Here is a 56,713-nt window from a genome sequence, read left to right as displayed (position 1 = left end):
CTGAGCCTGACCTAGATCGAACACTTCGCCAGCAGAGTCGCCGGATCGACTTCCTGCACGGGACCCGTCGATTCGTCGCGGCAGCGGGAGGCCGCACCGGTATGGAGAACGCCAGTGGGTGCGGGGTGCAGGAAGTCGGCCCGGTCGACTTCCTGCACACAACCGGGGTGAGGGGCTCGGGGCAGTCGCGCCGAGGCCGACGGATGGCACGGGAGCTGCCGGTTCGAGTGGTGGTGAAAGCCGCGCCGCCGTGGGCGGCGCCTGAGGGTAGGGACGCGAGAAGTCGACTGGGCCGACTTCTCGTGCGGGAGCTTCCGGTTCGAGAGGTGGTGGTGGAGGCCCTGCCGCCGTGGGCAGCGCTTGAGGGCGGGGTGTGGGGGCTGGGGCGGCTGCGGTGGGTGGGGGTGCGTGCGAAGATGGCAGGGCTGGTGGGAACGATCTCCGGACGGTTTCTGGGACGGTTCTCTGGCCATGGTGGACGAATACGCGCAGCGCGCGGGGCAGCCTCGGCAGGACGCCCTGCTGATGGTGCCGATCGCCACGGCGCTGATCGACGCCGACGGGCGGATCCTGCACTGGAGCGGTGACGCGGAGGCGTTGCTCGGGCACCCTGCGCAGGAGGCGGTGGGGGCGCGGGCGGCGACGCTGCTGACCTCCGAGGAGCACCGGCCGGAGGTGCTCCAGCTGTTCCGGCAGATCCTGGCGGGCCGGTCGTGGTCCGGGGTGTTCCCGGTGCGGCACCGGGACGGGCACCTGGTGAACCTGGAGTTCCGTACGTATCCGATCCGCGGCCCGGGCGGCGCCCCGATGGTGCTGGCGGTGGCCTCCGAGGTAACGACGCTGCGCCGGCTCCAGGCCGATCTGGCGCTCCTCGACGGGTTCTTCACGCAGTCCCCGGTCGGCATGGCGGTGTTCGACACCGGCCTGCGCTTCGTCCGGTTGAACGCGGCGCTGGCGGACGCGAACGGCCTGGGCGTCGAGGAGCCGCTGGGCCGTCGGCTCACCGAGGTGCTGCCGGGGATCAACGCCCCGGAGTCCGAGGCGGTGATGCGCCGGGTGCTGGAGAGCGGCGAGCCGGTGGTGGACGACCTGGCGCACGGCCGTACCCCGGGCGACCCGAGCCACGACCATGCCTGGTCGGCCTCGTACTTCCGGTTGAGGGACCGCGGTGGCCGGGTGCTCGGGGTGTGCGCCACGGTCATCGACATCACCGAGCGCTTCCATGCCGACGCCCGGGCGGCCCGCGCCCAGGAGCGGCTGTCCCTGCTGGTCGACGCGACCGCCTCGATCGGCACCACGCTGGACCTGCGGCAGACCGCCCGGGAGCTGGTCGACGCGATGGTGCCGAGGGTCGCCGACATCAGCGCGGTGTTCGGGCTGGAGGAGCTGGTGGCCGGCCGGAACGTGGAGCCGCCCGCGCCGGACGTCCCGCTGCTGGTGCGCCGCCTGGCGATCGCCTCCGCCGACGCCGTCTACCCGGCCGATTCGCTGCCGGTCGACGCGGTGTACGAGCTGCGGCCGGACTCCCCGTACGCCCGGGCGCTGGCCGGCGGGCGCACGGTGGTGGTGCCCTCCTGGGAGCTGCCGATGCTGAGCGAGCCCGTCCACGAGAGCCGCCGCCAGGCCTACCTGGGCGACCGCCCGCGCTCGGTGCGGATCACCCCGCTGGTGGCGCGCGGTACGACGCTCGGCATGGTGGTGTACTCGCGGCGCGGCGCGCGGGAGTCCTTCGCGGCGGCCGACATCACGCTCGGCGACGAGCTGTCCTCGCGCGCGGCCGTCGCGATCGACAACGCCCGGCTGTACCTGCGCCAGCACCAGACCGTGCTGGCCCGGCAGCAGGCGCTGCGCGAGGCGAGGGCCGCGCAGGAGCGTCTGGCGCTGGTCAACGTGGCCTCCGCCCGGATCGGCACCACGCTCGATCTCGCCCAGACCGCGCAGGAGTTGGCCGAGGTGGCGGCACCGAGGCTGGCCGACACGGTGGTGGTGGAGGTGCTGGAGGAGCTGGTCCGCGGCGAGCGCGAGGCGACCGCCCCGGTGGACGGTTCGGCGCTGCTGCGGCGGATGGCCTTCCACTCGGTGCCCGGCTCGACGCTGGCGCCGATCGCCCGCACCGGCAACCTGCACCGTTTCGTGCCCGGTTCGCCGTACGCCTGGTGCCTGGCGCACCGCAAGCCGGTGCTGGTGCCCAGGATGGACGAGGAGGGCATGGCCTGGTTCGCGGACGACCCGGTGCGGCGGGCCGCCGTACGGGAGCAGAACGTGCTGTCGTTCATGGTGGTCCCGCTGATCGCGCGCGGCACCCCGGTCGGCGTGGCGGGCTTCTACCGCACCCGGGTCGAGCGCCCGTACGATGACGACGACGTGGCGCTGGCCGGGGAGTTGGCGGTGCGGGCGGCCGTCTCGATCGACAACGCGCTGCTGTTCACCCGCGAGCGCGACGCGGCCGCCGCCCGGCAGCGGGCGCTGGACGAGGCGTGGGCCGCCCAGCAGCGGCTGTCGCTGCTGAACGAGGCCAGCAACCGGATCGGCACCACGCTCGATCTGCACCGCACCGCCCGGGAGTTGGTGGAGGTGGTGATCCCGCGCTTCGCCGACTTCGTGACCGTGGACCTGCGCGAGGCGGTGCTCAGCGGCGAGGAGCCCGGGGCGGTCCCGGCGGAGGGCCCGGTGCTGATGCGGGCGGTGGCGGTCGGCGACACCGGCCCGGACGGCGGCATGCTCGGGGCGGCCGACCAGGTGGGCGAGACCTCGCAGTCGGCCGGGCTGTACGCGCAGAGCCTGCGCACCCGGCGCTCGATCCTGGTCTCCGAGGTGACCGAGGAGGAGCTGAGCCGGATCGTCGCCTCGCCCGACCGGGTGCAGCCGAGCCTGGACGCCGGGGTGCACTCGTACCTGATGGTGCCGCTGGTGGCGCGCGGACAGGTGCTGGGCGGCGCGGAGTTCGTCCGCTCCCGCAACCCGGTGCCGTTCGGGTCGGCGGACCGTTCGCTGGCCGAGGAGCTGGCCGCCCGCACCGCGCTGGCGATCGACAACGGACGGCTCTACCGCCGCGAACGGGACACCGCGCTCACCCTCCAACGCAGCCTGCTGCCACAGGAGGTGCACCGCACGCTCGGGCTGGACCTCGCCTACCGCTACCTGCCGAGCAGCGTGGTCAGCGAGGTCGGCGGCGACTGGTTCGACGTGGTGCCGCTGTCCTCCGGGCGGGTCGCGCTGATCGTCGGCGACGTGATGGGCCACGGCATCCGGGCCGCCGCCACCATGGGCCAACTCCGCACGGCCGCGCGGACGTTGATCACGCTGGACCTGGATCCCGAGCGGGTGCTGTACCGGCTGGACGAGGCGACCGCGGGCATCGGCGAGGGCCAGTTCGCCACCTGCGTCTGCGTGGTCTACGACCCGGTGGACCGCCAGTGCACCGCGGCCAGCGCCGGGCACCTGCCGCCCGTGGTCGCCGACACCGAGGGGCGGGCGCACCTGGTCGAGCTGCCCACCGGCGCCCCACTGGGGGTGGGCGGAGTCGCCTTCGAGAGCGCCGAGTTCACCCTCCCCGAGGAGGGCATCCTGACCCTCTACACGGACGGGCTGGTCGAGCGCCGGGGCCAGGACCTCGACGAGGGACTGCAGTTGCTGTGCCGGACGGTCGCCGACCGGCGCGGCTCGCTGGAACAGACCTGCGACGCCGTCCTGAAGCGGCTCACCGAGACCACCGGCGAGGACGACATCGCCGTCATCATGGCGCAGGTCCGCCCGAAGGGCGCGGACCGGATCGCCACCCTGCGGCTCACCGGCGACCACGCCATGGTCGCCCACTCGCGCCGCTTCACCCGCGAGACACTGGCCTCCTGGGGGCTCGACGCGCTCATCGACTGGGCCGAGCTGCTCACCAGCGAGCTGATCACCAACGCGCTGGTGCACGCCGGATCGCCCACCCAACTGCGGCTGTACTGCAACCGGGTGCTCACCGTCGAGGTCGCCGACCAGGAGTCCGAGGTGCCGCGGATCCGCCGCGCCCGCAGCGAGGACGAGGGCGGCCGGGGCATCCACCTGGTCAACGAGCTCGCGCACCGCTGGGGCAGCCGCCGGACCAAGGACGGCAAGGTGGTCTGGTTCGAGCTGGAGCTGCCCCCGGGGGCAACACCGTCCGCCTGAACGACCGGCGGCTGTCGCACCGCGTCTCTCGGCCGGTGCGCGGGGGGAGAGTTGGGGCGGGACACCGAGGTCGGGGGGTGTCGTCAGCGGCCGGCCAGGTCCTCGGCGCGGTAGCGGCCGGAGGGCCTGCGGTCGCGGAGCAGGCCGAGCAGGGCCGGCGCCACCCGCTCGGGCAGCGGCGCGCCGGAGACGTCCTCGCCGGGGCCGGCCTCCTGGAGCATCCGGGTGCGCATGCTGCCCGGGTCCACCGACCAGACCCGCAACTCCGGCTCCTCCCGGGCGAGTACGTCGCCGGCGAGGTCCAACGCGGCCTTGCTGGCACCGTAACCGCCCCAGCCGCGGTAGGGCACCACGGCGGCCTCGGAACTGACGTTGAGGACGGCGCCGGCATGGGCGCGCAGCTGGGGCAGCACGAGCTGGGTGAGGGCGATCGGGGCGAACGTGTTGACCTCGAAGGTCTCCAGCAGGCCCGGCAGCGGGAAGTCGGCCAGCCGGGGCAGCGGTTGCCCGCCGGGGCCGGGGGCGCCGTTGAGCGTTCCCGCGTTGTTGACCAGCAGGCTCGCGCCGCCGAGCTCCTCCGCGGCTCCGGCCAGGTGGGCGCGGTGGTCGTCGTCGACGACGGAGCCGGGCAGGGCGACGACCCTGGTGACGGCGGCCAGATCGGCTGCGGCGGAGGCGAGTTCGGCCGCTCCCCGGGCGGTGATCACCAGCTGCCAGCCGTCGGCGGCGAGGGCGCGCGCGAGGGCCAGGCCGAGGCCGCGGGAGGCTCCGGTGACCAGGGCGACGGGAGCGCTCCGCGGTACGGCTGCGCGGCGCGCCCCGCCGGTGCCTGCGCTCGTCGTGCCCGCGCTCATGCCCGCGTTGTTGTCTGCGTTGGTGCCTGCGTTCATGCCGCACACCATCCCGCCGCCGGGCCGGTCGGCGGATCGGCCACCGGAACGGGAACCGGCTCGGACGTTGGCCCTAGCTAGATCGTTCGGAGGTCCTGGGGCCCGGGACCGGCGTCGTCGGCCCAGCCCTGCGGGTCGGTCCAGGCGGTCAGTGTGCGGCGGGTCTCGAAGCGGCGCTCCCGGCCGGTCAGCGGATCGGTGAACTCGATCGTCGAGGCGAGCAGTTGCAGCGGGCGGCGGAAGTCGTCGGGGGCGGGCTCGGGCAGCACGACCGGGTAGACCGGGTCGCCGAGGATCGGCAGCCCGAGGCCGCACATGTGCAGCCGCAGCTGGTGGGTGCGCCCGCTCAGCGGCCGCAGCCGGTAGCGGGCGAGTCCGTCGCGGCGCTCCAGCAGGTCGATCCGGCTCTCGCTGTTCGGCGGCGCGTCGATCTCCTGGGCGGCGATCACCCCGCGCTCCTTGACGATGTGGCTGCGTACGGTGCGCGGCAGGCTCAGCTCCGGGTCGTACCCGGCGACGGCCTGGTACTCCTTGCGCACCAGGCGGTCCCGGAACAGCGTCTGGTAGGCGCCGCGGTCCTCCGGGCGGACGACGAACATGGCCAGGCCTGCGGTGAGCCGGTCCAGGCGGTGCGCGGGGCTGAGCGCGGGCAGGTCGAGGGCGTGCCGCAGCCGGGACAGCGCCGTCTCGGTGACGTGCCGGCCGCGCGGGGTGGTGGCCAGGAAGTGCGGCTTGTCGACCACCACCAGGTGCTCGTCGCGGTGCACCACGACCAGCTCGAACGGGACGCGCACCTCCTCGGGGAGGTCCCGGTAGAACCACAGGTGGGCGCCGGGGCGAAACGGCTCCGCTGGGGCGATCGGGCCCTGCTCGCCGACGATCTCGCCGTCCCGCAGCGCGGCGTCGACCCGCTCGGCCGGGACGGCGGGCAGCCGGTCCACCAGGTGGTCCCGCACGGTCGGCCAGGGGCCTTCGAGCGGCAGCCGGAGGTGGACCGGGTCCACACCGTGGCGCTGCGGGAGGGGGGAGGCCGGGCGGCGGCTCTTGCGTCTCATCTCCCGCCCCAGCCTAGTGCGCGCCGGCGCGCGCCCCTCGGCCGAGGTGCTGACCCGGGGCCGGGCAGGGAAAGTGGACCGGAGGCCCTCGTGACGCCGGGGGCCTCCGACCGTCCGCCGGCCGGGCCGACCAGCCGCCCCACCGGCCGAACCGAGCAACCGACCGATCTGCCGGACCGACCGGCCGGCACCACTGGAGGACGCGTGACCGCCGACGGCCCGGACGGGGTGCCGCCGCTGCACCTGCCGAGGCGGACCCGGCTGCTGCTCTACGGCTCGCTCCTGCTGCTGGTCGCCGCCGTGGTGGCCGCGCTGGCCATCGGGCCCGGGACCACCCTGGCGCCGCTGCTCGCGGTGGCCCCGGTGCTGGCCGGTGCGACCACCCGGCGGGCCCGGGTGCCGCTGCTGGTCGGCGCGGCCGCGGTGGTCGCCGTCGGCCTGCTGGAGTCGGCCAACGCGCAGCTGCCGCTCTCGGTCCGGATCAGCGTTCCGGTCACCGTCCTGGCCTCGACCCTGGCCAGCGCGGCCAGCGTCGTCCTGGTGGCGGCCCGCGAGCGGGAGCTGTTCCAGGTCCGGACGGTGGCCGAGGCGGCCCAGCGGGCCCTGCTGCGCCCGCCGCCGGAGCGGATCGGGCCGCTGCGTCTGGCGGTGCGGTACGTGGCGGCGGCCGCCGAGGCCCGGATCGGCGGGGACCTGTACGCCGTGGTGGAGACCCGCTTCGGGCTGCGCATCCTGCTCGGGGACGTCCAAGGGCACGGCCTCCCGGCGGTGGAGACGGCGGCGGACGTCCTCGGGGTGTTCCGGGAGGCCGCGCGGACCGAGCCGGACCCCGGGCGGCTCGCCGAACGGCTGGACGCGGCGCTGGCCGCCCGGCCGTCGGAGGAGGGGCGGTTCGCCACCGCGCTGCTGCTCGACGTGGCGCCGGACCGGGGGCCGGTACGGCTGGTGAACTGCGGCCACCCGCCCCCGCTGCTGCGCCGGGCGGGCCGGGTGAGCGAGCTGGAGCCCCCGTTCCCGGCGCCGCCGCTGGGGCTGCTCGGGCTCACCGACGACAGCTACCCGGACCGGCGGTTCGACCCGGAGCCGGGCGACCTGCTGCTCCTGCACACCGACGGCGTGTCGGAGGCCCGGGACGCCGCGGGCCGGTTCTACCCGATCGCGGAGCGGCTGCCCGGACTGCACGGCGGCACCCCGGCGGACCTGCTGGACGCCGTGCTGACGGACGTCGGCGGCTGGGTCGGCGACGCCGGGCTGGCCGACGACGCGGCGGTGCTGGCGATCCGCTGGGAGCCGTGACCGGGCCGCGCCGATGGCTCGGGAGGGCGGTCCGGAAAGCGGTCCGGAGAACTGCCCGGAGAGCAGCTCCGGTGAGCTTCCCGGCCGCGATTGTCAGTGGTGTGTGCAAGGCTCGGTCCACGGTCGGCGGGGAGTCGGCCGCAGGGTGGTCGCGGATCGACGAGGGGACGGTGCCATGGGGAGCGGGCGCAGGGCGAGCGGGTCTTTCGAGGTCACGGCGTTCGAGCCGGTGGAGACGGAGGAGCGGGAGGGCGCGGCGTTCGGGCGGGTCCGGATCGCCAAGACCTTCACGGGCGGGCTGAGCGGGGCGGGCGAGGTGCGGATGCTCTCCGTCGCGGGCCCCTCCGGCAGCCCGGCCTCGTACGTCGCGGTGGAGCACGTGACGGGTGAACTGGACGGGCGCAAGGGCTCGTTCGTGCTGCAGCACGCGGCCTGGGACACCACCGGCACGACGATACGCGTGGTGCCGGGCACGGGCACGGGCGAGCTAGCCGGGATCACCGGCGAGTTCCACCTGACCGTCGACGGGTCCGGCACCCACACCTACGTCCTGGAGTACGGGCTGGGCTGACGCCGGCCGCGGCGCGCGCGGCCGGCGGCCCCGGTCCGTCAGAGGATGGGCTGGGTCGCCTCCAGCCGCTGGATCGCGGTCCGGACCGCGGTCGCGTAGGCCCAGAACAGCGGCAGGGTGTTGGCCGCCCGCTCGGTGCGGGTGTTCTTGCCCGGGGCGAACATCGCGGCCCGCTGCTCGGTGGTCATCTCCAGCTGGGCGCCCATGCCGAGCAGGCTGCGGTTGCAGATGTTCTCCGGGGAGATGCCCGCGATCTCCTCCTCGCCGGAGGCGGTCACGGCCCGGATGCCCGCGGCCGCGAACTCCTCCATCAGGTACTGGCGGAAGGTGGGGTTCAGGCCGCCGACCAGCACGGCCTGGGCACCGGCCTCCAGTCCGGCCTGGGCGGCGGTGCAGCCGTGCAGCGACAGCACGTTGCGGCTGCTGGCGCACATCGCGCGGGCCACTCCGTCGTCGCAGTGGGTCGAGGTGACGTGCAGCTCGCTGTTGTTGGAGGAGCGCAGGCCCTCGAACATCCAGAAGTCGTGCGTCGGCCCGGCGGCCGGGGCCGGGGCGAGGTCGGCCGGGTGGTAGCCGGCGATGGCCAGGCACAGTTCGGAGGTGCCGCCCTCGATGCCGCCGCCGTGCGGGGCGATGACGGTGGTCCGGACGAACGGCGTACGGCCCTGCGGGCTCTGGTCGTCGACCAGGTGCCGGCGGTAGCGGCGGCCGTAGTCCACGCCCTCGACCACGGTCGGGTTGGCGTAGAGGGCCGTGTTGGAGGGGTACAGGTCGGCGGCGGCGCTCGCGGGGGTGCTGCCCACGGCGGCGCCGAGGGTGCTGAGGGCCGGGGCCGCGGCGAACGCGGCGATCAGGGTACGACGGTTAATCACGGTCACGGATCATGACAGGAGGTGGGGGATCGGAAAAGTACCGGCAAGGCTTTGGCCAAGTCGACGCCATGTCACGACGGGATCGGCCCGGTCGTACGACAGCGACCTGGTCGTGCGACACCGGCCCGACGGAGGCGTGCCGCATCCGCCCGGGCACGGGCAGCGCTGTCACGATGATGCGATCAGTGCACGATCGACATCGGAGGGTGGCGCATGCCCGACACGGCGGTGGATCGTACGACGGCAGTGGTCGTGGAGGCGCGGACGGTCGAGCAGGTGGTCGGCCGGCTGCGGGAGATCGGGGCGGGGCTGCCCCCGGCCGACGGGGTGGGGGTGTTCAACCGGCTCTACCTCACCGTGACGGAGGCGGTCCGTGACCGGCTGGACGGCGGGCGCTTCGCCGACCCGTCGGCGGTGGCCGAGCTGGACGTGGTGTTCGCCGGGCGGTACCTGCGGGCCGTGGCCGCCGACGCGGCCGGGCAGGAGCCGCCCGCCTGCTGGCGGCCGCTGTTCGCGCTGCGCGCCCACCCGGGGGTGCACCCGCTGCAGTTCGCGCTGGCCGGGATGGCCGCCCACATCCAGCACGACCTGCCGCTGGCCGTTGTGGACACCTGCCGCCGCCGGGGCTGCGAGCCGTCCGACGTCGAGCCGGACTACCACCGGATCGACCGGGTGCTGGCCGAGGTGGAGACGACCGTCCGGGAGCAGCTGATGCCCGGACCCGACCTCCTGGAGCGCGCCGAGCCGCTCACCCACCTGCTCGGCGCCTGGTCGGTCGGGGCCGCCCGCGAGGGCGCCTGGGGCACCGTCGAGGCGCTCTGGGAGCTGCGGCACCTGCCGGGCGCCGCCCGGGCCCTCGCCACGGCGCTGGACGGTTCGGTCGGGCTGCTCGGCCGCGTCCTGCTGCTCCCGCTCGGGCCGGGCGGGAGGCAGGGCGGGAGGCAGGGCGGTGGACCGGAGGACGGGCGGAACACCGGAGAGGCCGGCGCCCCGAACCGCGGCCAGGCCCCCGGGCACCGCACCCCCGTAACGGCCCCCGCGGCGGCCCCCGGGCACCGCACCCCCGCAACGGCCGCGGCCGCCCGGCTCCCCGAGGCGAGGAACCGGACGGCCGACGGTGCGGGCCCCGACGCGGCGGGCCCGGCAGGCACAACAGGCGCAGCGGGCGCCGGAGCCGGTCAGGCCCAGCTGGAGTGCAGCGGCTTGCCCTCGGCGTAGCCGGCCGCGCTCTGGATGCCCACGATCGCCTTCTCCTGGAACTCCTCCAGGCTGCCGGCGCCCGCGTAGGTGCAGGAGCTGCGGACGCCCGCGATGATCGAGTCGATCAGGTCCTCGACGCCGGGGCGGGTCGGGTCGAGGAACATCCGGGAGTGCGAGATGCCCTCCTCGAACAGCGCCTTGCGGGCCCGGTCGTACGAGGAGTCCTGGGCGGTGCGGTTGCTGACGGCGCGGGCCGAGGCCATGCCGAAGCTCTCCTTGTACTGGCGCCCGTCGGCGGCGGTCTGGAGGTCGCCCGGGGACTCGTAGGTCCCGGCGAACCAGGAGCCGATCATCACGTTGGAGGCGCCGGCGGCCAGCGCCATCGCGACGTCGCGCGGGTGGCGCACGCCGCCGTCGGCCCAGACGTGCTTGCCGAGCCGGCGGGCCTCGGCGGCGCACTCCAGGACGGCGGAGAACTGCGGCCGGCCGACGCCGGTCATCATCCGGGTGGTGCACATGGCGCCGGGGCCGACGCCGACCTTGAGGATGTCGGCGCCCGCCTCGACGAGGTCGCGGACACCGGCGGCGGAGACCACGTTGCCGGCCACGATCGGGACCCGCGGGTCCAGGCCGCGCACCGCGCGCAGCGCGCTGATCATGGACTCCTGGTGGCCGTGCGCGGTGTCGACCACCAGCACGTCGGCACCGGCCTCGATCAGCGCCGCGGCCTTGCCCGCGACGTCGCCGTTGATGCCGACGGTGGCGGCGATCCGCAGCTTGCCGGCCTCGTCCACGGCCGGGGTGTACAGGGTGGCGCGCAGCGCGCCCTTGCGGGTGAGGATGCCGACCAGTCGGCCCTCGCCGTCCACGACGGGGGCGAGCTTGCGGTGCGCCTCGGTGAGCTTCTCGAAGGCGGTCCGCGGGTCGATGCCCTCGTCCAGCAGCAGCAGTTCGCGGGACATGATGTCGGCCAGGCTGGTGAAGCGGTCCACACCCTGGCAGTCGGACTCGGTGACCACGCCGACGGGCTTGCCGTCCTCGACCACCACGAGGGCGCCGTGCGCGCGCTTGGGCAGCAGCGAGAGCGCCTCGGCCACGGTGGCGCCGGGGGCGAGCGTGATCGGGGTGTCGAACACCAGGTGGCGCTGCTTGACCCAGGAGACGACCTCGGCGATGACCTCGGTGGGGATGTCCTGCGGGATGGCGACCAGGCCGCCGCGGCGGGCGACGGTCTCGGCCATCCGGCGGCCGGCGATGGCGGTCATGTTGGCCACGACCAGCGGGATGGTGGTGCCGGTGCCGTCGTTCGAGGAGAGGTCGACGCCCTGCCGGGAGCCCACGGCGGAACGGCTGGGGACCATGAAGACGTCGTCGTACGTCAGGTCGTACGAGGGCTTGAGGTCGTTCAGGAAGCGCATGAAGGAGGGCTCTCTGGCTGGGGGGATACACCTCGGGTGCGGTTGCGGCGATGCCGCCGGAGCGCACTCGGGCGCCCGGCACCCAGCGTTCGATTCTCCGTGAGGGTGGGGGCAAAAGCCAGTTCGACGGGCATTGCTGGGGCTGCGTACAAACCGTGATCAATACTCCGCGCGTAGACATGGAGGATCATCCAAAGACCCCCTCCGACGTCGGCTTTTCGCCCCGGTCCGGACCGCTCCCGTAGCATTCACGCGGTAAGGGGCTTGGCTTCACGCGTGTGGGCGTGGCGAATCGGGAAAGCGGCAGCAGGCGTGAGCATCGGTCAGACGGACATCGACCAGACGGACCTCCGACAGGCGGACATCGAGCAGACGGGCACCGGGCGGACGGACCTCGGCCAGGACCCGGTCGAGGGCGCCGAGGAGGAGATCGACTTCGGTCCCGGCCTCGACCCCGAGCGGCTGCGGCTCTGCCTGGAGGTGCTGGCCGAGCTCGACGAACTGCACGTGGACCACCCGGACGCGATCACCGTCCGCAAGGCCGTCGGCGGCATATTCCGCACCCTCAAGCAGCGCCGCCGCCAGGAGACCCGGGCCCGCAAGACCGCCAACGACCGCGAGGTCACCGCCCGTACCGCCACCGGCGCGCCCACCCGGATCGACGACGAGACGGCCGGCGCCTTCGGCCTGACCACCGTCACCACCACCGAGATCGCCGGCATCCTGGAGCGCCCGCGCTCCTGCTACACCTGCAAGCAGCGGTACATCGAGGTCGACGCCTTCTACCACAACCTCTGCCAGGACTGCGCGGTCAAGAACCGCTCCCGCCGGGACGCCCGCGCCGACCTCACCGGCAAGCGCGCGCTGCTCACCGGCGGCCGGGCCAAGATCGGGATGTACATCGCGCTGATGCTGCTGCGCGACGGCGCCCACACCACCATCACCACCCGCTTCCCCAACGACGCGATCCGCCGCTTCACGGCGATGCCGGACAGCGCCGAGTGGATCCACCGCCTCAAGATCATCGGCATCGACCTGCGCGACCCGGCCCAGGTGATGGCCCTGGCCGACGAGGTCGCCGCCGACGGCCCGCTGGACATCCTGATCAACAACGCCGCGCAGACCGTGCGCCGCCCGCCGGAGTCCTACCGCGAGCTGGTCAACGCCGAGTCCGCCCCGCTGCCGGCCGGCGAGCTGCCCCAGGCCACCACCATCGGCCGCTTCGGCAGCGGCAGCGTCGACCTGCCCGCCCTCCCCCACCAGGCGGGCGGCGACACGCAGCGGATCACCGCCGAGGACGTCACCTCGCTGGCCCTGGTCACCGGCTCCGCGACGCCCGACCGGATCGCGGCCGGCACCGCGATCGACGCCGGCGGCCTGGTGCCCGACCTCGCGGACACCAACAGCTGGGTGCAGACCGTCAGCGAGGTCGGCCCGATGGAGCTGCTGGAGGTCCAGCTCTGCAACTCCACCGCGCCGTTCATCCTGATCAGCCGGCTGCGCCCGGCGATGGCCGCCTCCGCGTCCCGCCGCAAGTACGTGGTCAACGTCTCCGCGATGGAGGGCGTCTTCTCGCGCGGCTACAAGGGCGCCGGCCACCCGCACACCAACATGGCCAAGGCCGCGCTCAACATGCTCACCCGCACCAGCGCGCAGGAGATGTTCGAGTCCGACGGCATCCTGATGACCGCCGTCGACACCGGCTGGATCACCGACGAGCGGCCGCACCCGGACAAGATGCGCCTCGCCGACGAGGGCTTCCACGCCCCGCTCGACCTGGTCGACGGCGCGGCCCGGGTGTACGACCCGATCGTGCGCGGCGAGGCGGGCGAGGACCTGTACGGCTGCTTCCTCAAGGACTACGACCGCTCCAACTGGTAACCAGCCGAAGGGGATGGCGAGTTGAGCACCGCACCGTCCGGGCCGACCGGACCGACCGCGCCCACCGGACCCGCCGGGCCGGCCGCGCCCGCCGCACCGGTCCCGCCGACCGCGCCGCTGCTCGGCGCCGGGGTCATCGTGCCCACCGGCGACGGCCGGGTGCTGATCGGCCGCCGGACCACGGCTGGCGAGCCGCCGACCTGGAGCCTGCCCGGCGGCAAGGTCGACCTCGGCGAGTCCTTCGAGCGGACCGCGGCCCGCGAACTCGCCGAGGAGACCGGCATCGTGCTGCCCGCCGAGGAGATGCGGGTGCTCGCCGTCCACCTCGACCACGAGCTCGGCCGGCCCCGGCTGACGGCCGCCGTGCTGGCGCCGCCGAGCCTGGCCGAGGCCGTGGTCACCGAGCCGCACGCGTGCGGCGGCTGGGAGCGCGTCCCGGTGGACGCGCTGCCCGAGCCGATGTTCTACCCGTCCGCGCTGGTGCTCGGCAGCTGGCTGCCGCGGCTGTCCCCGCGGCTGCTGGCCGGAACGCACGGCTACCCCGTCGCCCGCTGGAACGGGTGACGGGGCAGCCGACCGCCTGACGGCGCTCAGCCGTTGCGGGCCGCCTCCGGTCCGGTGATCCGCTTCAGCAGTGGCAGTGTCGAGGCGATGATCCCGAGCGAGGCGGCCAGCCCGAAACCGGTCAGCCCGTAGTACGCCGGGCCCGGGGACACCAGGTCGTAGTCCTTCTGCGCCTTGAGGAACATCGCCGCCGCGGCGAAGCCCGTCCCGATCGCGAGCGCCGAGACCACCAGCAGCGGCAGCGCGCTCTCCAGTCCGACCACCCTGCGCAGCAGCCGCAGCGGTGCGCCGGTCAGCCGCAGCATCGCGAACGGCCGCCGGCGGTCGGACAGTCCGGCCACCACGCTCACCGCGAGGCTGCACCCGGCGATCGGCAGGGTGGTCAGCAGCACCACGTTCGCCAGCTGCCGCCAGCCCTGGAGCTTCTTCTGCCCGGCGGAGGACCAGTCCTCGGCCAGCCGCGCCTCGTAGTGCGGGAACTCCTTCATGAACAGGGTCCGCAGCTGTTCCTTGGCCGCCTTGGAGCCGTCGGTGGTCGCGTAGAGCATCCGCACCGGGAGCCCGGCCGCCTCGGCCTCGGAGACCGGTGCGGCCGGCCACTCGCGGTCGGAGGCGTCCACCAGGCCGACCAGCTGGTAGGGGTCGACGGCCGCGACGGCGGCGCCGGGAGCGCAGTGGCCGACCACGGGGATCTGCGCGAGGTCCGCGCAGCTCACCAGGCCGGGCACGATGCCCCGCCCGCTCCGCTGGCCTGTACCGGCCGGGTCCTCGTGCACCAGGGCGATCCCCTGGAACCCGGGGACGGCCCGCGCCCGGGCCAGCACGCGATCGGGCACCGACGGCAGCAGGGCCGCGTCGTTCCGGTTGCCGAAGGGCGCGTCCACGATCGCCTTGCGCACCTCGGGGGCGCCGTTGAGCATGCCCTGGTTCGCGTTGATGGTGCTCATGATGGCCAGGGTCGCGGTGGTCACGAACAGCGCCAGCACCACGCCGGCGACCGACCGGAAGCCCGCCCCCGGGTCGTCCGCCAGGCGGCGCATCGCGATCAGGGCGGCCGGACGGCGGGTGCGCCGGGCCACCGCCCGGGCCGCGGCCATGGTCAGCCACGGCCCCGAGACCACCAGCCCGAGCATCACCAGCACGAAACCGGTCAGGTAGGCCGTGGACTGCCCGTCGGTGGTCTCCGGGCGGTTGCCCACGAAGTAGCCGAGTTCGGCGAGGCCGGCCACCAGCGGTGCCAGCCGCCAGGCGCTCGGCGGCTTCGGGGTGACCCTGCGGGAGACCCCGAGCGGCGAGACGGTGACCCGGCGCAGCGCGAGCCGGGCGGCGAGCGCGGCCGCCACCGGCACGCCCAGCACCACCCCGGCCGCCTGCGGCAGGGTCAGGCTCAGGTCGGAGGCGAAGAAGCGGTCGCCGGTGAACGGCACGTCGGCCACCACCGGTTTCAGCGCGGCGAACAGGCCGAAGCCGAGGGCCGTACCGATCACCGCGGCCAGGGTGGACTCCACCGCCGAGATCACCGACACCTGGCCGGGCGTCGCCCCCACCAGGCGGATCGCGGCGTAGCGCTGCTCCCGGGTGGCGGCGGAGAGCCGGGTAGCGGTGCCGATGAAGACCAGTACCGGGAAGATCAGCGCGGCGGCGACCACGGTGAGCACCAGGACCATCGCGTCGCCGTGCACGCCCGCGCCGTAGCAGTCGTACTCGCAGTCGTGGGGCAGGACGGTGGCGAGGCTGGTGACGGTGGTGGCCCTCGGCAGGGCCTTGACCTCGTCCGCGGTGCGGCCGACGACCAGCGCCAAGGTGTCCGGGGAGGGCAGCCCGTCCTCGCCGAGGGTGCCGACCTGCCGTCCGGGGAAGCGGTCGCCCAGTTCGACGGCCGGGGTGTCGCGCAGCAGCTTCTCCAGCGCGGGCGAGGCGTAGTACTCGCCGGGCGCGGGCAGCCGGCTCAGGCCGGGCGGCAGCGGCGAGGTGGGACCGGTCGGGGCGACATCGGCCCGGAAGACGGTCCTCCCCCGGTAGTAGTCCATCCGGGCGCCCCACCAGAGCGGGTCCGCCGAGGTGGCCGCGGTCGCGCCCTTGACGCCCGTGTTCATCCAGAGCTGCCGCTCGTTGGCCCGGTCGATCGCGCTCACGCCGGCGAAGGTCGAGAGCAGCAGCCCCACGCCGACCGCGACCGCCGCCGCGATCATCAGCAGCCGGGCCACCGCCTCCCGGCCGCCGCTGACGGCCAGCCGGAGCGAGAAGGCGATCATGGGGCCACCGTTCCGGCGCCGGCCGAGAGCGTACGGGCCCGGCCGTCGCGGACGACCGCCTCGCGGTCCGCGTACGCGGCGACCCGGGCCTCGTGGGTGACCAGGATGACGGTGGTGCCCTGCTCCTTGGCGGAGGCGACCATCAGCTCCATCACCTGCTCGCCGGTCAGCGAGTCCAGCGCGCCGGTCGGCTCGTCGGCGAACAGCACCCGCGGCCGGGCCACCAGGCCGCGGGCCAGCGCGACCCGCTGCGCCTGACCGCCCGACAGCTCGCCGGAGCGGCGCTGCTCCATGCCGTCCAGGCCGAGCCGGGCGAACCAGGGACGGGCCTGGGCCAGCGCGGCGGAGCGGCGCACGCCGTTCAGCAGCAGCGGCAGCGCGACGTTCTCCTCGGCCGTCAACTCCGGCACCAGCTGGCCGAACTGGAAGACGAAGCCGAACTTGTCCCGGCGCAGGGCGCTGCGCCGGGCCTCCGGCATGGTGTCCAGGCGCTGCCCGTCGAACAGCACCTCCCCCGCGTCGGGCACCAGGATGCCGGCCAGGCAGTGCAGCAGCGTCGACTTGCCGGAGCCGCTGGGGCCCATGATGGCGAGCACCTCGCCGGCCTGGACGGACAGGCTGGCCCCGCGCAGGGCGGGGGTCTCCCCGAAGGCGAGGGCGATGTCCCGGGCCTCGATCACGGCGGTCACGCGTTCACCTCCGCGGCGAGCGCGTCCAGGCGGGCGGCGGTGAGGTCGATCCAGCGCAGGTCGGCCTCCAGGTGGAACAGGCCGTGGTCGGCGAGCAGGGCGTCCACCAGGGCTCCGGTGCGGCGCAGTTCGGTGAGCTCGCGCATCCGGCGCAGGTGGGCGGCGCGCTGGGTGTCCAGGTAGTGCTCGGCGTCCCGGCCCAGCATCAGGGCCAGCACCACCTTGGTGAACAGCACGGACTGGAGGTTGGGCTCGGGCGCGACCGGCTCCTGGAGCCAGGTCTCGAACTCGGTCGCCCCGGTCTCGGTGATGACGTACCGCTTGCGCTCGGGCCCGTCGCCGGGCTCCGCCTCGCCGGCCACCACCTTGCCGTCGCGGGCCAGCCGGCCGAGGGTCGAGTAGACCTGGCCGTACGGAAGGGGCTTGCCGCGGCCGAAGAGGGCGTCGTAGTCGCGCTTGAGGTCGTAGCCGTGGCTCGGCTCTCGCTCCAGCAGCCCCAGAAGGGTCAAAGGAACACTCATGGGGGAAACATACACCCGGCGTATACCCCGAGTGTATATCTGGGCAGAATACGGCCCCGACCTGGGACATCGTCAGTCCATCGGCGAGGAAAGGGCGGAGAACGGGCCGGAGCCGGACACGGCACAGGCAGGGGGTGGCCCCACGACCACCCCCTGCCCCGTACCTCGGCCCGGCGCCCCCACGGCCGACCGGGCCACGGCCGCGCCCAAGCACCGGGAGGACGCCGCCACACCCCAGCCTGCCCGGACCGGGCGCGGATGCCGAGGGCCGAACGTCCCGGCCACTGGGCCGACCGGCCCTGACCGGCAGGTACCGGCGGTCCTCCGAACGCGCACGACTCTTGTGCGCGGGGGGCCGCCGGGTGGACATTGGGGCGTAACCGCCCAGCGTCCCCGCGCCCCTGAGGAGCCCTCACCGTGTCCAGCACTCCCCGTCCGGCCCTGCCCGCGTCGCTCCCGCGGCGCACCGGCCGGCGGCTGCGGCGGGCACTCGGTGCCCGGCACGAGCCGCTCGCCCGCCCCCTCGACCGCTCCCGCGCCCGCGCCTGGCTGTCCGCCGTGCTCGGCGCGGTGCTCGCCCTCGCCCTGTGCGCGGGCGGCTCGCTGCTCCTCTACCACGCCACCGCGCACCGGGCCGACGCCGACCGCGGGCGGCTGCAGCAGGTCGACGCCGTGGTCAGCGGCGTCCCGGACCGCACCACCGCCACCGGCAGCCGCTTCGCCGGCGGCTACAGCAACCAGGTGGACGTCGACGCGGACTGGACCGCCCCCGACGGCAGCCCGCGCCACGGCACCGTCCAGGCCCCGCACTCCGCCGTCACCGGCAGCCGGATCCCCGTCTGGGTCGACGCGGCCGGCACCGTCTCCGTCGCCCCGGCCGACCGGGTGGCCCTCGCCGTCTCCGCCGCCTGCACCGGCGCCGGCGGCCTCCTCGTCCTGCTGGCCCTGCTCGCCCTCGCCCTCCGCCTGCGCCTCCAGGCGCTCGACCGCCGGGCGGAGGCCGCCTGGAGCACCGAGTGGGAGCGCCTCGAACCCCTCTGGAGCGGCCGCGCCGGGCACCGCAGCGAGGACTGAGCCGCTCACCGGTGACACCCCGGAAGTCGACGCCGCCAGGGGCGCCCTCCGGGCCGTCGGTGACCGTGCGGCATCCCGAACCCCCTGGGGCGGGGCGGGAATTCGACGCGGCCCGCACCCGGCACCCGCCATGGGCGGGCGGCGGATCACCGGACGCCCGGTCAGCGCGGGTGGGTCCAGGCGGGGGCGGGGACGGTCCTGGCGGCGCGGTGGGTGAGGGCCGCGACGGCGAGGAGCAGCGCGAGGGCCAGGGCCAGGGCGAGCGGGATGTCGGCGTGGAGGACCAGGAGGGCGCCGAGGAGGGCGCCGGCGAACATCCAGACGGCGGAGGCCAGCCTGCGGGGGCCGGTGCGGTCGGCGGCGAGGGCGGTGATGGTCATGGTCAGCACGGTGGTGGTGAGGTCGGGGACCTTCAGGTCGCGGACCACCGCGTTCTGGCCGCCCATGGCGAAGCCGAGCAGCCCGATCAGGGTGTAGCGGGCCGGCTCGGAGGTGTGGCCGGCCACGGCCGCCAGCACGGTGGCCGCCGCGACCAGCGCCGACTGGACGGCGACGGCGGCGGCCAGCAGGTGCCCGCGGTGGCCGGGCAGGCGGCGGGCGAGGTGGCCGCCGGCCAGGGCGCCGAGCAGGAAGGCGGCGAGGGCGGCCAGCGAGGCGGTGGCGGAGAGGTTGGCCGCGCCGGCCAGGGCGAAGCCGAGGAAGACCACGTTGCCGGTCATGTTGGCGACGAAGACGTGGCCGAGTTCGAGGTAGCTGACCGCGTCCACCACTCCGGTGACCACGGTCAGCACCAGCAGCATCGGCACCAGCGGCCCGTGCTCGGGATCGGGGGTCGGCATCCTGCCTCCAGTCGGTTCGGGCGGGGGTTCGGGTGACCCGGTCCGGGTGACGCGGTCCGGTGACACGGTCCGGCGACGCGGTCCGGGTGGTGACGGTACGTCCGCGCCGCCCGTCAGGCGAGCGCCGGGTTGCCGGGGTCCTCCGGCTCGTCCTCCAGGTGCCAGTGCAGGTCGCGTACGCCGGGCTCCAAGGACAGCCGGGTGACGACCTGTTCGAGCGCCGGGGCGACCTGCCCGGTGATCGCGACGGTGGCCCGCAGGCTGGTGGCGTCGCCGTTGTCGGTGCGGCGGGCGCGCAGGCCGGTCGGGGCGAGCCCGGAGCCGGCGAGGGCCTGGAGCAGCAGGGCCCGGATGTGGGTCTCGGACTTGCGGTCGCATTCCAGGTGGACGGTGGCGCGGGTGGTGGAGTCGGGGTCGCTGCCGGCCTGCGGGGCCCGGTCGAGGAGTCGGCCGGCCGGGCGCAGGACCAGGTGGACGACGAGGACGGCGAGTGTGCCGAGGACGGCGAACCGCAGTTTGCCGGAGGCGGCGAGGACCCCGACGGCGGCCGAACACCAGAGTGTGGCGGCGGTGTTGAGGCCGCGTACGCCGGCGCCGTCGCGCAGGATGACGCCGCCGCCGAGGAAGCCGATGCCGGAGACGACATAGGAGGCGACCCGGGTGGGGCTGCCGGCGTCGCCGACGGCCTCGCTGTAGAGCACGAACAGGGTGGCGCCGGCGGCGACCAGGGCGTTGGTGCGCAGGCCGGCCATCCGGGCCCGCCACTGGCGTTCGACGCCGATCAGCGCGCCGCAGGCGACGCCGGTGGCGAGCCGTACCAGGAAGTCGACGGTGGTCAGGGTGTGCACGACGGCACCTCCTTCACGGGAGGAGGGGGACGGACGGTGGCACGCGGTCGATGCTCCCGGCAGGCCGGGCGACCTCGATGATGGCCATCGCCACGGTGGTCGGCGGGGAGGCGCGCAGGGCGCGGGGGCCGGCCGTGCGGTCGGCCCCGGACGACGTGACGGCGCGTCGGCGCATCGGGGGTCTCGGGCGCCTCCGGAGCCGTGAGCCGTCCCGAGCATAGACCGCCTCCGAACGACCGGGGCAGGGGTTTCCCGCTCTTCCTCGACAGCTTTGTAGAAGTTTGACCGAACCCGATCACCGCCGCCCGGGAACCGGCCCGCCTTGCGTCACGTCCTCCGACATATATAGTTCACCGACATATACAGTTGAGCAGCTCACGAGGGGGAAGTGTGTCCCACACCGATCCGAACCGGCCCGCACCCGTCCTGCGCCTGGCCAACGTCACCCGCGTGCACGGGCGGGGCGCCGCCGAGGTGCACGCCCTGCGCGGCATCGACCTGGCCGTCCACCCGGGCGAGTTCGTCGCCGTCATGGGCCCGTCCGGCTCCGGGAAGTCCACCCTGCTGACCCTGGCCGGCGGGCTGGACCAGCCCAGCGACGGCGAGGTGCTGGTGGAGGGGGTCGCCCTCGGCGGCCTCGGCCGCGGCCGGCTCGCCGACCTCCGGCGGCGCTCGATCGGGTACGTGTTCCAGGACTACAACCTGATCCCGGCCCTGACCGCCGCCGAGAACATCTCGCTGCCGCGCGAACTCGACGGCGTCCCGGGCCGCCGGGCCCGCCGGGAGGCGCTGGCCGCACTGGAGGAGCTGGGCATCGGCGAGCTCGCCGACCGCTTCCCCGACGACATGTCCGGCGGCCAGCAGCAGCGCGTGGCCATCGCCCGCGCCCTGATCGGCGAGCGCCGGCTGGTGCTCGCCGACGAGCCCACCGGCGCCCTCGACTCGGCCACCGGCGAGGCGGTGCTCGCCGTGCTGCGCGCCCGCTGCGACGCCGGCGCCGCCGCGATGATGGTCACCCACGAGGCGGCCCACGCCAGTTGGGCGGACCGGGTGGTCCACCTGCGGGACGGCGCGGTCGCCTCGGAGGCCCCCGGCCGCCGCTCCTCCGCCCGCCTCGCCGCGGTGCACCCGTCCCGTGCGGTCGGCGAGGTGGCGCAGTGAGGCTCGGAGCCTGGCGGGTCGCCCTGCGCATCGCCCGCCGCGACGCGCTGCGCGCCAAGGGCCGCAGCGCGCTGATCGCCGCCATGATCGCGCTGCCCGTGCTCGGCGTCACCGGCGCCGACGTGGTCCACCGCAGCGGGCAGCTGACCCCGGCCGAACGGGTCCAGCGGGTGGTGGGCGGCGCGGACGCCCTGGTCACCTCGCTCGCCCCGGGCACACCGGTCGAGCAGGCCCCGATCGCCGAGGACGGCGCCTTCACCGTCCCGGCCCGCCCCGGCGACAAGCCGACGGCCGAGCAGGAGAAGGGCGCGAGCACCGACCCGGCCGCCCTGGTCGCCGCGCTGCTGCCGCCCGGCAGCGCGCTCACCCCGGCCCGGCCCGGGCCGGAGGCCGGCGCGGACTCGCCCGAGGGCCTGGTCCGCACCCTCACCACCGAGGCCGACCTCGGCGACCCGATCTGGCGCGGCCGGCTCGACCTGGTCGAGGGCCGTGCCCCGAGCGCCCCGCACGAAGTCGCCGTCACCCGGGCCTTCCTGGACCGCTCCGGGCTCAAGACCGGCGCCACCACCACCCTCCAGGGCCTGGAGCGCACCGGCTACACCATCACCGGCGTCGTGGAGCACCCGAGCGAGCTGGGACGGGTCGAACTCGTCGCCCGGCCCGGCGAGTTGATCGAGCCGCTGAACACCGCGCTGGCGGCCGGCGGGCCCGTCGCGGAGAAGCCCTCGGCCACCCGGTCCGGCTGGCTGGTCCGGCTGCCGTCCGGGGCCTCCCTCGACTGGGCCGCCGTCCAGCGGTTCAACGCCCACGGCTACACCCTGACCGCGCGCTCGGTGGCGATCGCCCCGCCGCCCGAGCAGGCCGTCCCCTACTACCGCGACGCGTACCGCTACCACGACCCGACGGCCGCCAACAACACCAAGATGGTCGTCGCCGTCGTCAGCGGCATGGCGCTGCTGGAGATCGCGCTGCTCGCCGGGCCCGCCTTCGCGGTCGGCGCCCGCCGCTCCCGCCGCCAGCTCGCCCTGCTCGGCGCGGCCGGCGGGAGCCGGGCCCACGTCGGCGCGGTGGTGCTCGGCGGCGGCGTCGTCCTCGGCGCGACCGGGGCGGTGGTCGGCGTGGTGCTCGGCACCGCGGTGGTCGCCCTGCTGCGGCCGCGGATCGAGCAGTTCGGCGGCGTACGCTTCGGCCACTTCGCCGTGCCGCCGCTGGACCTCCTCGCGATCGCCGGGATCGGCCTGTCCACCGCGCTGCTCGCCGCCGCGCTGCCCGCGCTGCAGGCCGCCCGGCGCAGCGTCACCGCCGGGCTGACCGGCCGGGACACCGTCCGCGCCCCCAGCCGGCTGGTCACCTTCGCCGGCCTGGGACTGCTCGTCCTCGGCGCCGTGCTCGCGATGTACGGCGCGGGCGCCGTGAAGCGCGACCAGCCGGGCGCGGGCGGCTACGACACCCGTACGCTCACCGTGCTGGGCGGCTCGGTGACCGCCGAGATCGGCCTGCTGCTGTGCACCCCGATGCTGGTCGCCCTGATCGGCCGGGCCGCCGGGCGGCTGCCGCTCGGCCCCCGGCTGGCGCTGCGCGACGCCGCCCGGCACCGCTCGCGCACCGCTCCGGCGGTGGCCGCGGTGATGGCCGCGGTGGCCGGCGCCGTCGCCATCGGCGTCTACTCCACCAGCACCGACGCCGAGGACCGGCGCGACTACCGGCCGCAGGCCCCGTACGGCGCCGTCCAGTTGATGACGTACGTCGACGGGCCCCGGCTCACCGAGGAGCGGGCCGAGCTGGAGAAGCAGCTGTCCGGGCTCGGCCCGCGCGGCGACCTCGGCCAGGTGGAGTACCGCTTCTGCGACAACTGCTCCAGCGTCGTCCAGCTCCAGGGCCCGCCGGAGCGCCGCGGCCTGGGCTCGCCGCCGCACATCGCCGCCGGTGACGTCACCGTGCTGCACAACCTGTTCGCCGTCCACGACCCGGCCGCCGAACAGGCGCTGGCAGCAGGGAAGTTGCTGGTCTTCGACCGGTCCCTGGTGGGCGCCGACGGCAAGGCCGTGATGGTCCTGCGCGGCGGGGGCGGCGCTCCGCTGCAGCCCGGCGAGGTGCCCAAGCCGGATGTCCAGGAGGTCCCGGTCGACGCGGTGCTGGTCGACAACCCGGCCGCCGCCGACTTCGCCCAGGGCCTGGCGCTGCCCTCCGCGCTGCCCGCGCTCGGGCTCACGTCCCGGCCGTCCGGCTCGGTCTGGCTGCCCGCCACGCCGCCCGACCGCAAGGCCCAGCAGCGCGCCGCGGCGGCCGCCGTCCGGCTGGACCGCTTCGCCACCCTGGAGGTGGAGCGCGGCTACCAGCCCACGGGCGACGCGCTCAGCCTGGCGCTCACCGGCTTCGCCGCGCTGGTCGTGCTCGGCGCGGCCGGGATCGCCACCGGCCTGGCGGCCGCCGACTCCCGGCAGGACCAGGCCACCCTGGCCGCGGTCGGCGCGCCGCCGCGGATCCGGCGGAGCATGGCGGGACTCCAGTGCACCCTGATCGCCCTGCTGGGCGCGCTGCTCGGGGCGGTCAACGGGTTCGTGCCGGCGGTGGGGCTGCTGAAGTCCCGGGCCAGCGGGTTCGGGGCCAAGCCGGCGCTGATCACCGCGCCCTGGGGCGAGCTGCTGCTGATCGTGCTGGTGCTGCCGGTGGTCGCGGGGCTGCTCGCGGCGCTGCTCACCCGCTCCCGCATCCCGCTCGGGCGGCGGCTGTCCTGACGGCCCCGTCGGCCTCGGACACGTCTTGCACACGTACCGACCACCGGCTGACACCGCTTGGGCACCACCCGGGCACCGACCGTTACGCGCCGGGCGTCCGTCCCCCTCACCCGGGGGCGGGCGCCCGGCGCTCGCCGTACCATGGGCCGCGATCCGGCGGGCCAAGGGCGTCGGCGTCCGGTTCGGCGAGGGAGCAGAGGGAGTAGAGGGCGGTGCTGCGGGGGTTCGGGGACCTGGAGGCCGAGATCATGGACCGGTTCTGGTCCTGGGACCGGCCCGCCACGGTGCGCGAGGTGGTCGACGACCTCCAGCGGGACCGGGCCGTCGCGTACACCACCGTCACCACGGTCGCGGACATCCTGCACACCAAGGGCTGGCTGCGCCGCGACAAGGTCGGCCGCGCCTGGGTGTACCGGCCGAGCTGCACCCGCGAGGAGTACACCGCCCGGCTGATGCACCGGGCGCTGGAGACCACCCCCGACCGGGCGGGCGCGCTGCTCCACTTCGTCGACCGGATCAGCGGGGCGGAGGCCTCGGCCCTGCTCGCCGCCCTCGAACACGCGAGGTCCCGGGCGACGGGGTGAACTCGTGCCCGGGTCCGGCTCGGAACACACCCCCGTGGGCCCGTCGGCGTGGGGGTGCCGACGGGCCCCGGGTGGGGGTGGGGGGTGGGGGTTCGTGGGATTTGCCGTGGCCTTGACCCGCGCGCCTGAACCGGCGCGCCCGGGCCCGCGTTGCCGGCGGCGCCTCGTCGTCAGCGGTGCCGCAGGTACGCCTCCGCCGTCCGGCGCAGCCGGTCGTGCAGCCCGTCGTAGGCGCGGGCCCGGCCGAGCAGGGTCTTCGGCAGCTTGGCGACCATCGTGTAGTTGGTGTCGCAGACGTTCGCCGCCGGGGCCAGCCCGGCCTGGCTGACCAGCTGGTAGGCGTCCAGCTGGTCCAGGCCGAGCAGTTCGCCGGTCCAGCCGACCAGGTCGTGCTGGCTGATCCGGAACGCGTCCTCCAGCGGACGGGCGGAGCCGGTGCTGATCAGGAAGTCGTCGTTCTCCAGCCGGGGCCAGGCCGGTCCCCCGCCCTTGACCAGGTCGACGATCACGGTGGTGCGCATCGCCGCCTCCACCGCCGTGCCGCACACCTCGCCCTCGCCCTGGCGGGCGTGGCCGTCACCGATGGCGAGCAGGCCGCCCTCGACGTTGACCCGGAAGTAGGCGGTGGTGCCGGCCCGCATCTCGGGGGTGTCCAGGTTGCCGCCGTGCGCGCCCGGGGTGATCGAGGCCAGCACCTCGCCGGCCGCCGGGGCGACACCGACCGTGCCGTGCATCGGGTCGAGCGGCAGGTCCACCGTGAACCCGCTGTTGCGGGCCCGGAACCGGCAGACGCCCGCCTTGGCGTCCAGCTCGTAGACCCAGACCCGCTCCTCCAGCGGCGCGTGCAGCATCGCGGTGGTGTGGGTCGCGGTCAGCGCGCCGAAGTGCGGGAAGGTGCTGGAGACGCCGTACTCCCGGGCCGGGGTGATCTCCGCGAAGTGCACCGCGAGGACGTCCCCGGGCTCGGCGCCCGCCACCGCGATCGGGCCGGTGACCGGGTTGAGGTAGGGGAAGACGCACACCTGGCTGGGCAGGTCCCCGGTGCCGCGCACCTTGCCGCCGAAGCAGTCCTCGGTGGTCAACTCGACGACGGTGCCCGGCTGGACGGTGACCAGCGGGGCGCGGCCGCCGAAGGTGTAGGCGTAGTCCTCCGGGGTCGGGGACAGCCGGACGGTCTCGGGCAGGCTCACTGCTTCTCCTCGGCGGGGGTGCTGTTCATAGCGGTGCTGTTCGCGGCAGTGGTGTTCGTGGCGGTGGCGTTCCCGGCCGTGGCATCGGTGGCCGCGGCCTCGGCCTCGCCCTCGGCGACGGCCAGCCGGGGCCTGCGCCCGGTCGCCACCAGCCCGGCGAGCACGATCCCTCCGACGAGCAGCCAGACGAACCCGAGCCGCTGGGCGGCGATGTTGGCGTTGACCACCACGTACGCGAGGATCGCGAAGCCGAGCGCCGGGGCGATCAGGTGCCGCCAGTAGTCCTTGCTGCGCTTGCGGACCAGGTAGTGGACGACCACGGCGACGTGCAGGACCAGGAAGGTGGACAGCGCACCGAAGTTGACCAGGGTGCTCAGCAGGGTGATGCCGTCCTCGCGCGAGGCCGTGTAGAGGCCGAGCACCAGCGAGATCCCGGCGGTCAGCAGGGTCGCGTTGACCGGCACCCGGCGGGTGGGGTGGATCCGGGCCAGGAAGGCGGGCAGCTGGCGGTCGCGGGCCATCGCGTACAGCAGCCGGGAGGTGGCCGCCTGGGCGACCAGCGAGTTGGCGAAGCCCCAGGCCACGGCGGTGGAGGCGGCGGTCAGTGTGGCGAGCCAGCCGCCGGCGGCGGTGCGGGCCGCGTCGTAGAACGCGGTGCCGTTCGGGTCGCCGTCCCGGATCAGCGCGTCGGGGTCGGCGACCAGCAGCGAGGCGACCCAGGTCTGCACGATGAACAGTGTGCCCGCAAGCAGCAGCGCGGCGACCATGGACCGGCCGATGGCCTTGGCGGAGTCCCGGTTCTCCTCCGAGAGGGTGGAGATGCCGTCGAAGCCCAGGAAGCTGAGCACCGCGATCGAGACCGCCCCGAAGGCCAGGCTCCACGAGAAGGTGTGCCCGTTGTACAGCGGCGTGAAGTCGAAGCCCCGGCCCTTGCCGTTGGCCAACGCGATCACGCCGACCACCACGAACAGGGCCAGTACGACGAGTTCGCCGATCAGCATCGCCTTGTTGACCCGGTTGGTGGTCTCGATGCCCAGGTAGTTGACCACGGTGTTGAGCAGGACGAAGCCGATCAGCCAGAGCCAGACCGGGATCGACGGCACCAGCGAGTTCATCGCGACACCGGCGATCAGGTACAGCAGCCCGGGCACCAGCACGTAGTCGAGCAGGATCATCCAGCCGGACAGGAAGCCGACCGGGGCGGCGATGCCGCGGCCCGCGTAGGTGTAGACCGAGCCGGCCATCGGGAAGGCCCGGGACATCTGGGCGTACGACAGGGCGGTGAACATCATCGCCACCATGCCGAGGACGTAGGCCAGGGCGACCATGCCGCCGGAGCCCTGGAAGACGCCGCCGAAGATGCCGAACGGTGCGATCGGCACCATGAACACCAGCCCGTAGACGAGCAGGTCGGTGAAGCCGAGCGAACGGCGCAGTTCCTGCTGGTAGCCGTAGCTCTCGATGCCCTGGGGTGCGGGTGTGTCGGCCATGGTGCTCTCTCTCCGTGACGACCCTGAGGGGGTGTGGGGAGACTGTAGAGGGAACTATTTCCAGATGGAAGGGTTTCGTTCCGACATTCCACCTGACGAGAACGGAGTACCCGGAGCCGGCTTGACCTACCGGGGCAGGACGGCGAAGCCGAGGCCCTCGGCCCGGGCCAGGTGGATCGGCGCCCGGCCCGCGGCCTCGCCGTGCAGCAGCCGGCCCGCGGCCGCCAGCAGGCCGTCCGGGGCCAGGGCCCGACGGGCCGCCAGGTCGGCGAGCAGGCGCAGGCCCTCGTACAGGCCCACCGCGTAGGCGTCCAGGACCGGCGCCCACGGACCGCACAGGGCCCGGTGCCGCTCGGCGAGGCGCTGCCGGCGCTCCTCGGCCAGCGTCGCGAAGGAGGGCATCGCCGCGTACAGCGTCCCGGTGTCGTCGCCGCCGAGCGCGAGCAGGCCGTTCTCCTCCAGGGAGCCGGAGAGCCGCACCAGCCCGCGGTCCAGCCCGCTGCGCCGCAGCGCCCGGTTGAACTGCACCAGGTCGCGTCCGATCAGACTGAGCAGCAGGGCGTCCGCGCGGGCCGAACGCAGCGCGTCCAGCAGCGGGTCGAGCGCCTCCTCGACCGCCCCGAAGGGGACCCGCCGCTCCAGCACCACCCGGGCGCCGGCCCGCGCCGCGAGCCCCTCGGCGGCCCGGTGGACGGAGCGCGGCCAGATGTAGTCGTTGCCGATCAGCGCCCACCGGCCGATCCCGTGACGATCCGTCAACTCCTGGATCGCCGGGCCGAATTGGCGGGACGGGTCGATGCCGGTACAGAGCACGCCGGGCAGCCGGGAGCCGCCCTCGTGCGGCGGGGTGAAGACGTACGCGAGACGGCCCGCGGCAACGGTCTCGACCGCCCGGTGCACATCACTGGTGTGGCACCCGGCGAGCGCGTCCAGCGCCCCGGCGTCCAGCAGGCGCCGCACCTCCCCGGCGACCGGGCCCGGCGCGCCGCCGCCGTCCACCAGCACCAGCTCCAGCGGGCGGCCGAGGACCCCGCCGCCCGCGTTGACCTCGTGCGCGGCGAGCAGCGCGCCGTCCAGCGCGGACGGGCCGGTGAGCCCGAGCGGGCCGGACTGCGGCACGACGAGGCCCACCCGGAACGCCGCCCCGTCCCGGGCCGAGTGCAGCGCATCGAGCGGATCGATCACCCTCACCTCGATGCTCACGGTGCGAGTATCGTCGTACCGCCGATATCGGGGAAGGCCGGAACGGGAGGGTCCGATGACCGCAGCTGGTGCCGCACCGGGGGTCGACGGCCGTCCCGGCGATCCCGCCGCCCGGACCGCCGCCCTGGCCGCCGAGCAGACCGTCGGCGCCGCGGCGCGCCCCCCGGCCGCCCCGGAGCCGCTGCTGGTCGAGCTGGTCACGCTGGCCCACCGCAGGCTCTCCGGCGGCCTCGCCGCCGCCCTCGCCGAGGAGGACTGCACCGTCGACCAGTGGCGGCTGCTGCGCGTCCTCGCGGACGACCGGGGGCACGCGATGGGCGAGCTGGCCCAGGCCCTGCTGATCCCGCAGGCGAGCCTGAGCCGGCTGGTGGACTCGCTGGCCGATTCCGGCTGGGTCTACCGGCGCCAGGACGACCAGGACCGCCGCCGGATCACCGCCCACCTCTCCCGCCAGGGCCGCACCCGGCTGACCCGGCTGGACGCCCTCGCCGCCGCCCACGACGCCGCCGTGCGCCGGGCCTGCGGCCTCACCGACCCGGCGCACGTACTGCGGCGGCTCGCCGCGCTCTGACCGGCCCGCCCCGGCCGCCCCGGGCACACGACAACGGCACCCACGGACGACGACGGCCCGCCCCCGCCGAAGCGGGAGCGGGCCGTCGCGGCGCGCGATCGGACGCGGTCAGGCCGGGCGGACGGCGCCCTTGTAGGGCATCACGGAGATCGGCAGGACCTCGATGTTCTTGCCCGTGTACGGGGCGTGGATCATCTTGCCGTCGCCGATGTACAGGCCGACGTGGTGCAGGTCGTCATAGAAGAACACCAGGTCACCGGGCTGGAGGTTGGCACGGTCGACGTGCGGGCCGTCCTTCCACTGCTCCTCGGACGTCCGGGAGATGGTGACGCCCGCCGCGCGGTAGGCCTGGCTGGTGAGGCCGGAGCAGTCGAAGGTCGCGGGGCCGGTCTTGCCCCAGCCGTAGGGCTTGCCGAGCTGGGCCTGGGCGAACGCGATGATGGCGCCGGCCCGGCCGCTGGCCGACGGCACCGGGGCGTTCATGTCCGGGCGGTCGCTGGAGCGGGAGGCGCGGTCCTTGGCCGCGGCGGCGGCGGCCTGCTGGGCCTCGGCCTTGGCCTTCTCCGCGTTCTGCTGGGCGTTGATCTTGGCGCGGTCCTCGGCGCTGAGCTTGTTCAGCATCCCCTGGGCCTGGGCCAGCTTGGTCTGGATGTCCTTCTTCTGCTCCGCCAGCTGCGTGCCCACCGAGTCGAGCGCGGCCAGGGTGGCGGTGGCCTCGGCGCGGTCCTGGTCGAGCTTGCGCTGCTCGTCCTGGGCCTGCTTGAGCAGACTCGCCTGGGAGTCGGACACCTGGTTCTGCACCGAGGCGCGCTCCAGGTAGGCGGCCGGGTCGGAGTCGAGCATCAGCTGGACCGACGGGTCGATGCCGTTGGTGCGGTACTGGTCGGCGGCGACCGCGCCGAGCCGGGTCCGCAGCTCGTTCATCGCCTCCTGGCCCCGGACGACCTTCTCCTGGATCTGGTTGGCCTCGCCCTGGAGCTTCTGCTGCTTCGCCTGGAAGCCGTTGTACTTCTCGATCGCCTGCTCGGCGTCCTCGTTGAGCTGGTCGACCTGCTCCTTGACGGTGGCGAGGTTCGGGGTCGGCTCGGCGTGGGCGGTACCGGAGGCGAGGACCGCGCCGCCGGCCGCCATGGCCGTGGTGAGGACCGCCATGCGGGCCCGGCTCGGGGGGCTGGGCTTGCGGCGCTTTCCCATGGCGGTCGCTCTCCTTCGGGGGAATCTCGGGACGGTCCGGGCGGAGCGGGGGGACGGCTCGGCCGGTGCCTGGGGACGACGAAGGCGGGCAGGACGAGCAACGGGGGGGTGCTGCCCCGCCCACCTTCTTCGAAGTAACTTAATAGATGAGGGGCCGGGTTCCGCAATCCCCCTGATCATGACGTTTTGACAGCATGACAGGACATCGATCGCGTTCCGTGCCATCGGCGTTGACCTCGGACACCTCCGGACACCGCGGACACCTCCCACCACCCGACGACCGCCGGTCGGATCACCGACGACGGCCCGGACGCCCCCCGGACGACGCGCTCGGATGACCGCGCCGCCCGCCTCCGCCGACACCCCGGACGACCCCACCCGGCGCCTCCGACCCCCTGACCTCCGACCCCCTGCCGACACCCCTATCGGCCGCGGGTGCCAGCCGTCCCCGCACGCCATGGCACCCCCCGCCCCGGAGAGTGCTCGCGAGCGGCCGAACCGAGGGAAAGGTCACATGAGATTCCTCTCCTGCAGCCCCGCGCACGGGCGCTAACCTGCGCACATGAAGGTCCCGCCCGAAGGGCTCCCCCTCGCTGCCGAGTTCCCGGCCGCGCACCGAGAGCAGTGGCAGCAGCTCGTCCAGGGCGTGCTGCGCAAGTCCGGTGCCCAGCCCGAGGACGGTCCCGCCGCCGAGCAGGCGCTCACCACCCGGCTCCAGGACGGGCTGAGCGCACGCCCCCTGTACACCGCCGAGGACACCGACGCCGACCCGGGCTACCCGGGCTTCCCGCCGTTCGTGCGCGGCGGCCGGCCGCAGGGCTCCGCCGTGGCCGGCTGGGACGTCCGCCAGCGGCACGCCGACCCGGACCGCCGGCGCGCCAACGAGGCCGTCCTGGCCGACCTGGAGCACGGCGTGAGCTCGCTCTGGCTGGAGCTGGGCGGCGCGGGCCTCCCGGTGGACGCCCTGCCCGAGGCGCTCACCGGCGTGTACCTGGACCTGGCCGCCGTGGCGCTCGACGCCGGCGCCGAATTCACCGACGCCGCCGAGCAGTTGTTCAACCTGTACGAGGAGCGCGAGGTCTCCCCCGGCGCCGCCGCCGGCAACCTCGGCGCCGACCCGCTCGGCCTCCAGGCCCGCACCGGCCGGACCGACCGCACCGGGGCACTGCTCGCCGAGGCCACCGCGCTGGCCGCCCGCTGCGCCGCCGGGTACCCGGGTGTGCGGGCGCTCACGGTGGACGCCCTGCCGTACCACGAGGCGGGCGCCTCCCCCGCCCAGGAACTGGGCTGCTCGCTGGCCACCGGCGTCGCCTACCTGCGCGCGCTGACCGCCGCCGGCCTCCCGGTCGACGACGCGCTCGGCCAGCTGGAGTTCCGCTACGCCGCCGACGGCGACCAGTTCCTCACCATCGCCAAGTTCCGTGCCGCGCGCCGCCTCTGGGCCCGGGTCGCCGAGGTCTCGGGGGCCGGTGCGGCCGCCTCGGCACAGCGCCAGCACGCCGTCACCTCCCGGGTGATGATGACCGCCCGCGACCCGTGGGTGAACATGCTGCGCACCACGATCGCCTGCCTGGCCGCCGGGGTCGGCGGCGCGGACGCCGTCACCGTGCTGCCCTTCGACAGCGCGCTCGGCCTGCCGGACGCCTTCGCCCGCCGGATCGCCCGCAACACCCAGGCGATCCTGCTGGAGGAGTCCCACCTGGCCCGGGTGATCGACCCGGCCGGCGGCTCCTGGTACGTCGAGCAGCTGAGCGAGGAGCTGGCCCGGGCCGCCTGGGCCTGGTTCCAGGAGATCGAGCGGGCCGGCGGACAGCAGGCCGCCCTGGAGTCCGGCCTCGTCGGCGAGCGGATCGCCGCGACCTGGGCCGAGCGCTCGGTACGGCTCGCCAAACGGCGCGAACCCGTCACCGGCGTCAGCGAGTTCCCGCACCTGGACGAGCAGCCGCTGGTCCGCGAACCGGCCCCGGCCGCGCCCGGCGGCGGGCTGCCGCGGGTGCGCCGCGCCGAGGCCTACGAGGCGCTGCGGGACCGCTCGGACGCCCACGCCGCCGCGCACGGCGCCCGCCCGAACCTCTTCCTCGCCTCGATCGGCACCGCCTCCGCGCACACCGCGCGCACCACCTTCGCCGCCAACCTGTTCCAGGCGGGCGGCATCGCGACGGTCTCGGCCGAGTCCGTCGACCCGGCGGCCTTCGCCGAGGCCTTCCGGGCCTCCGGCGCGACCGTCGCCTGCCTCTGCTCCAGCGACGCGCTGTACGCCGAGCACGCCGCCCCGGTCGCCGGTGCCCTGAAGGCGGCCGGCGCCGAACGGGTGCTGCTCGCCGGGCGACCCGCCGAAGTACCCGACGGCGTGGACGAGTTCATCTTCGCGGGGGGCGACGCGGTCGCCGTCCTGACCTCCCTGCTGGACCAGATCGGAGCCGCTCGATGATCCCCGACTTCACCGGAATCGGGCTGGACGGCGCCGGCGGCAGCCTCACGGGCGGCCCTGGCGTCACCGACGAGCAGTGGCGGGCCGCCTGGCGCCAGTCCACCGGCAAGGACGTCGACGAGCTGCTCTGGGACACCCCCGAGGGCATCGGCGTCAAGCCGCTGTACACCGGGGCCGACCTCGCCGGGCTGGACTTCCTGGAGACCTACCCGGGCATCGCCCCGTACCTGCGCGGGCCGTACCCGACCATGTACGTCAACCAGCCCTGGACCGTCCGCCAGTACGCGGGCTTCTCCACCGCCGAGGAGTCCAACGCCTTCTACCGCCGCAACCTCGCGGCCGGCCAGAAGGGCCTGTCCGTCGCCTTCGACCTGCCGACCCACCGCGGCTACGACAGCGACCACCCGCGGGTCACCGGCGACGTCGGCATGGCTGGTGTGGCGATCGACTCGATCTACGACATGCGCCAACTCTTCGACGGCATCCCGCTGGACAAGATGTCCGTGTCGATGACCATGAACGGCGCCGTGCTGCCCGTCCTCGCGCTGTACATCGTCGCGGCCGAGGAGCAGGGCGTACCACCGGAGAAGCTCGCCGGGACCATCCAGAACGACATCCTCAAGGAGTTCATGGTCCGCAACACCTACATCTACCCGCCGCAGCCGTCGATGCGGATCATCTCGGACATCTTCGCGTACACCTCGCAGAAGATGCCCCGGTACAACTCGATCTCCATCTCCGGCTACCACATCCAGGAGGCCGGTGCGACGGCCGACCTGGAGCTGGCCTACACCCTGGCCGACGGGGTGGAGTACCTGCGCGCGGGCCTGGACGTGGGCCTGGACGTGGACGCCTTCGCACCGCGACTGTCGTTCTTCTGGGCGATCGGCATGAACTTCTTCATGGAGGTCGCCAAGCTGCGCGCGGCCCGGCTGCTGTGGGCCAAGCTGGTCAAGCAGTTCGACCCCAAGAACCCCAAGTCCCTGTCGCTGCGCACCCATTCGCAGACCTCGGGCTGGTCGCTCACCGCCCAGGACGTGTTCAACAACGTCACCCGCACCTGCGTGGAGGCGATGGCCGCGACCCAGGGCCACACCCAGTCGCTGCACACCAACGCCCTGGACGAGGCCCTCGCCCTGCCCACCGACTTCTCCGCCCGGATCGCCCGCAACACCCAGCTGCTGCTCCAGCAGGAGTCGGGCACCTGCCGGGTGATCGACCCGTGGGGCGGCTCCGCCTACGTCGAGAAGCTGACCCACGACCTCGCGTCGAGGGCCTGGGAGCACATCCAGGAGGTCGAGGCGGCCGGCGGCATGGCCAAGGCCATCGACGCGGGCATCCCCAAGCTGCGCGTCGAGGAGGCCGCCGCCCGCACCCAGGCGCGGATCGACTCCGGCCGCCAGCCGGTCATCGGCGTCAACAAGTACCGGGTGGAGAACGACGAGCAGATCGACGTGCTCAAGGTCGACAACTCCTCGGTGCGGGCACGGCAGGTCGAGAAGTTGCGCCGGCTGCGCGCCGAACGCGACGAGGCCGCGTGCCAGGACGCGCTGCGCGCGCTGACGGCCGCCGCCGAGGCCGGCCCGCAGCGCGGCGGCTCACTGGACGGCAACCTGCTGCACCTGGCCGTCAACGCGGCCCGGGCCAAGGCCACCGTCGGCGAGATCTCCGACGCCCTGGAGAAGGTCTACGGCCGCCACTCCGGCCAGATCCGTACCATCTCCGGTGTGTACCGAGACGAAGCGGGCCCGTCGGCCTCCCTCCAGCGCACCCGCGACCTGGTCGAGCGGTTCGAGCAGGCCGAGGGCCGCCGTCCGCGCATCCTGGTCGCCAAGATGGGCCAGGACGGCCACGACCGCGGCCAGAAGGTGATCGCCACCGCCTTCGCCGACCTCGGCTTCACGGTGGACGTCGGCCCGCTCTTCCAGACCCCGGCCGAGGTCGCCCGCCAGGCCGTCGAGGCCGACGTGCACATCGTCGGTGTGTCCTCGCTCGCCGCCGGACACCTCACGCTGGTGCCCGCGCTGCGCGCCGAACTCGCCGCGGCGGGGCGGGAGGACATCACCATCGTGGTCGGCGGGGTCATCCCGCCGCAGGACTTCGACGCCCTGTACGAGGCCGGCGCCGCGGCGGTCTTCCCCCCGGGGACGGTCATCCCGGACGCGGCGTACGACCTGCTCAAGTCCCTGGCGGCCGACCTCGGCCACGAGCTGTGATCGCCTGAACGCATGCCTCCGCGGACGATCGACCTCGACAGCTATGTGACGGGCGTACTCGACGGCTCGCGCGCCTGGATCGCGCGCGCCGTCACCCTCGTCGAGTCCTCCCGACCCGACCACCGCGCACTCGCGCAGCAGCTGCTCCAACGGCTGCTGCCGCACGCCGGCGGCGCGGTCCGGGTGGGCATCACGGGCGTGCCCGGTGTCGGCAAGTCGACCTTCATCGACGCCTTCGGGACGATGCTGACCGGCCAGGGCCACCGGGTCGCGGTGCTCGCCGTCGACCCGACCTCCAGCCGGACGGGCGGCTCCATCCTGGGTGACAAGACCCGGATGGAGCGCCTCGCCGTCGACCCTGCCGCCTTCGTCAGGCCGTCCCCGACCTCGGGGACCCTCGGCGGAGTCGCCAAGGCCACCCGTGAGTCCATGGTGGTGATGGAGGCGGCGGGGTACGACGTCGTCCTCATCGAAACGGTCGGCGTCGGCCAGTCCGAGACGACGGTGGCCGGGATGGTCGACACCTTCCTGCTGCTCAGCCTGGCGCGGACCGGCGACCAGCTCCAGGGCATCAAGAAGGGCGTCCTGGAGCTGGCGGACGTCATCGCCGTCAACAAGGCCGACGGCCCGCACGAACGCGACGCCAAGGCGGCGGCCCGCGAACTCGCGGGCGCGCTACGCCTGTTGCAGGCCCCGGACGCCGCCTGGACGCCGCCGGTGCTCACCTGCAGCGGCCTCGACGGCGCGGGCCTGGACGTCCTGTGGGAGCGGCTGCAGCAGCACCGCAAGGTGCTGGACGCCACGGGCGCGCTGGCGGCGAAGCGCCGCGACCAGCAGGTCGAGTGGACCTGGTCCATGGTCCACGACCAGCTCTACGCCCGCCTCCACGAGAACCCCGAAGTACGGCGCCTGACCCCCGAGTTGGAAGCCCAGGTCCGCGCCGGCACCCTCCCTGCGGGGCTGGCGGCCCAGCAGATCCTGGACGCCTTCTTCGCCTGACCCGCACTGCTGAGGCCGAGCGCCGTGCCCCACCCCCGCGTGGGGCACGGCGCTTCTCGACTCTCGGGGTACTCGAACCACACCACCTTGCCCGTCTCCACCGGGTGCCACCCCCACACATCCGCGAGCGCCTCCACCAGCAGCAGGCCACGCCCGCTCGTGGCCCCCTCCGCGCACTCCCGGCCCGACAGCTCCGCACCCCGGTCAGCCACCTCCACCCGCACCCGCCCGCCGTACCAACAGACGGTGACGACACACCGCTCCCCCGTGTGCACCAGTGCATTCGCGATCACCTCACTCGCGCACAACTCCAGCTCCTGAAGCGCATCATCCGAGAGCGGCACCCCCCACTCCCGCACGATCGCCACCACCAACCGCCGCGCCGCCGGCACGGCGTCGGCCCCCGGCGGTTCCTCCCACTCCAACGGAACCGGAAACCGGGCGTTGCTCAATGGACTAACCAGCATGTGCACTCTCCAAGCCGACTGGGCGCCGCAACTGCCGACGAAGGCCTACTCGTCGGCGCCTCGGCAGTCGCCGAGACGCCGACGCACAGCCGATTTCTCACCGCTAGTGAACAACTCGTCACGCCCGTGAGACCATCGATCATGCGGCGCTCGCATATGGATATGCGAGCGCCGCATCAAGCCGCTTCAGTCGGTATGGCATTGCTCGTAGCGTTGGGTGGACCCTTGAACTGGAAATCGGAAGCGATCCGGGAAGCATCACAGGCAAGGAACTACGGCAGGATCATCGAGCTGGCTCGAACCCACCAGCGCATGACGCAGGCCCAGTTAGGCCAAGTATGCGGACTGTCGCAATCAGCTATCTCCCGGCTGGAGAAGCGCGGCGTCAGCCCCTACGCCATGGATGTGCTGCTGAAGGTGTCGCAACACCTGGGCATCCCAGTGGCGCTCCTCGGTCTCGCCGAAGTCCCGACCCTGGCACGAATCGGAACTGAGAGTGTGGAGAGACGTCAATTCCTGGGAGCGGCCGCAGCAGTCGCCGTATCACCCACGCTGGCCGTCGCCGCCAGTTGTGTCGACGAGGCCGATCACCAGGCCTCCTCACTTCGGCTTGTCACGACGTCCTACCGTCGATTGGACGGATCGACTCCTTCCCGGGAACTTGCCGATGCCGTCCGTTCACATCTGCGGCTGATCCAAGGGCTCATCAGTGCAGCACCGACCCATGCCCATCGGATCAGGCTCGCCGCCATCGCGAGCGAGGCGGCGAGCCTGGCCGCCTGGCTGGCATGGGACACCGGAGACAACGGGTCAGCACGCTCGCTCTACGGGGCAGCGATCAAGGCCGCTCGATCAGGAGCGAATCCGCTCCTTGCCGCCTACCAGACGGGGAGCCTCGCTCAATTCGAGGCACACGCTGGCAATGGGGCCATGGCACTCGGCCTCGTAAAGCGAGCCCGTAGCTTCCTGGAAGCCGACTCCCCCAGAGTTGCCGACGCATGGCTGTCGTCAGTGGAGGCTCTCGGACACGCAGCCGCAGGTGATCAGCGGAGCTGCGACCGCGCATTGACACGCAGCCGAGCCTCGCTCGAGTCCAACACCCATGGAGAGCAGCCCCCTTGGCCGTGGGTATTCACCTTCGATGAGGCCAAGGTCGCCGGCTTCAGGGTGACATGTGGCGCCAACCTCGGGCTCTCCAAGTGGGTCTCAGACAGCACTGGCCCTGTTCTCGCCACCGGTCATGCGAAGCAGCGTGCGCTCCTGATGCTGGACCTCGCAGCAGGCCAGCTTGCCGAAGGACAGATCGAGGCGGCATTTGCGCTCGCGGCGGAAGCCCTGAAGACCGGCCTCACGTACCGTTCCGGGCGAATCGTCGAGCGGAGCCGCGAACTTCGGCGGAGGTTCAACACCTCCTCACCGCCCAAGGCCGTGCGGGAGTTCGATGAACGACTTCACGGCGTCTACCTCTAGGAAGGGAATTACATGCGAATCGGGATCACGGGCCACCGAGGGCTGACAGCCAAGGCGGAGACACAGGTCCGACAACTACTCGAAGACGCCCTCCCGAAGAGGGAGTCCGCCAACCTCACCGTCGTGTCCTGCATCGCGGACGGGCCGGATTCGTGGCTGGCGGAGATCGCACTCAAGCGGGGCGGGCGGCTGGAGGTCATCGTCCCGGCCGACGAGTACCGGGACGGGCTACCGGAGTGGCACCACCCCGTCTACGACCGGCTGTTCGACAGCGCCGCCGCCGTTCACCGCACCGGCCACGTCGAATCCGACGAACCCGCGCACCTGGCCGGAGGCGAACTCCTCGTACATCACGTCGACAAGCTTCTCGCCGTCTGGGACGGCCTGCCGGCTCGCGGCCAGGGCGGGACGGCGGATGTCGTCGCCCTCGCCCGGCGACACGGCGTGCTGGTCGAGGTGATCTGGCCGGAGGGAGCCCGCCGCTGACCGCGTCATATCAGCCCTTCACCTGGGAGCAGCCCGCAGCCAGTCGCCCGTCGGAAAGCGCCGCCTCCTCACACTGCATCCGTCGCCCGAAAGGCTGACGACGAGTCAATGCGGGTACACCGGAGAGGAGAACCAGAGATGCTGGTGCGGCCGTTGACCCGGTTGACCAGAGGACGGGACCGCGATGACCAGTCGACCGCGTACACCGAACACCAAGCTCGCCGCTCTCATGAAGCAGGCACAGTGGGGCAATGACCAGCTCGCCCGGGCCGTGAACCGGGTCGGCTGCGAGGCCGGGCTCCGGCTGACCTACGACAAGTCCGCCATCTCCTACTGGGTCTCCGGCACGATCCCCCGGGCCGAGGTGCAGGAGGTCGTCCGGGAGGTCTTCTCACGTCGGCTCAGGCGCCCGGTGACGCCCGAGGAGACCGGCTTCGGTTCCGGCGACGGGAAGGAACACAGCAAAGGCGTGCTGTCCGATCTGATGTCGATCGGCAGGTCCGACATGGACCCCTCACGCCGTGGCGTCCTGACCGCCGGTCTCTACTCACTGACCCTGACACTGCCGGAGTTCGACGAGAGCCCCGAGCGGATCACCCGTGCCGCCGCGGGCCGAACCGTGCGTGTCGGCGACGGCGAGGTCCAGACCGTACGGACGGTGACCGACCGGATCGCCGGAATCCTCGACGAGCTCGGTGCCGCCCACGCCCGCCCGATGGCTGCGGCGTTCCTGGTCAACTCGGTCGGGCCGTGGCTCCAGGCGTCCGGCACGACCCAGGTGAAGGCCGACCTGCTGTCGGCCGCCGCCGATCTCACCTACCTCACCGGCTGGATGGCGATGTACGAGACCGCCCACGGCCTCGGCCAGAAGTACTACGTCCAGGCCCTCAAGCTCGCGCGGGAGGCCCAGGACCACGTGACGTACTGCCGCACCCTGCGCGGCATGGCACTCCAGGCGTCCAACCTCGGCTACGGTCCAAAAGCCCTCGAACTCGCCGACTCGGCCGCCGAGGCCGCTCCGGCCTCCGGCCCCCGCCTGTGGGCCTTCCTCACCGGCCAACAGGCGCACGGCGCCGCCATGGTGAAGGACCGGCGCCAGGCCTTCGCACGCCTCGCCGAGACCGAGACGGCGCTGGCCCAGGCCGACGGCCGCAACGACTCCATCGGCGGCTACGACCAGACCGCGTACCACTTCCACGTCTCGCACGTGCTGTACGAACTCGGCGACCTCCCGGGGGCGGTCAAGGAACTCCAGTTCTCCAACCGGGCCCGCCCCGCCAACGAGAAGCAGGGCCGCGTGCACGGCAACGGCCTGCTCGCCCGGCGGCAGATGGAACTCGGCCACGTCGAAGCCGCCTGCGCCACCTGGGACACCTTCCTGGACGACTATGTCACGCTCAGCTCCGTCCGCGGCGACGAACACTTCCGCGCCCTGAACACCGCCCTCCCGGCCCACGCCGCCAACGGCACGGTACGCCGCCTCCGGGAGCGCACCCGCGAGGTCGCACAGCAGAAGGCCGCGTGAGCCATGGGCCTCCGCATCGGCAAGGGGTACCGGTCGGGGTGATCTGGCCGGAGGGAGCCCGCCGCTGACCGCGTCACATCGGCTTCTCGCCGAGAGCGGCCCGCAGCCAGTCCAGGGAGTCAGCGGCCAGGACGGCAACGGCGAGGTCGTTCGCGGTCTTCGTGGTGAGCCGGCCGCGGCTGTTGTCGATCCACCGCTGCGCGTTCGCGTAGCCCTGCGCCTTGTACTCGACGCCCTGGATCAGGCATTCCAGCTTGTCCGCGTCCCGGGCGCAGACCGCCTCCAACGACTCCTTCGCCTCGTACTCCGCGACGAGGTCCCGAATGGTCGAGGCCAGGACGTCCGGCATTCCCGCGACTTGGTCGGCCGTCACCGCCACCGGATCCGCACTCGGCGCGTACTTCTTGCCCAGGTGGTTGACGTCCCCGGTGCGCGATTCCTGGGAGTCGTGCCAGACCGCCAGGAACGCGGCCTGCGCCGGATCGGCGCCTTCGAGCCTGGCGATGACCGAGGCGATCATCGCGGTCCGCCAGGAGTGCTCGGCGACCGACTCGGGGTCACGGACACCGGCCATCCACCAGCCCGTGCGCTTGGTCTGCTTGAGCGTCCCGGCTTCGAACAGGAACCTCGCCACCGAGCCCAGGTCGTCCGTCACTGCCGACTCCTCTCATCCACGCCACGACCGACGTTACGCGGGCCGGGCCGCCGCAACCGCATCGGTGTACAACTCGGTGGTCAAGTCGTCCTCGCTGATGCCGAGTTCTCCGAGTACGGCACGGACCAGGGAGAGGGCGGGGGCGAGTTCGGCCGCCGTCGCAGCCGATGTCTCCACCTCGATGAACGTCGCTCCATCCAGTTCCGGAACGCGAACGAGCGTGGCCAGCACAGGCCACCCGTCCTGCTGGAAGCTGTAGTTGCGGCACCGCTTCTCGAACGCGATTCGCGGGGTGAAGCCGAGGCCTCGGACGATCTCGTGCATCGCGTCGGCATCCGCGACCCTGGTCTCGGCCTCCGGCTTCGACCCGGACGCCTCGTCCACCCGAGCGTCCTTGTACGTCAGCACGGTGCGCGTGTCGTCCTGGCCGTGCACGGTACGGATCCGCAGCTCCCGGTCAGCGCCCATCAGACTGCCGTCCGGCGCGTCATAGTACGTGTCCCGGTAGACCTCGGCCCGGCCGGAACCGTACCGCTCCTCCAGCTGCTTGAGCACGCCCTCCGGGTCCCGCACGATCGCCTTGAGCTCCGCTTCGATCGCCATCCCTCTGCCTTCCCTCAGATCACACGCTCGGCACTGTCCACCATGGCATCGAACTGCCGACACCAGCCCCGGTACAAGGGGCCGTGCGGAGTGGGCAGCACCTTATAGGTTGCCGACTCGTGCCCTTCCCAATCCGCGTCGAAGGCTCCGACGAACAGGGTGCGGTCCAGCCGGATGATCCGCCACACAGGCATCGTGCGGTACCGGTAGACCTCGACCTGTCCGTAGTCGGACAGCTCCCGCAGCCGGGCCTCCGCCAGTCGGATACCTCCGGCCAGCGAAGCCGTGGATTCTCCGATCTCGGCGGCACGGAACTCGGCAGCCGGCGACTCCGGGTCAAGGAGCAACACCCGCAAGCGGGGGGCGGGGCCGCCGTCGCGGCGCAGGTGCTGACGCAACAGAGAATCGCGCAGGGCGAGGAGACCAAGGCCACGCACGGCCAGGACGTCCAGTTCGGCTGCCGATCCCGCCGCACACTGGATCTCGGCGGAGGCCGATTCCTGGTCGCCGTACACACGGACGATCTCGGGAAACGCCGCCAGATCAAAGGCGGATCCGGACGCCCGCCGGCCGTCCGGCCGTGGTGCCAGCCCGAGTAGCCGCCGCGCATCGTCGGGAAGGTTGAGCCCGTCGGCGATCCGCTCGAAGACGTTCAGCTTCGTCACCAGCCGACGGCCGTTGAGGATCTCGTTCACCCGGCCTTGCGTCATACCCACCTGAACCGCCAACCGGGCCTGACTCGCGCCGCTGTGGTGCTGCACATAGCGGAACAGCGCGGCGACATCGCGGTCCCGCAGCGCGCACCGCACCTGATCGTTCTGCCAGGCGAGGTCGGCCAGCCTGATCGGTTCGAGCGCAGTGCCCATGAGGCGAACCCCTCGTCAATCGATCCATTCCACCGTGAGATTACCGTCTGGATATCGCCGACTGCGTTCGGTGACGCGATTCTGGATGCGCGGCCGACAGTGCGGACGAGGGCGAACCGGATCGAACTCGGCAGTCCCAGAACGGCCATGACACGCGGACGCGGCGAACGACAGGAGCGGACACATGACCACCCCACAGCCCAAACCCCCGAGGCCACCGGCGCCTCCCGGCCCCGGGCCGGACATGCCGGTGAGCGGGCCGACCGGCCGCGACTCCACGACGACCACCACGACCAGGTAGGAGATTCCCATGGGATGGGGCCTCGGCAAGGGCGGAAGCTCCGGCGGCGGCAGCGGCGCCAACGACGGCGGTCAGGGCAAGCACTCCGGCAAGAAGGACTTCAACACGACCCCGCAGAACCAGGATCACCAGGCGGGAAAGTCCACCAGCAAGCACGGCAAGGACAACGACAAGAAGTGACCACCAGCCAGAAGAGTCTGCTGCAGGCTGTTTCCCGCCAGCTCGGCCACGACGTGGCCCCGGAGTCGCGCAAGGCGGCCGAAGCGACCCCGCGCCACCGTTTTCTCCCTGACCGCATTTGGCTGGGGCCCGACGGCGGCTCCCTCACACCGTGCGACCGTGGACGCGAGCCCGACCGGTGGTTGGCCGCCGCCTACGCGGACGAGCCGGTCGTGACGCAGATCAACGACGGGCAGGAGGTGAAGGACCCGTCCGACGCCCTTCCGTCCTCCTCGGCTTCCGCCCCGTCGATCGTCTTCCGGATGCTCGAACTCCTGGACGTCGAACCGGGGATGAGGATCCTCGAAATCGGCACGGGCACCGGGTTCAACGCAGCTCTCCTGTCCCACCGGCTGGGTGACGCCAACGTGACCACGATCGAGATCGATCCCGTCCTCGCCGAACTCGCTCGTTCCAACCTCAAGGCCACCGGCTACGCCCCCACCGTGGTCCGGGGTGACGGAGGTCTCGGCTGGGGCGTCCAAGCGCCATTCGACCGTGTGGTGGCCACGTGCTCGGTACGGCGGGTTCTGTACGCTTGGATCCGCCAGAGTCGGCCTGGCGGAGTCATCCTCACCCCGTGGTGCGACGACTGGAGTCACGGCGGCCTGCTCCGCCTCACCGTCGGCGACGACGGGACCGCCAGCGGCCGTTACACCCCTGACAGCGCCTTCATGCTGATGCGTACCCAGCGCCTCGACCTCCGGCTCTTCCGGGACGTCGCCCTGGACGAGCACGTGCCCACCGAGTCCACGACCGCCCTCGACCCGTGGGCTGTCGCGGATTCCGCCTTCGAGACCCAGTTCGCCCTCGGCCACCGCCTCGGCGACCTCTGGTACGCCTGGCACCACGGCCCCGAGGTCGAAGGCGTGGTGACCCGCCTCTGGGTGGCAACGACCGACGGCGGCTCCTGGGCGGCCGTCGACTGGGACGGCCGCGAGAACACCGAGCGCTACACGGTGTGGCAGCACGGCCGGCGCCGGCTCTGGGAGGAGGTCGAGGCCGCTCACCGCTGGTGGCTCGACAACGACCGCCCCGGGCCGGACCGGTTCGGCTTGACCGTCACGCCCGAGGGGCACACCGCCTGGCTCGACGACCCGGCGAACGGGTGGCCCTTGCGGTAGGACCGCGCCCGCTCCCGGGCACACCCCTGCGCGCCCCCTCGGCTCTGGGGTCCGGAGCAGTTGGTGCCCCTTGAGCGCGTCCGCCTGGACGGCAGTGAGCCGGGACTCGACCATGTCCGGCCACTCCGAGAGGACGGCCACCACCTATCGCTCATGCGCGGATGCGGTAGGGGATCTCGGCAGGCCCCGGTTGTTCGAAAGCCGCAGCTGTTGCCGCCCGGCGGTCTCGGGGCTCAGTCCGTCAGTTCCCAGAGCAGCCGGTAGTAGGCGGTCCGCTCCGGGTCCGGGGCGATGCCGTAGGCGTCGAGCAGCGGCTGCTCCCAGCCGGGGCCGTAGTTCCACTGGGTGCTCCAGGTGGCGATGGCGAGGTCGGCCCAGCGGTCGGCGAGGCCGAGGGTGCCGAGGTCGACGTGGCCGGTGTGGGTGCCGTCGTCGCCGATCAGGGTGTTGGGGGCGCAGGCGTCGCCGTGGCAGACGACGAGGTGGTCGATCGGGGGGATGTCGGCGAGGGTGGCCAGGGCGCGTTCGACGGTGCCGTGGTGGCGCAGTTCCTCCGGCCAGTCGGCCGGGTCGGTGCGGCCCGCTTCCGCCTTGGCCCGGGCGTTCGTCAGGCGTGTTTCGGCGGACCAGTCGAAGGGGCAGTCCGCGACGGGCAGTGCGTCGTGGAGCGCGCGCAGGCCGGCGCCGATGGCGCGGACGGCGGTGGCGGGGTCGCGCTTCCAGTGCTCGTCCACGGCCGACCGGCCGGGCAGGCCCTGGGTGACGAGCCAGGATCCGGTTTCGTCGGCGCCCTCGCCGATGACCGGTGGCACCACGGCGAACCTCGCGGCCCAGCGCAGGCGGACCGCCTCCGCCGCGAGGTCGATGCCGGTGCCGGTGCCGGTGCCGGCCGGCGTCCACTTCACGAACTGCCGGGTGTCGCCGTGGCCGAGCTGGAAGGTCAGTCCGCCGAGTTCGTTCTCCCAGACGGCCCGTACCGGCCGTCCGGCCGCGAGCTCGGTGACGACGGGTGGCGGCTGGACGGGGCCCTGGGGCGCGGCGGCGATCATCCGCCCATTCTCACCGGGGCGGGCGGCAGCCTGCCAACCGTTTTGCGGGGCTCCGCCGCTACCAGGCGGCGGCCCGGAGGACGTCCTGGGCGAGGTCCTCGACCGACCGGTCGTCCGTCGGGACGCGGACCGCGCCGGCGCCGGGATTTCCTGTCGCCGGGATCTCCCGCCGCCGGGAGGGCGGGACGGCGGCGCTCCCGTTCCCGGGTACGCCGCCGTCCGGCCACCGCCCGTCGGTCTCAGCCGAGCGGCAGGGACTTGAACGCGCGGGCCTGCTCCGTGATGGCGCGTTCGGTGGGCAGCCGTTCCATCGAGGAGGCGCCGAAGAACCCGGCGATCCCGGTGGTGTGCTCCAGCACGTAGCGGGCGTCCTCGGGTTCGGCGATCGGGCCGCCGTGGCAGAGCACGATGATCTCCGGGTTGACCCGCTTCGCGGCGTCGTGCATCTCCTGTACGGCGGCCGCCGCCTGGTCGAGGGTAAGCGCGGTGGCCGCGCCGATGGAGCCCTTGGTGGTGAGCCCGACGTGCGGGACGAGCACGTCGGCGCCGGCCCGGGCCATGTCAGCGGCCTGCTCCGGGTCGAACACGTAGGGGGCGGTGAGCAGTTCGCGCTCGTGGGCCTGGCGGATCATGTCGACCTCCAGGCCGAAGCCCATCCCGGTCTCCTCCAGGTTCGCCCGGAACGTGCCGTCGATCAGTCCGACCGTGGGGAAGTTCTGCACCCCGGTGAAGCCGACGGCCTTCAGCTGGTCCAGGAAGTTGCCCATGATCCGGAACGGGTCGGTGCCGCACACCCCGGCGAGCACCGGCACCTCGCGGACCACCGGCAGGACCTCCCCCGCCATCTCCAGCACGATGGCGTTGGCGTCGCCGTACGGCATCAGGCCCGCCAGCGAGCCGCGGCCGGCCATCCGGTAGCGGCCCGAGTTGTAGATGATCAGCAGGTCGACGCCGCCGGCCTCCGCGCACTTGGCGGACAGGCCGGTGCCGGCGCCGGCTCCGATGACCGGCTTCCCGGCGGTGATCTGCGCGGTCAGGCGGGCCAGGGCTTCGGTGCGGTTCACGGGTGGGCTCCTCGTTCGGTGGGTGTCGTTCGGTGGGGGGTAACGGCAACGGTCAGGCGTGCGCGGTGATCAGCTGGTGCAGCCGGTCGGCGGCCGCGACGGCGAAGGCCGGATCGTTCAGGTGGGCGTCCAGCTCGCGCAGTTCGACCGGGCCGCCGGCCAGCGCCGAGCGCAGCGCCGCCAGGCCGGCCCGGTCGGCGGCCGGGTCGTGGAACGGCCCGCCCGGCGCGTCCACGGCGGACACCCCGCCGAGCGGCCAGAGCACCGTCACCGGGCCGCGCGCCGCGTTGAGCTTGTGCCCGAGGTCGGCGCCGACGGCGGACATCTCCTCGGCGGTGGTGCGCATCAGGGTCACGGTGGGGTTGTGGACCAGCAGCCGGCGCTCGGCGAAGCGCTCCGGGACGGTTTCCCGGGGGCCGAAGTTGACCATGTCCAGCGCGCCCGGCGCGACCACCTGGGGGATGCCGGCCCGTCCGGCCGCGGTCAGCCGGTCGGGCCCGGCGCTGAGCACGCCGCCGACCAGTTCGTCCGCGAGTTCGGTGGTGGTCAGGTCCAGGACGCCGGCCAGGAAGCCGCCCGCGGCCAGCTTCTCCAGCGCCCGGCCGCCGGCCCCGGTGGCGTGGAACACCAGGACCTCGTAGCCGAGTTCGTCCAGGCGCTCGCGGGCGGCGTCGACCGCGGGCGTGGTCACGCCGAACATGCTGGCGCCGACCAGCGGGCGGCCGTGCGGACGCGGGGCGGCCAGCACCCGCTCGTGCCGGACGGCCATGCCCGCGGCGGCCGCCGCCGCGTTCCCGAGGATCAGCGAGGACACCGAGTTGATGCCCGCGACGTCCACCACGCTGTACATCAGGGTGACGTCGCTGCTGCCCACGTACGGTGCCACGTCCCCGCCCGCCATGGTGGACACCAGCAGCTTGGGCACGCCGACCGGCAGCGCCTGCATCGCGCGGGCCGCGATGGACGACCCGCCGCTGCCCGCCACCGCCAGGACGGCGTGCAGCCGGCCCGACCGGTACAGCTCGCCGACCAGCCGCTCTGCGCCCTGAGCCATCGCCGTCACGGCCGCCCCGCGGTCGCCCGCGGAGCGCAGCGCCGCCAGGTCGTGCCCGGCGGCCCGGGCGACCTCCTCCGGGCCGAGGTCGGCGGCGGGCGTGCCGGGGGGCGGCGGCAGCACGCCGGCGTCGACCATGACCACCTCGCAGCCGTCCTCCCGCAGCCGCTCGGCGAGCCACGCGTACTCCGCGCCCTTGGTGTCCAGTGTCCCGACCAGTACGACGGTCGCCATGTCCCTGCTCCTTTGAACGGACGGTGCCCCGATCATCCGGCGGGGCCGGGACGGCGGCAAAGACCACTTGCGGGCAAGTGGCCTGCCGTCGGCCCCGGTCACCGGGCCGGACGGCGGCCGGGGCCACCGGGGCATCATGGACGGCATGGACCGGATCCCCGCCACCCGCCTGTCGCGCCTGCTCACCGGCTGGGCCGCCGACGGTCCGGGGGCCCTGCCGCGGCTGCTCGCGGACGCGCTGCGCGAACTGGCCGAGCGCGGTGACGTGGCCCCCGGCACCGCGCTGCCCTCGCAGCGGGCGCTGGCCTCGGCCCTCGGGGTCAGCCGCTCCACCGTCACCTCCGCGTACGGGCTGCTGGAGGCGGAGGGGCGGTTGGAGAGCCGGCACGGCAGCGGCTCGCGGCTGCGCGCCTCGGGGGCGGTCGGCGAGCCCGTCGGCGAGGGGCGGCTCGCCAGTTTCGGCACCCGGGACGGCGTCGTCGACCTCTCCAGCGGGGCGCTGGAGGGCCTGCCCGCCGTGGCGGACGCCCTCGACTCGCTGTCCGGCCGGGACCTCGCCGCCGCACTCGCCGGTGACGGCTACCTCCCGTACGGGCTGCCGCGGCTGCGCGAGCTGCTGGCCGAGCAGTACCGCGCGGCCGGCCTGCCGACCTCGCCGGACCAGATCCTGGTCACGGCCGGGTCCCAGCAGGCGCTCTGGCTGATCACCCAGGGGCTGGTCGAGCCGGGCGACACCGTGGTCGTCGAGGACCCGACCTACCGGGGCGCCCTGGAGGCGCTGCGCGCCCGGGGCGCACGCCTGGTGCCGCTGCCCGCGTACGGCTCCCGCTCCGGCGCGGCCCGCGCCACCGACGTGCACGACGACGGGCCCGCCGCCCTGGCCCGGCTGACCGGCCGGATCCGCCCGCGCCTGGTGTACCTCCAGCCGGCCGTGCACAACCCGACCGGGCGCGCCATGAGCGGGCCGACCCGACGGGCCTGGGCCGCCGTCCTGGCCGAGCGCGGCCTGTACACCGTCGAGGACAACGCGTACGCGGAGCTGTCCCTGTCCGAGGACGGCGCGCCGCCCCCGCTCGCCGCACAGCTGCCGGACGGCACGACCGCGACCATCGGCACCCTCTCCAAGCTCTACTGGGGCGGCCTGCGGCTGGGCTGGATCCGCGCCTCCCGCCCGGTCATCCACCGCCTGGCCGAGCTCCGCAAGTCCGTCGACCTCTCCTGTCCGGTGGTGGAGCAGCTGCTCGCGGTGCGACTGCTCCAGGGGCTGCCGGAGGCGCGGGCCCGGCGCCGCGCGCAGCTGCGCGAGCGCCTCGCCGCGGCCGAGCGGCTGCTCACCGCGCAGGCGCCGCACTGGCGTTGGGAGCGGCCGGCCGGCGGCTCCGCGCTGTGGGTCGAGCTCCCCGGCACCGACGCCGAGGCCACCGCCCAACTGGCCCGCCGGGCCGGGGTCCTGGTGGTGCCCGGGCCCGCCTTCTCCGCCGTCGACGGCTTCCGCAGCCGCCTGCGGCTGCCGTTCGCCGCCCGGCAGGACCAGCGTGACCCGCACGACCAGTACGACCGGTTGGCCGCCGCCCTGCCCGTCCTCCTGCACAGCGCCGACCGCGCCGGCCCGGTCCGCTGAGCAGCCGTACCCGCGGAACCGTCCGCCCCGCGCCCCCCGGCTCAGCGGCGGAGGGCCTGGCGGGTGCGGCGGGCGAGGCGGTGGGCGCGTTGGACGGCGACGAAGGCGGGCATGGAGTCGGCCTGGGTGAGCCGGTACTTGAGGCGGAGCTGGGGGCTGAGGCCGGCCTGGGCCTCGGGGCCGATGGCCTGGAGGAGCCGGGCGACGTGCTGCTGGTAGGCGGCGCGGTAGGCGCGGTCGCCGTCCGGGACGGTCCAGAAGAACATCGGGATCTCCTCGACCAGGCAGTTGCGGTCGTAGGCGCGCAGGTGCTCGGCGAAGGCGGGTTCGGGGCGGGCGAGCAGCCATTCGCGGACGAGTTCCATCGAGCGGACCCGGTCGACGACACCGCGCGGGTCGGTCTTCTTCTGGGTGATGGAGAGGTCGCCGTCCTCGCGCACCCGCCAGTGGTAGACCGGGTCGGCGAGCACGTCGACGCGTGCGGCGAGGAAGTGGTGGGGCACGCTGACCGGGGCGTCCTCGTACAGGATGCCCTCGGGGTACGTCAGGCCGGCGCCGTCGAAGAAGGAGCGCCGGTAGACCTTGTTCCAGGCGGTGCGGTCGGTGACGAGGGCGGGGGTCTCGCCGATGTGGGTGCGCAGCCGGGTCTCGTGGAACGGGCGGCGGTGGGCGTGCGAGGGGCTGAGGCCGGAGGTGCGCAGCCGCAGGGCGTTGCCGGCGGCGAAGTCGGAGCCGGTCCCGTCGAGGGTGCTGATCATCAGCTGGTAGGCGTGCGGCGGCACGATGTCGTCGCTGTCGACGAAGGCCAGGTACTCGGTGCCGGGGGTGAGGTGGCGCCAGCCGGTGTTGCGGGCGGCGCCGAGGCCCTGGTTCCGCTGCCGGACCAGTCGGAAGCGCCCGTCCCGCTCGGTGTACTCCTCGGCGATGACGGGGCCGTCGTCGGTCGAGCCGTCGTCGACCAGGACGCACTCGAAGTCCTCGAACGTCTGGGCCGCGATCGAGTCCAGGCACTCCCCGAGGTAGCGCTCGACGTTGTAGATCGGGACGACGAGGGAGAGACGCGGGGCCATCGCACGGCCTTTCGCTCAGGACACGAGCGGACGGGCCGGGCGGCCGTCGACCGCCGGTCACCGACAGTGGCCCGAGCATACGGACCGTATGCGGCCCGCGGGCGAACGCCGGGTTGAATCGAGCGAGCGGAACGGTGCAATCACCGGTCCGCCGGGGCGTCGGCCGCGCCCGGCGTCAACCCGCCCGCGCGGGACGCCCCTTGGGGCGCAAGGGGAGGGCCCCGGACCGCCCGACCGGTCCGGGGCCCTCCGTCACCCGAACCGGGTCAGGCGCTCTTGACGGCCGCGAAGCGGTCCGAGACGTCCTGCCAGTTGACGACGTCCCACAGGCGGGTGACGTAGTCCGGGCGGACGTTGCGGTACTGCAGGTAGTAGGCGTGCTCCCAGGCGTCGAAGGCCAGCAGCGGGGTGGTGCCCTGGCCGACGTTGCCGTGGTGGTCGTAGACCTGCTCGACGATCAGGCGCTGGCCGAGCGGCTCCCAGGACAGGATGCCCCAGCCGGAGCCCTGCACGCCGGTGGTGGCGGTGGTGAGCTGCTTCTTGAAGGCGTCGAAGCTGCCGAAGTGCTCGGTGATGGCGTCGGCCAGCTCGCCCTCGGGGCGGTCGCCGCCCTCGGGCGAGAGGTTCTGCCAGAACAGCGAGTGCAGCACGTGGCCCGACAGGTGGAACGCGAAGGTCTTCTGCAGGCCGACCAGGCCGCCGAACTGCTCCTTGTCGCGGGCCTCGGCCAGCTGGTCCAGGGTGTCGTTGGCGCCCTTGACGTACGCGGCGTGGTGCTTGGAGTGGTGCAGCTCCAGGATCTCGGCCGACATCGCCCGCTCCAGCGCGGAGTAGTCGTACGGCAGGTCGGGAAGCGTGTAGGTGCCCATCAGGACACGGCCCCTTTCGGCGGGTTGAACGGTGGTGATCGTGCCGGGACAACACTATTGCGTATCAGTTGCAAGAACGAAGCATGGGCTCCTGCTTATTCCCGCACGTCCCGTCGGGCACAATGACCGCCGCTGACCACCCGTCCGGCCCAGCCGACTCGCCCCGCCCGCCCGACCCGGCCGACCTGCCCGGCCCGTACGCCCCGCCACCCCGGCGGCCCGTCACTCCGCCGCACCGGCGCCCCTCCGGCAACGTTTCGGTCTCGTAGACCGGCAATCCGTTCCCGGGGCTTCCCTCCGTGTTCGCCGTTGTGCCATTTTACATGTCACACAGCAAGGCCCGTGCGCCCCACGCAGCGCGGCCACCCCCACCCTCAACGGCCCCGGAGGCCCCCACAGATGCGTCCCTCCTCGATAGCGAAGGACGGCGCGCGCAGACTCCCTGCGCTCGGCACCGCCCTCCTCCTCTCGCTCGGCCTGTTCGCACCCGCGGCGCAGGCCGCCGCCCCCGCGGCCGCCCCGGCCGGTCAGCCCGCCACCTCGGCCGGCCAGACCGCCGCACCGCGCACGATCCCGGTGCCCAAGTCCCCCGACACCCCCAAGGACGCCCGTCCGCTGGTCTCGGACCCGCAGGCCAAGGCCACCGCCCCGACGGCGGGCAGCACCGTCGGCGCCGCCAGGTCGGCACGGGCGCTCACCGCCGCCGCCTGCGACGTCTCCGCCTTCACCGGCAAGTCCGGTGCCGCGCTGGTCCAGCAGGTCAAGGGGGCCGGGCTCGACTGCGTCAACACCCTGTTCACGCTGACCGGCAACGACGCCAAGGGCGCCTTCAACGAGGCCCAGATGGTCACCGTCGCCAACGCCCTGCGCGACACCGCCGCCACCTACCCCGGCGACAACTCCACCTCCGCCGGGCAGCTGGTGCTCTTCCTGCGGGCCGGCTACTACGTGCAGTGGTACAACAAGGACGTCGTGGGCCCGTACGGCACCGGCCTCCAGACCGCCATCCGCGGTGCGCTGGACGCCTTCTACGCCGCCCCGCACAGCAAGGACGCCACCGACGCCAACGGTGCCACCCTCGCCGAGGCCGTCACCCTGATCGACAGCGCCCAGGAGAACGCCCGCTACACCGGCGTCGTCAAGCGGCTGCTGAACGACTACACCGGCAGCTGGCCCGCCACGATGACCACCGCCGTGGCCAACACCGAGACCGTCATCGAGCGCGGCTTCGACCTGCCGGAGTTCGTCTCCGCCCTCCAGGCCGACCCGACCTTCGCGACCACCGTGTCGTCCTTCGTCACCCGCAACAGCGGCCAGCTCAACGGCGGCGACACCGTCACCAAGATCGGCATCCAGCTCGGCAACCTGGTCGCCAACGACGCGCTGCGCGCCCAGGGCCGGCCGATCGTCAAGGACCTGATCAACCGCTACCCGCTGGTCGGCAACACCGGTCCGCTCACCATGAACCTGCTCTGGTTCACGGAGAAGAAGGACGCCGGCAACTGCTCCTACTACGGCACCTGTGACGTCCCGGCCAAGCTCGTGCCGCTGGTGCTCACCGTCGACCACACCTGCAACGCCAACCTGCGCATCCGCGCCCAGGACATGACCGCGCAGCAGCTCGCCGACACCTGCACCAGCCTGGTCAACCAGGACGCGTTCTTCCACAAGGTGGTCAAGGACAACGGCCCGGTCCCGAACGACAACAACACCAACCTCGAGGTCGTCGTCTTCGACGACTACTACAACTACAGCCTGTACGCCTGGGAGATGTACAAGATCGACGTCGACAACGGCGGCATGTACGAGGAGGGCAACCCGGCCACGGTCGGCAACCAGGCCCGCTTCATCGCCCACGAGGCCTCCTGGCTGCGCCCCCAGTTCCAGATCTGGAACCTCAACCACGAGTACACCCACTACCTCGACGGCCGCTACGACATGTACGGCGACTTCGAGGCCGGCATGACCACCCCGACCATCTGGTGGGTCGAGGGCCTCGCCGAGTACGTCTCCTACAGCTACCGCGGCGCCCACTACGACGACGCGGTCGCCCAGGCCGGCAAGGGCACCTACGCGCTGAGCACCCTGTTCGACACCACCTACGACAACGCGGACTCCACCCGGATCTACAACTGGGGCTACCTGGCCGTCCGCTACATGCTCCAGTCGCACCCGCAGGACGTCGACGCGCTGCTCGCCAAGTACCGCGCCGGTGACTGGAACGGCGCCCGCACGCTGCTGAAGACCACCATCGGCACCGCGTACGACGCCGACTTCGCCACCTGGCTCAAGGCCTGCGCCGCCGACAACTGCGGCTCGCTGCCCACCACCGAGCAGCCCAAGGCCCCGCTCTGCACCGCCACCGACGCCCGGCAGTACGACAAGAACTGCCGCCGCGACAACGTCGCCGCCACCACCGGGAACTACAGCTACAGCTTCCTGAACCTGCCGGCCGGCGTGAAGCAGCTGACCATCACCACCAGCGGGGGCACCGGCAACGCCGACCTCTACTACAACGCCGGCTCCTGGGCCACCACCGGATCCTCCACGGCCAAGTCCGCCACCGGCGGCAACGGTGAGACCCTGACCATCACCAACCCGCCGGCCGGCTACGTCTTCTTCAGCCTCTACGCCCAGCAGGGCTTCGGCGGCGTCACCGTCACCACGACCTACAACTGACACCGACGCCCCACGACCGACCGACTGCCGCAGGCAGCAGGGCCCCGCGACTTCGCGGGGCCCTTTCGCTTTCCCGTTCCGACCCCCCGCCCGGGGATATCCAGGGGTTATAACGATTCGGCCATCGAATAGGCCGTCAACGGCCCGTAAGAGATCGCATATTCCTCTGCCGAGGGGGTGTCCGGGCGGCGAAGTTTCGGTTAGTGTCCATGAACAGATCAACCGGTTCGGCCTCCGGCAACGGAATGCCGAATATCTCTGACGGCTCGGGTGCGGCATTCTCGCCACACCCGCCAATCCCCGGAATGGAGAGTTAGTCATGAAGATGGTCAAGGCGCTCGTCAAGAAGTTCAAGAAGAACGACGACCTCGCGAACCACGCGTGGGTGCTGCACGTTATCTAACGTGTCCAGCCGCTGGCGGGGGCCGGGTCGGCCGTGCCCCCGCCGGCGCCACGGCGCGTCCGGGATTCCTCCGCGCGCCACGCCGAACACACTGACCTGCCATTTCGCATTGGAGGCCGGATTCCCGTGGAAGAAATGGCGACGGCAACCGCGCGCAGCCGTTCCCTCGTGTTCGCCCCGAGGATTCAGGAGCTGCTGGCCAGGGACGAGAAGGTGTTCCGGATCGACCCGTCGAAGGTCGGCGTCTCGGACTCCCGGCTGATGGCCGAAATCGTCGCGGCCCGCCCCGTCCTTTCCACCGAGCGATCGGTCTACAAGCCCGCCGCCGGCTCCGACATCCCCCACGACAGCGCGACGCGCACCATCCGCGCACTGGGGCAGGACGCCATGGCGGGCATCCGCAAGCCGCCGCCCCCGGCGCGCGGCATGGCCGGCTCCTGGCCCTACGCGGGCACCTCCTACCTGCGCCGCTGGCTGTTCTCTGACGACCCGCTGCCGGTCTCCCTGCTGTCGAAGCGCGGCGTCACCCGCTCCGACACCCTCTCCCGGCTCGTCGACCGCGCCGTCACCGCCTGGCCCGGCTCCGCCGACCAGGACGGGGGCACCGAACTGGCCGGACTGATCCGCGGCGCCGACGAGACGCTGGAACGCAAGCAGGCCATCGCGATGTACCGGCGGGCGACGGCGACCCTCTGCGACGGCGTGGCCGCCCTGGCCGGCAACGCCCTGTGGCTCATGGGCCCGGAACGGGACCGGCCGGAGCACCGCGCCAAGCTCACCGACGTCCTCTGGGAGACCCTGCGCCTGCTCCCGCCCGCCTGGATGCTCTACCGCAACGGCGGCGCGGCCTACACCGAACTCCACCCCGAGATCCGGCCCGAGGACGACGCCGCGCTCTTCCCGCTGCTGATGCACCGCCACCCCGACTACTGGTCCGACCCGCTGGACTTCCGCCCCGAGCGCTGGGACGGCGTCGCGGACCCGGAGAAGACACCCGGGTTCATGCCCTTCGGCTTCGACGGCGCCCGCTGCTGGGCCAAGCACCTGATCGTGCCGCTGGCCGAGCAGCTGCTGACCGCGGCCCTGGACAACCGGCTGGTCGTCCACAGCCCGCGGCAGGACGCGCAGGTGCCGCTGCGCTCGCTGCTCGCCGTACGGTTCGAGGCGCGGGTCCGGGCCTGACGCCCCGGCGCCGCCTCCGGAACACCCCCGCCGCCCCGGAAGACCCCTGACACCACGGGACACACCATGGAATCGCCCACACTGGCCGACTGGGTCGGCGACGTCGACGGCTTCACCGGCCGCCAGTGGCAGCGCGAGCCCGCGCTCTTCCCCCGGAAGGCCCCGGAGGCGCCCGCCGCGCCCGCCACGCCCGCCTCGCCCTTCGACCTCGACGAACTCGACGCCGCCTTCGACGGCGGGCTGCTGCGCACGCCCTACCTGGAGATGGTCCGCTCCGACAAGGTGACCATCCCGCCGGAGGCCTTCACCACCTCGCGCACCGTCAACGGCACGGCGCACCACGGCTTCGCGGACCGCGCGAAGGTGCTCGCCCAGCTGCGCCGCGGGGCGACCCTGCTGCTGCGCTGCGTCGACCAGTGGCACCGCCCGACCGGCGAACTGGTGGCGCGGCTCTCCGAGGAACTCGACCGGCGGGTGGAGGCGTTCTTCTTCGTCACCCCGGCCGGCGCCCAGGGCCTCGCCGTGCACCGCGACGACGCCGACGTGTTCGTCCTCCAGGCCGCCGGACGCAAGACCTGGTACGTCCACGACGCGCCGACGACGGCGGACTGGCGGCTCGGCGAACTCCCCGAGGACGAGCGCTCCCCGCTGCGCCTGCACGGCGTCCTGGAACCCGGCGGCGTGCTCTACATCCCGCGCGGCTTCGCCCACCGGGCGGTCGGCGCCGGGGGCCTGTCCGCCCACCTGTCGCTGACCGTCCGCGACCTCTCCGTCCAGGACCTGCGCACCGCCCTGGAAGGGCAGTTGGCCGAAGGCCTCGGCCTGCCGGCCCGCCCGCTCGGCGAGCCCGCGATCACCGACGCCTGCGCCGCCCTGCTCGCCCACGCCCGGACGAGGCTCGACGCGCTCGGACCGGAGGACCTCCTGCGCGCCGCCCGCGCCGCCCGGACCGGCACCCCCCACGCCCCGGCAGCCCCGGCCGAACCCGCGGAAACCCTCACCGAGGCCGCCCGCACCTGGGAGTCCGCCACCCCCGCCGACGGCCGCTCCGGGCTCGCCTCCGTCGGCCGCACCTGGCGCCGCCTGCGCGGCGCGGCCGGGTAGCCTGCGGCGACGGCAGCGACAGCCCGGTGCAAGGAATCCGCCTCGATGATCTGATCGACCGACAGGATGCCTCGGACTGACTGACGTTCGACCGGCGAAGCCGCCCCGACTCGACGACCCTCTCCGTTCCGGGCAGCGCTGGGGCAGACTGCTCACCATGCGATCAGAAGATCAGAGGGGCGCCCTGCCCAAGCCCGTCCTGCCGGACGTCGCCGCCGCCCGCGCGATCGGTCCCGAGGCCGCGGTGAAGGCCCGCTGGGAGGGGATCGTCCTGTCCTGGGAATGGCTCCAGCAGGACATCGGGCACGGCCCCGGCAGCTGCCACGACGGCCTGGTGCGGCTGCTGAAGGCCGCCCGCGCCGAGCCCCGACTGGGCCGGCTCTTCCCCTGGACCAGCCACCACGACCTGCACTTCAGCCTGTCGACCTCGGCCCCGTGGACCGCCGCGGGCGTGCCGTTCGCCGTTCCGCTGGACGGCGGCGGCTACCAGGTCCGCGGCCAGGGCGGCGCCGGGGTGCTCGGCACGCCCGCCACCCCGGAGGAGGCCGTCGCCCTGCTCGTCGAACACCTCCCGCCGGACCTCGGGCCGGTGTTCAACCACCCGGCGGACGAACCACGCTGAGGCCGCCGGGGTGGCAGCGCCCCGCACCGGGGGTCACGATGGAAGCCCGGCCACCTCCGGCCCCGGCCCGATCGGAGCGCGATGAGCGACCAGCACAACGTCGTCCTGCTGACCTTCCCCGACGCCGCCGCCTGGCGCCCG

General features: G+C 73.4%; 46 protein-coding genes and 1 pseudogene (1 of these 47 running past the window's edge). 25 read left to right on the top strand and 22 right to left on the bottom strand.

The features are described from left to right. Positions 1-471 precede the first annotated feature (471 nt). On the top strand, positions 472-4,155 hold the full coding sequence (locus AMK13_RS15225) for a SpoIIE family protein phosphatase (RefSeq protein ID WP_074002572.1): 3,684 nt from the start codon (positions 472-474) through the stop codon (positions 4,153-4,155). An 83-nt stretch (positions 4,156-4,238) separates the two neighbouring features. Here AMK13_RS15225 and AMK13_RS15220 read toward each other — a convergent pair whose 3' ends face one another. Both AMK13_RS15220 and AMK13_RS15215 read right to left on the bottom strand, forming a co-directional pair. Next, positions 4,239-5,045, bottom strand: coding sequence for an SDR family NAD(P)-dependent oxidoreductase (locus tag AMK13_RS15220; protein ID WP_079272131.1), 807 nt, complete (start codon positions 5,043-5,045; stop codon positions 4,239-4,241). 77 nt (positions 5,046-5,122) lie between these two features. Then, on the bottom strand, positions 5,123-6,100 hold the full coding sequence (locus AMK13_RS15215) for a pseudouridine synthase (RefSeq protein ID WP_074002571.1): 978 nt from the start codon (positions 6,098-6,100) through the stop codon (positions 5,123-5,125). Between the two features lie 204 nt (positions 6,101-6,304). Between AMK13_RS15215 and AMK13_RS15210 the strand changes: the two genes are divergently transcribed. Both AMK13_RS15210 and AMK13_RS15205 read left to right on the top strand, forming a co-directional pair. Next, positions 6,305-7,396 carry a PP2C family protein-serine/threonine phosphatase gene (locus tag AMK13_RS15210; protein ID WP_049655986.1) on the top strand — a complete coding sequence of 364 codons (1,092 nt, stop codon included), beginning with the start codon at positions 6,305-6,307 and terminating at the stop codon, positions 7,394-7,396. A 175-nt stretch (positions 7,397-7,571) separates the two neighbouring features. Next, positions 7,572-7,967: a DUF3224 domain-containing protein gene (locus AMK13_RS15205; protein ID WP_074002570.1), complete on the top strand. Its 396-nt coding sequence runs from the start codon at positions 7,572-7,574 to the stop codon at positions 7,965-7,967. A 38-nt stretch (positions 7,968-8,005) separates the two neighbouring features. Here AMK13_RS15205 and AMK13_RS15200 read toward each other — a convergent pair whose 3' ends face one another. Next, positions 8,006-8,845: a poly-gamma-glutamate hydrolase family protein gene (locus AMK13_RS15200; RefSeq protein ID WP_074002569.1), complete on the bottom strand. Its 840-nt coding sequence runs from the start codon at positions 8,843-8,845 to the stop codon at positions 8,006-8,008. Positions 8,846-9,052: 207 nt separating this feature from the next. Here AMK13_RS15200 and AMK13_RS15195 point away from each other — a divergent pair, with 207 nt between their 5' ends. Continuing rightward, positions 9,053-10,057, top strand: coding sequence for a DUF5995 family protein (locus AMK13_RS15195; RefSeq protein ID WP_338016285.1), 1,005 nt, complete (start codon positions 9,053-9,055; stop codon positions 10,055-10,057). Here the strand turns inward: AMK13_RS15195 and AMK13_RS15190 are convergent. Beyond that, the gene (locus AMK13_RS15190; protein ID WP_049656920.1) at positions 10,018-11,457 is read right to left on the bottom strand and encodes a GuaB1 family IMP dehydrogenase-related protein; all 1,440 of its coding nucleotides are present in this window, start codon (positions 11,455-11,457) and stop codon (positions 10,018-10,020) included. The two genes, AMK13_RS15195 and AMK13_RS15190, sit on opposite strands and share 40 nt — an antisense overlap. 429 nt (positions 11,458-11,886) lie before the next feature. Between AMK13_RS15190 and AMK13_RS15185 the strand changes: the two genes are divergently transcribed. Then, positions 11,887-13,338 carry an SDR family NAD(P)-dependent oxidoreductase gene (locus tag AMK13_RS15185; protein ID WP_074002653.1) on the top strand — a complete coding sequence of 484 codons (1,452 nt, stop codon included), beginning with the start codon at positions 11,887-11,889 and terminating at the stop codon, positions 13,336-13,338. A gap of 21 nt (positions 13,339-13,359) precedes the next feature. Continuing rightward, positions 13,360-13,902, top strand: coding sequence for a nucleotide triphosphate diphosphatase NUDT15 (locus AMK13_RS15180; protein WP_079272129.1), 543 nt, complete (start codon positions 13,360-13,362; stop codon positions 13,900-13,902). Positions 13,903-13,928: 26 nt separating this feature from the next. Here AMK13_RS15180 and AMK13_RS15175 read toward each other — a convergent pair whose 3' ends face one another. The 3 genes from AMK13_RS15175 to AMK13_RS15165 are packed head-to-tail and all read right to left on the bottom strand — an operon-like array spanning position 13,929 to position 17,367. Then, positions 13,929-16,157, bottom strand: coding sequence for an ABC transporter permease (locus AMK13_RS15175; protein ID WP_074002567.1), 2,229 nt, complete (start codon positions 16,155-16,157; stop codon positions 13,929-13,931). Further along, the gene (locus AMK13_RS15170; protein ID WP_074002566.1) at positions 16,154-16,846 is read right to left on the bottom strand and encodes an ABC transporter ATP-binding protein; all 693 of its coding nucleotides are present in this window, start codon (positions 16,844-16,846) and stop codon (positions 16,154-16,156) included. Before AMK13_RS15170 ends, AMK13_RS15175 begins: the two co-directional genes overlap by 4 nt. Beyond that, entirely contained in the window at positions 16,843-17,367 is a 525-nt protein-coding gene (locus AMK13_RS15165; RefSeq protein WP_049656925.1) for a PadR family transcriptional regulator, read from the bottom strand. The genes AMK13_RS15170 and AMK13_RS15165 overlap by 4 nt, the downstream gene beginning before the upstream one ends. A 417-nt stretch (positions 17,368-17,784) precedes the next feature. Here AMK13_RS15165 and AMK13_RS45890 point away from each other — a divergent pair, with 417 nt between their 5' ends. Beyond that, positions 17,785-18,441: an Rv1733c family protein gene (locus tag AMK13_RS45890; RefSeq protein WP_074002565.1), complete on the top strand. Its 657-nt coding sequence runs from the start codon at positions 17,785-17,787 to the stop codon at positions 18,439-18,441. A gap of 161 nt (positions 18,442-18,602) precedes the next feature. Here the strand turns inward: AMK13_RS45890 and AMK13_RS15155 are convergent, their stop codons facing one another. Then, on the bottom strand, positions 18,603-19,280 hold the full coding sequence (locus AMK13_RS15155; RefSeq protein WP_074002564.1) for a YoaK family protein: 678 nt from the start codon (positions 19,278-19,280) through the stop codon (positions 18,603-18,605). 113 nt (positions 19,281-19,393) lie between these two features. Continuing rightward, entirely contained in the window at positions 19,394-20,128 is a 735-nt protein-coding gene (locus AMK13_RS15150) for an MgtC/SapB family protein (RefSeq protein WP_074002563.1), read from the bottom strand. A gap of 390 nt (positions 20,129-20,518) precedes the next feature. Here AMK13_RS15150 and AMK13_RS15145 point away from each other — a divergent pair, with 390 nt between their 5' ends. The 3 genes from AMK13_RS15145 to AMK13_RS15135 all read left to right on the top strand — a co-directional run bounded on the left by AMK13_RS15145 (position 20,519) and on the right by AMK13_RS15135 (position 24,611). Continuing rightward, positions 20,519-21,289 carry an ABC transporter ATP-binding protein gene (locus AMK13_RS15145; RefSeq protein WP_074002562.1) on the top strand — a complete coding sequence of 257 codons (771 nt, stop codon included), beginning with the start codon at positions 20,519-20,521 and terminating at the stop codon, positions 21,287-21,289. Continuing rightward, on the top strand, positions 21,286-24,027 hold the full coding sequence (locus AMK13_RS15140; RefSeq protein WP_074002561.1) for an FtsX-like permease family protein: 2,742 nt from the start codon (positions 21,286-21,288) through the stop codon (positions 24,025-24,027). Before AMK13_RS15145 ends, AMK13_RS15140 begins: the two co-directional genes overlap by 4 nt. 215 nt (positions 24,028-24,242) lie before the next feature. Then, entirely contained in the window at positions 24,243-24,611 is a 369-nt protein-coding gene (locus tag AMK13_RS15135) for a BlaI/MecI/CopY family transcriptional regulator (RefSeq protein ID WP_074002652.1), read from the top strand. Positions 24,612-24,781: 170 nt separating this feature from the next. Here the strand turns inward: AMK13_RS15135 and AMK13_RS15130 are convergent, their stop codons facing one another. The 3 genes from AMK13_RS15130 to AMK13_RS15120 all read right to left on the bottom strand — a co-directional run bounded on the left by AMK13_RS15130 (position 24,782) and on the right by AMK13_RS15120 (position 28,494). Then, on the bottom strand, positions 24,782-25,801 hold the full coding sequence (locus AMK13_RS15130) for an acetamidase/formamidase family protein (protein ID WP_049649998.1): 1,020 nt from the start codon (positions 25,799-25,801) through the stop codon (positions 24,782-24,784). Continuing rightward, positions 25,798-27,291, bottom strand: a complete 1,494-nt coding sequence (locus tag AMK13_RS15125) for an APC family permease (RefSeq protein ID WP_241852883.1) — start codon at positions 27,289-27,291, stop codon at positions 25,798-25,800. Before AMK13_RS15125 ends, AMK13_RS15130 begins: the two co-directional genes overlap by 4 nt. Before the next feature lie 126 nt (positions 27,292-27,417). Next, positions 27,418-28,494, bottom strand: coding sequence for an ABC transporter substrate-binding protein (locus AMK13_RS15120; protein WP_074002560.1), 1,077 nt, complete (start codon positions 28,492-28,494; stop codon positions 27,418-27,420). 55 nt (positions 28,495-28,549) lie between these two features. Between AMK13_RS15120 and AMK13_RS15115 the strand changes: the two genes are divergently transcribed. Beyond that, positions 28,550-29,065: a MarR family winged helix-turn-helix transcriptional regulator gene (locus AMK13_RS15115; protein ID WP_079272128.1), complete on the top strand. Its 516-nt coding sequence runs from the start codon at positions 28,550-28,552 to the stop codon at positions 29,063-29,065. A gap of 108 nt (positions 29,066-29,173) precedes the next feature. Here the strand turns inward: AMK13_RS15115 and AMK13_RS15110 are convergent, their stop codons facing one another. Further along, positions 29,174-30,259 (bottom strand): C40 family peptidase, encoded by a 1,086-nt coding sequence (locus AMK13_RS15110; protein WP_074002559.1) that lies wholly within the window; start codon positions 30,257-30,259, stop codon positions 29,174-29,176. Positions 30,260-30,821: 562 nt separating this feature from the next. On the opposite strand from AMK13_RS15110, the gene mutA reads away from it, so the two are divergent. Genes mutA through meaB form a run of 3 tightly spaced genes read left to right on the top strand, consistent with a single transcriptional unit; the run spans position 30,822 to position 35,905 of the window. Next, entirely contained in the window at positions 30,822-32,690 is a 1,869-nt protein-coding gene (gene mutA, locus AMK13_RS15105) for a methylmalonyl-CoA mutase small subunit (RefSeq protein ID WP_074002558.1), read from the top strand. After that, positions 32,687-34,906, top strand: coding sequence for a methylmalonyl-CoA mutase (gene scpA, locus AMK13_RS15100; RefSeq protein ID WP_074002557.1), 2,220 nt, complete (start codon positions 32,687-32,689; stop codon positions 34,904-34,906). The genes mutA and scpA overlap by 4 nt, the downstream gene beginning before the upstream one ends. Positions 34,907-34,918: 12 nt before the next feature. Continuing rightward, positions 34,919-35,905, top strand: a complete 987-nt coding sequence (gene meaB / locus AMK13_RS15095; RefSeq protein ID WP_074002556.1) for a methylmalonyl Co-A mutase-associated GTPase MeaB — start codon at positions 34,919-34,921, stop codon at positions 35,903-35,905. A gap of 86 nt (positions 35,906-35,991) precedes the next feature. On the opposite strand, the pseudogene AMK13_RS15090 reads toward meaB, so the two are convergent. Next, positions 35,992-36,372: pseudogene (locus tag AMK13_RS15090) on the bottom strand (ATP-binding protein); the annotation flags it as partial. A 225-nt stretch (positions 36,373-36,597) separates the two neighbouring features. Between AMK13_RS15090 and AMK13_RS15085 the strand changes: the two are divergent. The 3 genes from AMK13_RS15085 to AMK13_RS15075 all read left to right on the top strand — a co-directional run bounded on the left by AMK13_RS15085 (position 36,598) and on the right by AMK13_RS15075 (position 39,853). Continuing rightward, a complete protein-coding gene (locus AMK13_RS15085) occupies positions 36,598-37,842 on the top strand; it encodes a helix-turn-helix domain-containing protein (protein ID WP_074002650.1) in 1,245 nt (414 codons plus the stop codon). Positions 37,843-37,965: 123 nt separating this feature from the next. Continuing rightward, a complete protein-coding gene (locus AMK13_RS15080; RefSeq protein ID WP_310593108.1) occupies positions 37,966-38,328 on the top strand; it encodes a hypothetical protein in 363 nt (120 codons plus the stop codon). Positions 38,329-38,512: 184 nt separating this feature from the next. After that, complete coding sequence (locus AMK13_RS15075) at positions 38,513-39,853, top strand: hypothetical protein (RefSeq protein WP_074002554.1); 1,341 nt, start codon at positions 38,513-38,515, stop codon at positions 39,851-39,853. A 73-nt stretch (positions 39,854-39,926) separates the two neighbouring features. Here AMK13_RS15075 and AMK13_RS15070 read toward each other — a convergent pair whose 3' ends face one another. Genes AMK13_RS15070 through AMK13_RS15060 form a run of 3 tightly spaced genes read right to left on the bottom strand, consistent with a single transcriptional unit; the run spans position 39,927 to position 41,977 of the window. Beyond that, positions 39,927-40,508, bottom strand: coding sequence for an HD domain-containing protein (locus AMK13_RS15070; RefSeq protein WP_074002553.1), 582 nt, complete (start codon positions 40,506-40,508; stop codon positions 39,927-39,929). A 33-nt stretch (positions 40,509-40,541) separates the two neighbouring features. Next, the gene (gene cyaB / locus AMK13_RS15065) at positions 40,542-41,111 is read right to left on the bottom strand and encodes a class IV adenylate cyclase (protein WP_074002552.1); all 570 of its coding nucleotides are present in this window, start codon (positions 41,109-41,111) and stop codon (positions 40,542-40,544) included. A gap of 14 nt (positions 41,112-41,125) precedes the next feature. Then, complete coding sequence (locus tag AMK13_RS15060) at positions 41,126-41,977, bottom strand: helix-turn-helix domain-containing protein (RefSeq protein WP_074002551.1); 852 nt, start codon at positions 41,975-41,977, stop codon at positions 41,126-41,128. A gap of 310 nt (positions 41,978-42,287) precedes the next feature. Here AMK13_RS15060 and AMK13_RS44830 point away from each other — a divergent pair, with 310 nt between their 5' ends. Further along, complete coding sequence (locus AMK13_RS44830) at positions 42,288-42,458, top strand: hypothetical protein (protein ID WP_241852882.1); 171 nt, start codon at positions 42,288-42,290, stop codon at positions 42,456-42,458. Beyond that, positions 42,455-43,621 (top strand): methyltransferase domain-containing protein, encoded by a 1,167-nt coding sequence (locus tag AMK13_RS15055; RefSeq protein ID WP_074002550.1) that lies wholly within the window; start codon positions 42,455-42,457, stop codon positions 43,619-43,621. Before AMK13_RS44830 ends, AMK13_RS15055 begins: the two co-directional genes overlap by 4 nt. Before the next feature lie 233 nt (positions 43,622-43,854). Here the strand turns inward: AMK13_RS15055 and AMK13_RS15050 are convergent, their stop codons facing one another. From AMK13_RS15050 to AMK13_RS15040, 3 genes are all read right to left on the bottom strand, one after another. Next, positions 43,855-44,670 (bottom strand): aminoglycoside 3'-phosphotransferase, encoded by an 816-nt coding sequence (locus tag AMK13_RS15050; protein ID WP_074002549.1) that lies wholly within the window; start codon positions 44,668-44,670, stop codon positions 43,855-43,857. A gap of 239 nt (positions 44,671-44,909) precedes the next feature. Further along, positions 44,910-45,734, bottom strand: coding sequence for a phosphoenolpyruvate hydrolase family protein (locus AMK13_RS15045; RefSeq protein ID WP_074002548.1), 825 nt, complete (start codon positions 45,732-45,734; stop codon positions 44,910-44,912). Between the two features lie 52 nt (positions 45,735-45,786). Continuing rightward, positions 45,787-47,022 (bottom strand): Tm-1-like ATP-binding domain-containing protein, encoded by a 1,236-nt coding sequence (locus AMK13_RS15040; protein ID WP_074002547.1) that lies wholly within the window; start codon positions 47,020-47,022, stop codon positions 45,787-45,789. 145 nt (positions 47,023-47,167) lie between these two features. Between AMK13_RS15040 and yczR the strand changes: the two genes are divergently transcribed. Continuing rightward, a complete protein-coding gene (gene yczR, locus AMK13_RS15035) occupies positions 47,168-48,643 on the top strand; it encodes an aminotransferase-like domain-containing protein (RefSeq protein ID WP_158077703.1) in 1,476 nt (491 codons plus the stop codon). 41 nt (positions 48,644-48,684) lie between these two features. On the opposite strand, the gene AMK13_RS15030 is transcribed toward yczR, so the two are convergent. Both AMK13_RS15030 and AMK13_RS15025 read right to left on the bottom strand, forming a co-directional pair. Further along, positions 48,685-49,713 carry a glycosyltransferase family 2 protein gene (locus tag AMK13_RS15030; protein ID WP_074002545.1) on the bottom strand — a complete coding sequence of 343 codons (1,029 nt, stop codon included), beginning with the start codon at positions 49,711-49,713 and terminating at the stop codon, positions 48,685-48,687. Between the two features lie 266 nt (positions 49,714-49,979). Beyond that, a complete protein-coding gene (locus AMK13_RS15025; protein ID WP_049649981.1) occupies positions 49,980-50,582 on the bottom strand; it encodes a superoxide dismutase in 603 nt (200 codons plus the stop codon). Between the two features lie 399 nt (positions 50,583-50,981). Between AMK13_RS15025 and AMK13_RS15020 the strand changes: the two genes are divergently transcribed. The 5 genes from AMK13_RS15020 to AMK13_RS15000 all read left to right on the top strand — a co-directional run. Next, positions 50,982-53,261: a M9 family metallopeptidase gene (locus tag AMK13_RS15020; protein ID WP_198959347.1), complete on the top strand. Its 2,280-nt coding sequence runs from the start codon at positions 50,982-50,984 to the stop codon at positions 53,259-53,261. Positions 53,262-53,799: 538 nt separating this feature from the next. After that, a complete protein-coding gene (locus AMK13_RS15015; protein WP_074002544.1) occupies positions 53,800-54,846 on the top strand; it encodes a cytochrome P450 in 1,047 nt (348 codons plus the stop codon). Positions 54,847-54,912: 66 nt separating this feature from the next. Further along, positions 54,913-55,950: a JmjC domain-containing protein gene (locus tag AMK13_RS45885; protein WP_074002543.1), complete on the top strand. Its 1,038-nt coding sequence runs from the start codon at positions 54,913-54,915 to the stop codon at positions 55,948-55,950. A 157-nt stretch (positions 55,951-56,107) separates the two neighbouring features. Beyond that, on the top strand, positions 56,108-56,572 hold the full coding sequence (locus AMK13_RS15005) for a DUF6193 family natural product biosynthesis protein (protein ID WP_143204541.1): 465 nt from the start codon (positions 56,108-56,110) through the stop codon (positions 56,570-56,572). Positions 56,573-56,653: 81 nt separating this feature from the next. Beyond that, positions 56,654-56,713 carry the beginning of a hypothetical protein gene (locus AMK13_RS15000; protein ID WP_049649979.1) on the top strand. The gene runs 441 nt beyond the window's last position, so the window shows 60 of its 501 coding nt (coding positions 1-60); it begins with the start codon at positions 56,654-56,656; its stop codon lies beyond the right edge, outside the window.

Origin of the sequence: Streptomyces sp. CB02056 (assembly GCF_001905545.1) — a bacterium.
GTDB lineage: Bacteria > Actinomycetota > Actinomycetes > Streptomycetales > Streptomycetaceae > Kitasatospora.
Note: the sequence above shows the minus strand (reverse complement) of the source record. Positions and strands in the feature narration are given on the sequence as shown.

What these genes read in the sequence shown, in the direction of transcription:
- mutA (WP_074002558.1), top strand. Translation starts at nt 30,822, where the DNA reads ATGAAGGTCCCGCCCGAAGGGCTCCCCCTCGCTGCCGAGTTCCCGGCC.
- AMK13_RS15175 (WP_074002567.1), bottom strand. Translation starts at nt 16,157, where the DNA reads ATGATCGCCTTCTCGCTCCGGCTGGCCGTCAGCGGCGGCCGGGAGGCG.
- meaB (WP_074002556.1), top strand. Translation starts at nt 34,919, where the DNA reads ATGCCTCCGCGGACGATCGACCTCGACAGCTATGTGACGGGCGTACTC.
- AMK13_RS15125 (WP_241852883.1), bottom strand. Translation starts at nt 27,291, where the DNA reads ATGGCCGACACACCCGCACCCCAGGGCATCGAGAGCTACGGCTACCAG.
- AMK13_RS15015 (WP_074002544.1), top strand. Translation starts at nt 53,800, where the DNA reads ATGGCGACGGCAACCGCGCGCAGCCGTTCCCTCGTGTTCGCCCCGAGG.
- AMK13_RS15020 (WP_198959347.1), top strand. Translation starts at nt 50,982, where the DNA reads ATGCGTCCCTCCTCGATAGCGAAGGACGGCGCGCGCAGACTCCCTGCG.
- AMK13_RS15040 (WP_074002547.1), bottom strand. Translation starts at nt 47,022, where the DNA reads ATGGCGACCGTCGTACTGGTCGGGACACTGGACACCAAGGGCGCGGAG.
- AMK13_RS44830 (WP_241852882.1), top strand. Translation starts at nt 42,288, where the DNA reads ATGGGATGGGGCCTCGGCAAGGGCGGAAGCTCCGGCGGCGGCAGCGGC.
- AMK13_RS15005 (WP_143204541.1), top strand. Translation starts at nt 56,108, where the DNA reads ATGCGATCAGAAGATCAGAGGGGCGCCCTGCCCAAGCCCGTCCTGCCG.
- AMK13_RS45885 (WP_074002543.1), top strand. Translation starts at nt 54,913, where the DNA reads ATGGAATCGCCCACACTGGCCGACTGGGTCGGCGACGTCGACGGCTTC.
- AMK13_RS15115 (WP_079272128.1), top strand. Translation starts at nt 28,550, where the DNA reads ATGACCGCAGCTGGTGCCGCACCGGGGGTCGACGGCCGTCCCGGCGAT.
- AMK13_RS15060 (WP_074002551.1), bottom strand. Translation starts at nt 41,977, where the DNA reads ATGGGCACTGCGCTCGAACCGATCAGGCTGGCCGACCTCGCCTGGCAG.
- AMK13_RS15165 (WP_049656925.1), bottom strand. Translation starts at nt 17,367, where the DNA reads ATGAGTGTTCCTTTGACCCTTCTGGGGCTGCTGGAGCGAGAGCCGAGC.
- cyaB (WP_074002552.1), bottom strand. Translation starts at nt 41,111, where the DNA reads ATGGCGATCGAAGCGGAGCTCAAGGCGATCGTGCGGGACCCGGAGGGC.
- AMK13_RS15030 (WP_074002545.1), bottom strand. Translation starts at nt 49,713, where the DNA reads ATGGCCCCGCGTCTCTCCCTCGTCGTCCCGATCTACAACGTCGAGCGC.
- yczR (WP_158077703.1), top strand. Translation starts at nt 47,168, where the DNA reads ATGGACCGGATCCCCGCCACCCGCCTGTCGCGCCTGCTCACCGGCTGG.
- AMK13_RS15225 (WP_074002572.1), top strand. Translation starts at nt 472, where the DNA reads ATGGTGGACGAATACGCGCAGCGCGCGGGGCAGCCTCGGCAGGACGCC.
- AMK13_RS15050 (WP_074002549.1), bottom strand. Translation starts at nt 44,670, where the DNA reads ATGATCGCCGCCGCGCCCCAGGGCCCCGTCCAGCCGCCACCCGTCGTC.
- AMK13_RS15205 (WP_074002570.1), top strand. Translation starts at nt 7,572, where the DNA reads ATGGGGAGCGGGCGCAGGGCGAGCGGGTCTTTCGAGGTCACGGCGTTC.
- AMK13_RS15025 (WP_049649981.1), bottom strand. Translation starts at nt 50,582, where the DNA reads ATGGGCACCTACACGCTTCCCGACCTGCCGTACGACTACTCCGCGCTG.
- AMK13_RS15110 (WP_074002559.1), bottom strand. Translation starts at nt 30,259, where the DNA reads ATGGGAAAGCGCCGCAAGCCCAGCCCCCCGAGCCGGGCCCGCATGGCG.
- AMK13_RS15220 (WP_079272131.1), bottom strand. Translation starts at nt 5,045, where the DNA reads ATGAACGCAGGCACCAACGCAGACAACAACGCGGGCATGAGCGCGGGC.
- AMK13_RS15155 (WP_074002564.1), bottom strand. Translation starts at nt 19,280, where the DNA reads ATGCCGACCCCCGATCCCGAGCACGGGCCGCTGGTGCCGATGCTGCTG.
- scpA (WP_074002557.1), top strand. Translation starts at nt 32,687, where the DNA reads ATGATCCCCGACTTCACCGGAATCGGGCTGGACGGCGCCGGCGGCAGC.
- AMK13_RS15215 (WP_074002571.1), bottom strand. Translation starts at nt 6,100, where the DNA reads ATGAGACGCAAGAGCCGCCGCCCGGCCTCCCCCCTCCCGCAGCGCCAC.
- AMK13_RS15075 (WP_074002554.1), top strand. Translation starts at nt 38,513, where the DNA reads ATGACCAGTCGACCGCGTACACCGAACACCAAGCTCGCCGCTCTCATG.
- AMK13_RS15190 (WP_049656920.1), bottom strand. Translation starts at nt 11,457, where the DNA reads ATGCGCTTCCTGAACGACCTCAAGCCCTCGTACGACCTGACGTACGAC.
- AMK13_RS15195 (WP_338016285.1), top strand. Translation starts at nt 9,053, where the DNA reads ATGCCCGACACGGCGGTGGATCGTACGACGGCAGTGGTCGTGGAGGCG.